The organism is Campylobacter sp. P0103 (assembly GCF_002139545.1).
GTDB lineage: Bacteria > Campylobacterota > Campylobacteria > Campylobacterales > Campylobacteraceae > Campylobacter > Campylobacter devanensis.
In genome coordinates, this window is the sequence record NZ_MJKG01000007.1 from 10391 (window position 1) to 67819 (window position 57429).

A 57429-nucleotide genomic window follows, 5' to 3' on the forward strand; every position below is an offset into this window, starting at 1 on the left:
TATGAGATGATTTATAAAAAATCAGCTGATCCATTTTATAAAGATACGCTTGTTATTGTTCTTTCACAAGGTGGCTTTTGGAGTGGTGGTAGTTATTTTAAATCTAATTTTATTGATATAAAATATACTTCTGAATATATAAACACATTTTTAAAATCTAAATGTGGTTATGGAAATTTTAACTTTCTTCATCATATTGATGAGTTGGTAAATTATCTAATTGAGAGAATTAGAGAATTTGGATATACTAGGGTTATCATATTTGGCGGCTCTTCTACTGGGCGGGCGGCTTTGCTTTATTCTCAAATTTTGTCAGGTAAATGTGCTTTTACTCAGTTTTATACTATAGCTTGTGCTCCAGCCTCTGATCATTCAGAAAAAATCTATAATATTTCAGATACTCATATCAAAGAAAATATAGAAAATATAAGAAAATATGGTCCAGTAGATGTGCTTAAACACAAACTTCAACTTCCTAGGCAAAATCTTTTTATTTATGTAATTATAGGTAAATTTAATGAACGAGATTATAAAAACGCACAATCATTTAGTGATTGTAAATATCTTAAAATTTTTGATGATATAAAAACACACATCCATCAAGTTACTTTTATGATGTTTTTGGATCACAAATATGTTGATGATAATAAAAAAATGCTTAATCTAGTGCGCAGACACCAAGGGGCTGAGAAAATCGATGAAGATAATAACAAAGCAGTAGAAATCGTAAATACAATATTTTATCAAGATGGTAAAAGTCTTCAAAATTTAAATATACTTATAGATGAGCTCATCACCACCGGTAAAATAACTTCACTTTATAAGTAGAGATAAAATGTTAAAAAGAGATATAGAAAAAATCATTTATGATATGCCAAAGTTTTATAAAGCAGAATTACACAAAAAGTGCTTAAATTCAGATTACAAAAATAGTTTGATTATAAGTTTTTCATTTATAAAGGAGGCTTTTTCATTATATAAATATATAGATAATTTTGATGTGCTCTATTTGGCTTGTGAGTCTAATGTATATTATCTATCCAATGTTGAAGCAATAAATTCATTTATATATATGATAATCAAAGAGCATAACTATACAAATATCATTTTAATTGGCACTTCTAAGGGTGGATTTGCTAGTTGCTTGTATGGTATTTTACTCTCTAAACAACTAAGAAGTGTTAATTTTAATGCTCTTGTTTTTTCAGCACAAACACTTTTATATCCAAAAAATAATTTTGTTTTAGAAAATTCTAAAATTAGTTATGATTACTTATCACTTTTAAAATTTGCCGAAGAAAATAACGAAATTTTGAAAAATCTCAAAAAATATGGAAATCTAAAAGAGATATTAAAAGAAAAAAATGAAAATTTAAAAATATATATTATCGCTGGTAAAAATGAAATAGTAGATAGCAAAGAAGCATTAAGATTGGTAGAATTTTCAAATGTAAAGGTGAATTTTTTAGATATTAGTTCGCATTTTTCTTTAATACCTTTTACTTTGTCAAATATAGATATAGAAAATATGAATAAATTTAAAAAACGGCTTATTCTGACTATACCTGATTACTTTGGTTTGAGAGATGATGAAATCGAATTAAACAAAATAGCTAATGAAATATCTAGCGTGGTAAAAAATGGAAATTTACGCTCATTAAATGAGATATTTGAGCTTTTAGCACAAGAAAAAGAGATATCTTTTACAAAGGATAATAAATGACTAATATCTTAGAATTCTTAGAAAATCAAGCCGAAAATAATCCTGATAAAATAGCTTTTAAAGATGGCTATAATAACTTGCTTAGCTTTAAAGAGCTTTTAGAAAATTCTAAAAAAATCGGCTCATCACTTGCTAGTTTTAAAGCAAATGGCGCAGTAGCAATACATGCTAAAAAATCTTGTCTTAGCTTGTGCGCTATGCTTGGGGCTGTTCAAGCGGGGTGCTTTTATAGTGTGATTGAGCCTAGTTTGCCAAATGTAAGAAAAAACGCAATGCGTGAAATTTTAAATCCAAGCGTTATTATTTGTGATAATGAAATATATAATGAGACAAAAGAGCTGTTTAGAAATATAAAAGTCTTTAAGATAAGCGAAATTTTAAATTCAAGCATAAATGAGAATATCTTAAAAATCATAAGAGATAGGCATATTAGCACAAATCCTTTGTATTGTAATTTTACTAGTGGTAGCACCGGCATCCCAAAAGGGGTATTAATCAGCCATGCTAGTGTGATTGACTTTATCCCTATATTTTGTGATACTTTGGGGCTAAAATCTAGCGATATCTTTGCAAATCAAGCGCCATTTGACTTTGATGTGAGTGTAAAAGATATTTATAGCACTCTATTTTTAGGTGCTTCATGCTTATTAATCCCAAGAGAGTATTTTACAAATGCTAATAATTTAATGGATTTTATAGAGGATAGCACTGTGCTGATTTGGGCTGTTTCTGCGCTTGTGTTTTTAAGTGTGATGAAAGCCCTTAGCTACAAAAAACCAAATTTAAGAAAGATAATTTATAGTGGCGAGATTATGCCAGCAAAGCATATAGCTAGACTTAGTTCTTATTTGGACAATACTGAATTTATCAATGTTTATGGGCCAAGTGAGATTACTTGTAATGCTACTTATCATACTCTTAGTGGGGATGAATTTGAAAATGGGCTTGATATTATAGGTAAGGCTTTTGCTAATCGTCTTGTATTTTTAATCGATGAAAATGATAAGCTTATCATAGAAACTAATATAGTTGGGCAAATTTGTGTAAGTGGAATTTGCGTAGGGCTTGGATATTTGGGTGGTGATAATAGCGTATTTTGCGCCAATGAATTAGGACAGAGATACTATAAAACTGGTGATTTAGGCTATCTGGATGAGAATAATCTTTTACATTTTAAAGGCAGAAAAGACCACCAAATCAAACGAATGGGACATAGGATAGAACTAGGCGAGATAGAAAAAATGGCACACAAATTAAATGGCGTAGAGATGGTGTGTGCGATTTATGAAAATGATAAACTTAATGTCTATTATAGTGGGAGTGATAAGACGAGCGAGTTAAGCGAGTTTTTAAGAGAGAATTTGCCATTTTATATGATACCAAATAAGCTAATTTATCTAAAAAATATGCCAATAAATAAAAATGGGAAAATTGATAGAAATGCATTAAAGGAGATGAAATGATAGAAAAAACGGCTCATAACTATATAAATTCTAGTCTAAATAGCCCGGCTTTTGTCTTTGATATAGATATTTTAAAAGAGCATTTAAATATGGTCAAAAATGCTCTTTGGCCTTTTAAACTCTGCTATGCGATGAAGGCAAATCCTCTTTTAGTAGGCATTGTAGAGCCTTTTGTGGAGCGCATTGAAGTGTGTAGCGAGGGGGAATTTGAAATTTGTAAAGCTTATAAAATTCCAGCTAAAAAGATTTTTTATACAGGAGTTTTAAAAAGCCTAGATGGCGTAAAATCAGCACTAGAATACGGAGTAAGGCTATTTAATATAGAGAGTCAATCGCAATTAGAGATGATAAAAAATTTAGATAAAAGTGTTGGTATTTTCTTAAGATTAAGTAGTGATAATCAATTTGGTATCGATGAGAATTTGATTTTTGAGATTTTAAAAGATGATAGTTTAGATATTTTGGGACTTCACTATTTTGCGGGAACTTTCAGAGATAAAAAACGGCATTTTGATATTGATAGATTGAGTAAGTTTTTAAGTAAATATAAATTTAAAGAGCTTGAGTATGGCGCTGGGCTTGGTGTGGCGTATTTTGATGGAGAAAAAGATAGTGTAAATTTAGAAACTTTAAAAAATGATCTTGAGAGTTTTAAAATTCCAGTTTGCGTAGAACTTGGGCGGTATTTGGTCGCTAAATGCGGATTTTACGCTAGTAAGGTAGGGGATGTCAAAACTAGTCAAAATGTAAATTATGCTATTTTAGATGGTGGAATGAATCATTTAAATTATTATGGTCAAATGATGGGGATGAAAAATCCTATAATTTTAAATTCCAGCGATAAAAATTTAATCAAAGCTTACACTCTATGTGGTCCTATTTGTAGCACAAATGATGTTATAACTAGAAGTGCGGAGCTTAATGAGCTAAAAATTGGCGATATTTTATGCTTTTTGAATACAGGTGCTTATAGTAGTACAGAGGCGAGTTATCTATTTTTAAGTAGGGATTTACCTAGCATTTATATGTATGAAAATGGTAAATTTGAATTAATTAGAGAACCAAAAAATACATACAATCTTAATATGAAAGGATAAAAAATGACAAAACTAATTGAGGCGTTAAAAAGGGTTAATGACCAAATTGACTACGAAAATGAGAAAAATTTGGTCGATGATGGTCTATTTAGCTCATTTGATATTGTTGATGCTATCTCTGAGATCGAAGAGACTTTTGGTATAGAGATTCCGCCATCTGAGATTAAAAATGAGAATTTCAAATCAGCACAAAGCATAATGGAGATGATAAAAAGCATACAAAATAGCTAAATTTATCTAATCAAAAACTAGAAATTTAAAATTTTTAAATAAAATTACGCTAATAAATCAAACTTTATAGGCGTTTGGATGGTTAAATTTAGTATCAAGTTAGATGAGGTTATGAGTAGGGATATTGATTTTATCGCTATTGCTACTGATTATAATGGCGTGGCTGATTTTGGGGCTAGGATAGGGCTTTTATGATCTATTTAGCTCAGACTGATACCACGGCTGGATTTTTAAGCCAAAACTTAGAAGAGTTAAACAGGCTTAAAAATCGCCCTTTAAATCAGCCTTGCTTGATCTGTGTAAGTAAATTTAGCGCATTAAAAGAGCTTTCAAGAGCGCCTAAAAAATATAAAAATTTAATCCGCCGCACCAAAAAAATAACATTTATCTACCCAAATTCACAAGCTATAAGAGTGGTAAAAGATCATCCACACGCTAAGTTACTAGATAAGTTAGGATGGGCATATTCTACTAGCGCAAACCCTCATAAAAAGGGATTTGATATCGAATTTGCGGTGGCTAATGCGGATATAATTATAGATACGAAATTCACCCCAGCCCCAGCCTCAAAAATCTACAAAATTTCAAAAACCAATATCAAAAAGATTAGATGATCTCATCATCTTTTACGATCTTTTCTATAAGGCCAAATTGAATATGCTTAATCTCAAATTCCCCAGCTTTTATAAATCCTATGCTATCATTTGGGCGGATTTTGTAAATTTTGGATTTGATTTTGAGCTTTTTTCGTCTGCCAAATAGTGCGTTGATAAAGCTTATTGTGTTGTTTCTTTGCCAGTTTAGATCTAAATTTACTCTAAAATGCTTTGGCAATTTTTTCTTTTTACTACCAATCAAAAAATACCTAATCGAACCTGTTAAGATCTCACCACCATATAAATGCAGCCTTGACCAGATCGTCATAGAGCTTAATATCTGCTTAAGCTTATCTTCTTCGATTATATCGGGGCGAGTTTTGCTACGATTTTTATTTATAAATTTCAAAAAATTATGTTTGGTAATAATCTGCTTATTTTTGAGAATTTGTCTTGATAGATTGATTCTAGTTTTGTCAAAAACAACAAAGCTTAAAATATTAAATTTACTTAAATCAACCTCTTTATTTTGGAGATAATCTTTAAAAATTTGAGTATTTTTAATCAGTTTAGCAAATGGATCTTGATGAAGCGTGGTGCGATTTTTGGTAGTTTGTATCCACTCATCGCCTTTAATATCGATATTTCCAACCCAGTGCTTAAACTCTATAAGATAGATATTAAGCCCATCTACAATGATAAAATCAATCTCATGTAATCCAGATTGGCTATCTTTGACACGTTTATTTTTGTAGATATTTAGCCCTTTAATTTGGCTAATTGTATCGAAAAATTCACTCTCAGCTATACTCCCAGCACGACTAGCCATATTTGGCAAAGTTATGCTTGGGCTTGAGATAAGCTTATAATTTTGCCAAAAGTTTTTTATCATTTAATCAGCCTATTTACAGCTAAACTAGCTAAATTTAGTCCAAAACTAGCAGTTACGCCTATAAAACTTCCTAAATTCACGCAATTTGGTGCTTCAGTAGAAAATACCACCTTATAATCACCCTTAAATCCAGCTTTTTTAAGCTCATATCTTATTTTTCTAGCAAATGGATCATTTGTAGTTTTCCAGATACTTGCGACTTTTATTTTTGTTGGATCTAGCCTTTTAGCGCCACCCATTGAGCTAAGCAGTCTTTTGGAGCAAATTTTGGCTATTGCTACTTTGGCAGGGATATCATCGATACAATCTATTATAAGGTCAAACTCACTAAAATCAAATTCGTTTATCACGCTAGGGGTTAGCTTTAAATTTAGTGTCTTTAAATCAGGATATAATCTAGCAAATACATCTGCTTTATACTCACCGATATTTTCACTACCTATTTGGCGATTTTGGTTTGTAATATCAAATTTATCGCAATCAATCGCCGTTATATGTCCAACGCCGCTACGATAAAGCGCATCGATACACACGCCACCTACACCACCACAACCACATACGAGCACCTTTGAGCTTTGGAGTTTTTGAAATTTATCGCCAAAAATCCAGCGACTTCTAGTAAATCTATCAACCATTTTAAATCCAATTTTTTATAGTTTCTATGCTTTTATGAGCGGTCATATCAAGCTTAATTGGCGTTAGACTAGCGTAGTTTTCATCAAGTGCCGATATATCGCACTCATAGCCTAAATTAGCAGCATATCTAATCCCCGGTGTCCCTAGCCAGTAGTACTCTAGCCCTCTTGGATTGCGATGGATTTGGGCGTTTGTATTGTAGCTTTGCTGACCTGTGGGGACGATTTTTAGCCCTTTATATTCGCTTTTTGGCACAGCTGGGATATTTAAATTTAAAAACTCTCTACCGCTTAATGGATAGCCATTTTCAAATATATTTTTGACTAAATCTAAAGTAACTTCACAAGCTAAGCTAAATCCAAATTTATCCAAACTATCATTTTTATATAGTTGCGAAACCGCAATAGAGTAAACCCCTTGAAGTGTCCCCTCCATAGCACCACCGCAAGTGCCTGAATAGGTGATATCTTCGCCTACATTTGCGCCGTGATTTATCCCGCTTATTATAAGATCAGGCTTTTTATTTTTATACATTGTCTCAAGCGCAAGATAGATACAATCACTAGGCGTAGCATCATCAAGTTTGAAAAATCCATCATCAAGCTGAATAAATCTAAGTGGGCGAGTAAGAGTTATAGAGTGCGAACAAGCTGATTTTTCGCTACTTGGGGCGACTACTACTACATTAGCTATTTGGCTAAGTGCATCACGCAAAGCCAGTATCCCAGCTGCTTCAAAGCCATCATCGTTTGTTATTAAAATCTCTTTCACTTATATCCTTTTTTGATGAATTTTACCTATAATTTTTAAATTGTTAGCTATAATTTGAGCTAAATTTAAAAGGGAAATTATGAAAATTTTAGTTTCATCGCTAGAAGCATCGGCAAATTTACACCTTAAAGAGATTTTAACTCATCTTGATGGGGTGGAGATTTGCGGGATTTTTGATAAGAGATTTGGTGCTGCTCTTTATGATAGTAAGGAGTTTAGTGCTATGGGGTTTGTGGAGATTTTGCCACTGATATTTAAGGCCAAAAGAGCGTTAAAACAGATGGTGGAGCTAGCTAAAACTTGCGATAAGGTTTTGCTAATAGATAGCCCAGCTTTTAACCTGCCTTTGGCAAAAGCGATAAAAGAGGCGAATTTAAAATGTGAGATAATATACTATATCTTGCCACAGGTTTGGGCGTGGAAGCCAAAGCGAGTAGCTAAGGTAGAGAGATATTGCGATACTTTGGCATCTATTTTGCCTTTTGATAGTAAATTTTATCATAGAAGCCAATATGTAGGCCATCCACTCTTAGATGAGATAGATATACAAAAAAATTCTTATAAGAAAAACTCTATAATATCATTTATGCCAGGATCTAGAAGAAGTGAGATAAGTCGCTTAATGCCATTATACAAAGAGGTGGCTAAAAACATTAATGGCAAAAAGCTTTTGGTGATTCCGCCATTTTTGGCTAATAATATTGCAGAGTATTATGGGGATGTGGGCGAATTTGAGATTGTTTATGATACCAAAGAAGCATTGATAAAAAGCGATTTTGCCTTTATCTGCTCTGGGACAGCGACTTTGGAGGCGGCCTTGATAGGAGTGCCTTTTGTGCTTTGCTATAAGGCAAAAGCGATTGATATATGGCTTGCTAGAAAGCTTGTGAAGTTAAAATATGCTGGATTAGCAAATATAATATTTGATTTCATGGGTAAAGAGCCTTTACATGATGAGCTAATCCAAGAAGATGCCAACGCCCAAAATTTAATCAAATCTTATAATAATTATAACGAAAATAAATTTATAAAGGCCGCTAAGGAGCTAAGAGAGTATCTAAAACACGGAAGCGCTAAGAGCGTTACTGATATGATTTTAAGATAAAATAGGATAAAATCCCAAATCAAATTTAAAAGGAAAAGCTATGACAGAACCAATGACAATCTATGGTTATGAGAAGATTACAGCTGAATTAAAAGATCTAAAGACAATCCAAAGACCAGCGATAGTAAAAGAGATAGATATAGCAAGAAGCCACGGCGACCTAAAAGAAAACGCCGAGTATCACGCTGCTAGAGAGAAACAAGCCTTTATAGAAAATCGCATAGCCGAACTTAGCGATATAGTAAGCAGAGCCAAGGTAATTGACCCTAGTGAGTATGAGCATGATAAGGTTAAATTTGGCTCAACTGTAACTATAATGGATATCGATAGCGAAGTTGAGACGACATACACTATCGTAGGGATAACCGAGAGCGATCTTAGCCGTGGGCTAATCTCTATTTCAACACCAATTGCCAAGCAATTAATCGGCAAAAAAGCAGGCGATGAGGTGATTTTGACCTTGCCAAATGGCAAAAGCGAGATAGAGGTGGTTAGCGTAGAGTATAGGGAAATTAAATTTGAATAGATTGCGTATTTTGGATATTTTTTGTGGTGCTGGTGGGCTGAGCTTTGGATTTGCAAATAATAGTTTTTTCGAACTTGTGGTGGCAAATGATATTGACCAAAATGCAATTAAAGCATATAAATTAAATCACAGCACAACGAATATAATTTGTAAAGATATAGCAAATTTAAGTTATGAGGATATAACAGAATTTGGTGTTATTGATATAGTTTTAGGAGGGCCTCCTTGTCAAAGCTATTCAACTCTTGGAAAACGCAAGATGGATGATAGAGCAAAATTATTTAAAGAATATCTTCGTATTATTGAAATTGTCAAGCCAAGTATGTTTATTTTTGAAAATGTAGTTGGCTTAATATCTATGCAAAAAGGGAATTTGTTTAAAGATATCTGTAAGTTATTTGAAAGTTTAGGATATAGAATTAATTTTAAAATTTTAAATGCTGCGGAATTTGGTGTTCCGCAGATAAGAGAAAGGGTTATTATAGTAGGCATTAAAAATAGTTATAAATCTGAATTTAAATTCCCTATTCCAACGCATTATGACCCGGTAAATGCCACTCTTTTTGAATGCGATAATCTATCGCCTTTTGTCAGTATAAAAGATGCGTTAGATGATTTACCAAGTATAAAAAGTGGAGAAAATGGCAATAATTTAGGATATAAATTTAATCCTAATAATAGATTTTTGCAATTTGTAAGAACTAGCAAAAAATTAAGCGAACATGAAAGTCCAAATAATAATAATAATTTAATCAAGATCATGCAATTTTTGAAAGATGGTCAGTCAAAAGATGATTTACCAGCGGAGATTCGCCCTAAAAGTGGATACAGCAATACCTATGCTAAGATGTTTTGGAATAAACCTGCACCGACCATCACGAGGAATTTTTCTACACCGAGCAGCTCCCGCTGTATTCACCCTAGGGATAGTAGAGCAATGAGTATTAGAGAAGGGGCTAGATTGCAGAGTTTTCCAGATGATTATTTATTTTTTGGTAGTAATACAGATAAAAGATTGCAGATTGGAAATGCCGTTCCGCCATTATTAAGCATTGCGCTTGCTACGGCGGTGGAAAATTATTTTAAGGATAATATTAATGTTTAATTCGGTTGATTTTAAGGAATATCGCAAGATTTTAGGTTTTAATAATCAAGCTTTATTTAAGGATTTTTTATCGGCCAAAGATATAAAACCAAAGATAGATTTTGGATATATAGAATTGTTGAATCATCGTTTGTGCGAGATATTTATTAAGTTAAACAATATCTATTTTAATAAAATTGATATAGATAAATTTTTAGATAAACATCTGTTTGGTGTTTATAATCTCTTAAAACAAAATAATATCATAGATAGATTAAATAACCAAGGAAGACGCAAAGAAGAAGTCTATTTTAGTTGGATTCGTGGATATTTGGTTGTAGAATATTTTAAAAATTCTCTATGCGATATATTTTCGGTTGAAATGGAAAAAATTAGTTGTATTGGAGGAGATGATTTTAGCAGTTTAGATACATTTAAAAGAACGCCAAGCGCAGATTTGCGAATCAATGACTTTCACATCGAGATACAAAGTGGATTTGTTGGTATTAATGATATTAAAGAGCATAAAGTAAGAGAAGCCAAAAGATTATTTTATGAAAATAATAAAAAAACAATATTATTACATTTTGATCTGTTTAATGGTCAGGTAGCATTTGTGGATATTTCTAGCATTTACGATGATGATTTAAATTGGATCACAAGGCAGCAGATGGAGGGGCAAAGTGTATTTAATATAGAACAAAATTATTTTAAGTGGCTTTTAACCCAAAATCCACCAAAATTTAATGAAATAATGGAAGGTTGATATGGATAAGATCAGAGTAGGGATAGTTGGAATTAGTGGTTATACGGGGCTTGAATTAGTTAAAATGATAGTGGCTCATCCAAATTTTGAGCTTTGCTATGCGGGGGCTAGTGGTAGTGGGAATTTGGCTCAAAGCTTTACTAGTTTAAAAGGTGTTATTGATATGCCAATCGAAGCTGCAAATACCGATGAAATCAAGGCTAGATGCGATTTAGTATTTTTGGCTTTGCCACATAGCGAAGGGATGAAAATCGCTAAAGAGCTAAGAAAAAGCGATATAAAAATCGTAGATTTATCGGCTGATTATCGTGTGAGCTTAGAAAATTATGAGAAGAATTATTGCGCTCATTTGGATAAAGATGGATTAAAAGATGCCGTTTATGGGCTAGTGGAGATAAATAGAGATAGGATTAAAAAGGCAAATTTAGTAGCTAATCCGGGGTGTTATCCTACTTGTTCGCTTTTGGGTTTGTTGCCTTTTGCCAATATGCTAGATCCTAAATTTGGTGTTATGATCGATGCTAAAAGCGGATTAAGCGGAGCTGGAAAGAGCCTAAAATCTAGTAGCCATTTCATAAGCGTAAATGAGAATATGAATGCCTATTCGCCACTTACTCACAGGCATAGCGATGAGATTAAAGAGCATCTGAATTTAACTCATAATACCAATATTGATGTAATGTTTGTGCCACATTTAATCCCGCTTAGTCGTGGAATGCTAGTTAGTAGCTATGGGGTTTTAAAGCCTGAATTTAAGGATATTGACCCAATAAGCGTTTTAGAAAATTTTTATCAAGATGAGAAATTTATACGCATTAGGCGTGAGCCTGTTAGTATCAAAGATGTCGCTGGGACGCATTTTTGTGATATTTTTGCGATAAATAATAGTGGCAAGATTTGGATAAATTCTAGTATAGATAATCTTCTTCGTGGCGCTTCATCTCAAGCTTTAGCAAATGCGAATTTAATGCTCGGGATAGATGAGGCGGTGGCTTTGCCGATTATTGGGAATTCTATATGAGAATTTTAGATGGGGCGATTTTTATAGCTGATGCACATGAAAACGCTAAAAGATCTCAATTCTTAAAACTTATTAAAAATTTTAATAGCGGCGCTTTGCCGCTGCCACCACAGATATTTTTGGTTGGTGATATATTTGATTTTCTAAGCTCCACACGCTATACTCAAATATTTTATAAAGAGTGGATCGAAGAGCTAAATTTGCTTGCTAAAAAGAGTGAAATTCACTATTTTGAAGGCAATCATGATTTTAATCTTAGCTCTGTTTTTAAGGGTATCACAATCTATCCTATCTCGTCTCAACCAGCTATTTTTACCCTTGATGATAAGTGTGTAGCAATAGCTCATGGAGATATATTTTTGGGATTTTTTACACAAAATATACTTAAATTTCTTAGAAATAATAGGTTTTTAAAATTGATGGATTTTATAGATAAGAGTTTAAATCACAAGATATCTAAGTGGATTTTATCTACTCAAAAAGATAAGAATTTATCCTATAAAATACCAAATTTCAAAGAGCTAATAAGTCAAAAAATCGCTAATTACCAAGGTGATATTGTAATTGAAGGACACTATCATCAAGGGGTTAGATTTGAAATAAATTCAAAAGATTATATAAATTTACCTTGTTTTGCGTCTGAGCGTAGTTATTTTATTGTAGAATACGCCGATGAAATTAAATTTCGACTTATAAGGAGCCCAAATGTTTGATGATAATATCTTAAAAACGGGTTCGAATGAGATGGAGCTTGTTGATTTTCGCATCTTAAAAAAGGGCAAAGATACTGTATACGAGGGTATTTACGGTGTCAATGTTGCTAAAGTAAAAGAGATAATCAAAATGCCAAATCTCACCGAACTACCAGGCACGCCCGATTATATTGAGGGGATTTTTGACCTTCGTGGCGTAGTTATTCCAGTTATTAGTCTTGCTAAATGGATGCAAATTGAAGAGCCTAAAGAGGCCTTTGTAAAACCTAGAGTTATTATTGCTGAGTTTAGTAATATATTTATTGGTTTTATTGTTCATGAAGCTAAAAGAATTAGACGTATAAACTGGAAAGATATTGAACCAGCAAATTTTGCTGGAAGTGCTGGAACTGGAACTTTAGACAGATCTAAAATCACAGGCGTAACAAGAATTGAAAATGATGATGTTTTACTTATTTTGGATTTAGAAAGTATTGTTGAAGAACTAGGAATATATCAGCCAAAAATGGAAGTTGAGGTAAATGAGATACATAAATTTAGTGGTGTAGCACTAATTTTAGATGATAGCCTTACAGCTAGACGTTTAGTTAGTGATGCATTAACAAAAATGGGTTTAAGAGTAGTAGAGGCAAAAGATGGCGTTGAAGGACTTGAGAAGCTAGAAGATCTTTACTCAATGTATAAAAATGACTTAGAACAAAATCTACGTGTTATTATCAGCGATGTTGAGATGCCTCAGATGGATGGTTTTCACTTTGCAGCTAATGTAAAAGATGATAAGAGATTTGCTAATATTCCTATTATCTTTAACTCATCATTGAGTAATGAATTTAGTGAGCTTCATGGCAAGGATGCAGGCGGTGATGTGTTCTTAACTAAATTTAATGCTACAGAATTTTATGCCGCTGTTTCAAAAGTGATTGAATCACGCAAAAAATATATCAGTTAAGAGGTGATTTATGGATGATATGCAAGAGATACTAGAAGACTTTTTAGTCGAGGCATTTGAGCTTATTGAGCAAATTGACCATGATTTAGTCGAGTTAGAGGCTAATCCTGAGGATCTAGAATTATTAAATAGGATATTTCGTGTAGCTCATACAGTCAAAGGTAGCTCGTCATTTTTAAATTTTGATGTTTTAACAAAGCTTACTCACCATATGGAAGATGTATTAAATAAAGCTCGCCACGGAGAGTTAAAGATAACTCCAGATATTATGGATGTTGTTTTAGAATCAGTAGATATGATGAAAGCGCTTTTAAGAAGCATTAGAGAGCGTGGAAATGATGTTGATGCGGGTGTGAATATATCTGATATATGCGATAGATTAACTGCTATTAATGAAGGCAGAGATCCAAATGCTGATCATAATATATCTACACAGCCACAAGAAGAGGCGCAATCTAAGCAAGATAGTCATTTAGAGCCACAATCAGCAATGGATCAAGAGCCAGAGGTGGATGTAAATAGTTTAAGCGAAGCTGAAGTAGAAGCTGAAATTGAGAGATTGCTTAAAGTTCGTAAAGCTGAAGATCAAGCTAGACGTGATAAGCAAAAACAAAATAGCGAACAATCAGCTGTGCAAACTCCTGAATCAACCCCAGCACCAGAACCAGTACCAACTCCAGCCGCTAAACCAGCGCCTAAAAAAGAGTCAAAAGAATCAAATGCTCCAGCTCATTCTAGCGCCTCAGCTGTAGAACAAACTATTAGGGTCGAGGTGAAGCGACTTGATAACTTGATGAATTTAATCGGTGAGCTAGTTCTTGGTAAAAATAGACTTCTTAAAATTTATGATGATGTAGAAGAGAGATATGAGGGTGAAAAATTCCTTGAGGAGTTAAATCAAGTAGTAAGTGCATTAAGTTTAGTAACAACTGATATCCAGTTAGCTGTTATGAAGACTAGAATGCTACCAATTGCTAAAGTATTTAACAAATTCCCAAGAATGGTGCGTGATTTAAGTCGTGAATTAGGTAAGCAAATTGATCTAGAAATAAGCGGCGAAGAGACAGAGCTAGATAAATCAATCGTAGAAGAGATTGGCGATCCGCTAGTTCATATCATTAGAAATTCATGTGACCATGGTATTGAAAGTCCTAAAGAGAGATTAGCAGCTGGCAAACCTGAAAAAGGTATTATTCAACTAAAAGCTTATAATGAAGGCAATCATATCGTAGTTGAAATAGTAGATGATGGTAAGGGAATTGACGCTTTAGCTGTTAAGATGAAAGCATTAGAAAGGGGCTTAATCACAGAAAGAGAAGTTGATAGCATGACTGATAAAGAGGCATTTTCGCTTATATTTAAGCCTGGATTTTCTATGGCTAAGCAAGTTACAAATGTCAGCGGTCGTGGCGTGGGAATGGATGTTGTCAAGACAAATATCGAAAAGCTAAACGGTATCATAGATATAGATAGCGAAGTAGGTAGAGGCACGATAATGAAACTCAAAATTCCACTAACTTTAGCTATTATCCAATCATTGTTAGTAGGCTCTCAAGAGGAATTCTACGCTATACCATTAGCAAGTGTTAAAGAGACTGTTAGAGTTCCAGTAGATAATATTTACACTATTGAAGGTAAAAATGTCCTTAGACTTCGTGATGAAGTTCTTAGTCTTGTTAGACTTGGTGATCTGTTTGGAGTTAAGCAGGTATTTGAAAGCGGCGATCAAACCTATGTAGTTGTAATCAATGTAGCTGATAGTAAGCTTGGTATTATTGTAGATAGCTTGATTGGCCAGGAGGAGATTGTTATTAAATCACTTGGTAACTACTTGCAAAATATCCGTGGAATTGCTGGTGGTACAATTAGAGGCGATGGTAAGGTAACTCTAATTGTAGATGTAGGTATGATTATGGATATGGCTAAAGAGATTAAAGTAGATATCAGAGCCAGTATGGAATCAAGCGCACAAATGTCTAAAAAAGAAAAACCAAGTGACTATAAAGTCTTAATCGTAGATGACTCTAAGATGGATAGAACAATTATGCAAAAATCGCTTGAACCAATCGGCGTAACTGTGATTGAGGCAACAAATGGTATAGAAGCACTAAATATAGTAAAATCAGGCGATCACAGCATAGATGCGATGCTAATAGATATTGAAATGCCTAGAATGGATGGATATACCCTAGCAGGCGAGATTAGAAAATACTCTAAATATCGCAATCTGCCATTAATTGCCGTTACCAGTAGAACAAGCAAGAGCGACCGCTTAAGAGGCGTAGAAGTAGGTATGACTGAGTATATCACCAAACCATACTCACCAGAATACCTAGAAAATGTCGTAAGAAAAAATATAAAGCTAGTGTAAGGAAGTAAAATGAGCGATAGATTAGGTGAGGTTTTACAAAGACAAAAACAGCAAATAAATGAACCAGAAAATACTAAAGATAGAGAAGAGATAGAACAGCTTGTAGGCTTTATCGTTGGGGAAGAGGAATTTGCTATTCCAATTTTATATATCAAAGAGATTATTAAGCCAATCGAGTATACAAGAGTACCTAGCGTTCCACCATATGTACTTGGTGTGTTTAATCTTAGAGGTAGTGTAATTCCTTTAATAGATTTAAGAATTAGATTTAATCTAGAACCTAGCAAAATGACCCCAAATACTAGATATATCGTTATGCAAGATAACGAGAATATCGCAGGGTTTGTTATAGATAGGCTAACTGAAGCGATTAGAATAAAGACTAATCAAATTGACCAGCCACCTGAAACTTTGGCAAAAGATAAAGGAATGATACAAGGTATTGGCAAAAGAGATAATAATATCTTAACGATATTAAAGGTTGAATCTTTATTAAAGCGTGATTTTTAAGGTTTTTACATGATAAAATTTTGTGTTTTTGATTTTGATTCTACGCTAATGGATGGTGAGACTATCACCATTCTCTCAAGCGCAATGGGTAAAGATAAGGAAGTTGGCGAAATTACTGCTAGGGCTATGGCGGGTGAGCTTGATTTTTATGAGAGTTTAGTACAAAGAGTTAGGCTAATTGAGGGATTAGAGCTTAATAAAGTTTTAGAAATTGCTTCGAATTTGCCATTTATCACCGGTGCTAGTGATATTATTTCATATTTAAAATCCAAAAATATCAAAACAGTTGTATTTAGTGGCGGGTTTCATATTGCTACTGATTCAGCACAAAAAAAGCTTGGCTTTGATCTAAATTTTGCAAATGAGCTTCATCATAAAAATGGTATTTTAACTGGTAATGTCGGTGGCGAGATGATGTTTGGTGACTCTAAGGGCAAGATGCTTAAAAGGCTTAAAGAATTTCTAGGTTTAAGTAGTGATGAGGTTGCCTGCGTAGGCGATGGAGCAAACGATTTATCTATGTTTAAAGAGGCTGGCACTGGTATTGCATTTTGTGCAAATAAGATATTAAAAGAGGCAGCAACTCACATCATAGATATTAAAGATTTAAATGAGATTAAAAAAATTATATAAAAGGTAGAAAATGAGAGATATTAACTTTTCTCTTTGGTGTGATTTTTTAGAGCGTGATTTTATAAATTCAGAATTTATAGAATTAATTCAAAATGACACAATCAATGGAGCTACAAGTAATCCAAGTATATTTAAAGAGGCGATTTGTAATTCACAAGCCTATAGTGAACAAAAAGCCAAATTTAGCAAAAGAAGCGCAAAAAAGATATATGAAATTTTAGCTACAAACGATATTAAAATGGCAGCACATAAAATGCTTGCTAATTATGCAGCTGGAAACGATGGCTTTGTAAGTATTGAAGTAGATCCAAATTTGATCTTAGCTAGTGATATCATCGATGAGGGAAAAAGATTATATAATGCGATTAAGATGCCAAATGTGATGATTAAAATTCCAGCTATTTCATCTGGATTTGATGCAATGTGTGAATTGATGAAAAAGGGAATTAATGTAAATGCAACACTGATTTTCTCTAAAGACCAAGCACAAAATTGTTTAGACGCATTTAAAGAAGGTACTAAAAAATATAGTAAAAAATTTACGCAGACTCCACTTCCTCAAGGAGTGATTAGCGTGTTTGTAAGCAGGTTTGATAGACTACTTGATGAAAAGCTTGAAGAGACTGGTAAATTTGGAATTTATAATGCTACAAATATCTATAACAAAATTCAAAATGCTGGCCAAAGAAATGTAAGAACACTATTTGCAAGTACTGGAGTAAAGAGCAATCAACTTCCAGCAGATTATTATATTAAAGAACTTTTGTATCCAAATTCAATTAATACAGCCCCACTTGATACTATTAAATCATTTATCGCAAGTGGCGAATTTACTCCAAAACCTATACCAAGTAGCGAGGAGATAGATACATTTATGACTAAAGCTAAAGAAGCTGGAGTGGATTATAATAAGGTTTGTGCTAAGCTTTTAGATGATGGCTTGGAAGCATTTGTAGCGGCTTTTGATGAAATTTTGACATCATTATCATAAGCTTAAATTTAGATTTTTTAGCTATAATTGCCGCTTATTTTATTTTAAGGAAAGATAATGTTAGAAGGCATTGTTAGAGAGAGTATTGACAAAAGAAGCACGAAAGCTCTTAGGAGAGATGGTTATCTAATCGCTAACATTTACGCAAAAGGTATTGAAAATATCAATGCTGCTTTTAAAGTAAATGATTTTATCAAAGCTGTTAAGGCTAAAAGCGGTTTGAAATTTGATGTCAGCGTAGGTGGTAAAACCTATAATGTTGTGGTTGTAGATTACCAAAAACACCCAGTAACAAGCATTTTAAAACATGTTGATTTAAAAGTTGTTTTACCAGAAGTTGAGTCTAAATACCTTGTCCCAGTTGTCCCTGTAGGTACTCCAGCAGGTATCAAAAATAAAGGTGTTTTACTACAATCTAAAAAACGCTTAAAAGTTAAATGTAAAGGCAAAGACCTTCCAGATAGCTTTAAAGTAGATGTATCGCCACTTGATATTGATGATACTATCTTAGTTCGTGATATCGAGGCTCCACAAAATGTCCGCATCATCGATGCAGGTCGTGTAGCTGTCTTAGGTGTGGTAAAAGCTAAGTAATGACTCTAATAGCCGGACTTGGCAACATTGGCAAAGAGTATGAAAATACTCGCCATAATGTTGGATTTATGCTTATCGATCTAATCTTAAAAGATGGTGGATATAGCGATGTAAGTTCGGCTAAATTTCAAGGTGAGCTATACAAAAATGGCTCACTTCTCCTTCTTAAACCATCCACATATATGAATTCAAGTGGCAAATCCTTAAAAGCTGTAAATGATTTTTATAAACCTAATCGAATTATTGTTATCCATGATGATCTTGATATCGCTTTTGGTGCGATGAGATTTAAAAATGGCGGAAGTAGTGGTGGCCATAATGGAATCAAATCTATTGATTCTTTAATAGGTAATAATTATGATAGGGTTCGCATAGGTATAGGGCGTGGTGATAAGAGTGTTATTGATTATGTTTTGGGTAAATTTGATAATAGTGAGATGACGCAACTTAATAAAATTTTATCTCATGCTAAAGAAGCTGTTTTAGCCTTAGTAAATTCTGGTGATATTGCAGCTATTTCATCTAAATTTACACTTAAAGCATAAAATTATCTTAATTCTAAATTTGATATAATACCAAAATTAAATTTAGGATTAACATGAAATTAGAAGATATTAAAACTCCAGCCTATGTTTGTGAAGAGGCGAAACTTAAGTCAAATTTGAATATACTTAGTCATGTTGCTAAGGAGAGTGGAGGTAAAGTGCTTTGTGCGCTTAAAGGCTTTGCTTTTTCCCCTGGTATGCCACTTGTCTCTAAAATGTTAAATGGTGCTACATGTAGTGGTTTAATAGAAGCTAAATATGCTAAAGAGCATGGTTTTAGAGAAATTCATACCTATTCTCCAGCTTTTAGCGATGATGATATAGATGAAGTTTTATCAATTAGCCATCATGTTGTTTTTAATAGTTTTGCACAGTGGAGAAGATTTGCTGCTAAGGCTAAAAATAGTAAAGCTAGCATAGGCTTACGTGTCAATCCAAATGTCTCAGCTAGTCCAACTGATATGTATAATCCATGTGGAAAATATTCTCGTTTAGGCATTACTAAAACAAACTTTGAATTTAGCGAGCTTGATGGAATTGAGGGATTGCATTTTCACGCACTTTGCGAGGAGAGTGCTCAAAGCTTAGAGATTGTTTTAAAAGCATTTGAAGAGCAATTTGGTCAGATTATTCCACATATGAAATGGATTAACTTTGGTGGAGGCCATCACATTACAAAAGCAGGATACGATATAGAGCTATTAATAAATTTAATTAAAAACTTTTCCCAAAAATATGGTGTACAAGTCTATATTGAACCAGGTGAAGCTGTAGGTTGGGAGTGCGGGTTTTTGATTGCAAGTGTGCTTGATATTGTAGATAATGAGCAAAAAACTTGTATAATTGATGCCTCTGCTGAATGTCATATGCCTGATACGATTTTAATGCCATATCGTCCAAAAATTAGAGGCGAGAGAGTTGATGGTAAATTTTGTTACAGATTTGGTGGAGCGACTTGCTTAGCTGGTGATATAGTAGGAGCTGAGGCTGGTGAGCCAATTTACAGCTTTGATAAGCCAATAGATATTGGCGATAGGGTAATTTTTGAGGATCAAATTCACTATACAATAGTTAAAAATACCACATTTAATGGCGTTAAGCTTCCAAGTTTGGCAATGATGGATGAGAGTGGCAATGTCGCTATTTGGCGTGAATTTGGTTATGATGATTATGCAAAACGAAACTAAGTAGATTAAATGGCAGACGAACAAGAAAAAACCGAAGAGGCTACCGCCAAGAAGATTGAGGATGCTAGAAATAAAGGTAATGTCCCTAAATCTCAAGATATGAGTGGCTTTGTAACATTGCTTGTAGGATGTGTAGCACTCATTGCTTTGATGGGATTTATGGGCGATAGGGTGATGAATTTGTATCTATATTATCAAGATATAATTGGTACTCCGCTTACTAGGGAGCTGTTTTTTAAAATTGTAATTCATTCGGTTTTACAGTGTTTGCTTATACTTTTACCACTATTAATTTGCGTGATGATCGCAGGTATTATTGCTAATGTTATGCAGTTTGGTTTTATTTTTACTACCGAGCCGCTTACGCCAAATTTCTCTAAACTTGACCCAATTAAAGGTCTTGCTAATCTTTTTTCACTCAAAAAAGCCGTGGAGACGGTTAAGATTGTAGTTAAAGTTTCGGCAATTTTTGGCTGTGCGTTTTACGTATTTTTACAATTTATTACCGAGTTGCCTTATACAATGTTTTACACGATGTTTGACCAGTTAGTTTGGCTTAGAAATAAAATGTTTATTCTAGCTGGGATTATGCTCTTGCTCTTTATGCTGATTGCAATTGCAGATATTTTTATCGTAAGGTATCAATATTTTAAAGGGCTTAGGATGTCTAAACAAGAGGTAAAAGATGAATACAAGCAAATGGATGGAGATCCTCGTGTCAAAGGGCGAATTCGTCAGCTTCAGATGCAAGCAGCCAAGAAGCGTATGATGCAAAATATTCCAGCAGCTGATGCTATTATAACTAACCCAACTCACTATGCTGTAGCTATCCGTTATGATAAAGATAAAGAATCAGCGCCTGTAGTGCTAGCTAAAGGCGTGGATCATTTAGCGCTAAGAATTAGACAGATTGGCATTGAGCATGGAGTGCAAATAGTAGAAAATCCACCATTGGCTCGTGAGTTATACCGATTGTGCGATGTTGATGATCAGATTCCAGCTACGCTATTTAAGGCTGTGGCTGAAGTACTTACATTTGTATATTTAGGCAATAAGACTAAATTTGCTAAAAGATTAAATGGATAAGTGTTTATTTTTATTATATGCATTGCTTATGACACATATAATGGTTTTATTTAAAAAATAGTAATTTGTATGAAATACAAAAAGGCTTTAGTAGAGTATTGCCTTAATGGTTTTCTTAATGTATATAATGATATAGTAATTAAATTAACTACTTAGCCACCACCGACAAATTCAACAATTTCGATTTTCATCTGATCTTTTAGTTTGAATTCACTCCAGATAGTCCGTGGGACTATCTGCATATCAACTTCGGCAGCAACTCTATTGCTATCATAGTTTTGAGATTCTATGAGCTGGGCTAGATTGGTATCATCAGCGATATTAATTAGATTCGAGTTTAGCCAAATTTGCATTACTTCTCATCCATTGCATAGGTTGTACGATACTCTTCGTAGCTACCTTTAAAGTCTATAATTTCACCATTACCTTTTAGGTGTAATATTCTATTGGCAAAGGCATCAATTAACTCCCTATCGTGGCTAACACAGATACAGCTACCACTAAAGTTATATAACGCTTCACCTAAGGCAATGATAGCTTCTAGGTCTAGATGGTTATTTGGCTCATCCAAGATAAGCAAATTCGCCCTTTGTAGCATAAGCTTAGATAGCATTAATCTATGCTTTTCTCCACCGCTTAGACTGCCAACTTCTTTTTCTTGTTCAGCTCCACTAAATAGCATTCTACCTAAGCATTTACGGATCTCATCTAGGTCTTTATTTTTGCTATCTTGTAGCCACTCATATAGTTTCAATGTTCCAGTAATTTTATTTGAGCTATCTTGAGCGAAGTAGCCCAGCTCGATTGTAGCGCCGATATGGATATCTCCGCTATCTGCTGACAATTCACTCATTAGAATTTTACACAAAGTGGTTTTGCCAACGCCGTTTGTGCCGATGATTGCGATTTTATCACCTTTATTCATCTTAAAATTAAAATTATCTAAAATCACATTATTATCAAATTTTTTGCTTACTGATTTTAGCTCGATTAACTCATTTCCGATCTCACGATTAATCCTAAACAGTATACTAGGATCACGACGGCTAGATATTTTAATCTCATTGATTTGGAGTTTTTCAAGCTGTTTGGCTCTACTTGTAGCTTGCTTTGCTTTGCTGGCATTAGCGCTAAATCTAGCTATAAATTTCTCAAGCTCTTCACGCTCTTTTAACTTCTTATCACGCTCCATTTCAGCTTGTTTAGCGACTAAATTTGCTGCGATATACCAATCATCATAGTTACCGCTAAATTCTCTAATTTGCTTAAAATCAACATCTAATATATGAGTGCAAACTCGGTTTAAAAAGTGTCTATCATGGCTGATGACAACTAGCGTGCCTTCGTGGTTGATTAACTCTCTTTCTAGCCAAGCGATAGCATCGATATCAAGGTTGTTTGTCGGCTCATCGAGGAATAATATATCAGGCTTAGGAAATAGCACTTGAGCGAGCAAGACTTTTACCTTATCGCTGCTTTCGATTTGGCTCATTAATTTATCATACTCATGTAAGCCAAGTGAGCTTAGGATTTTTTCTATCCTTGTTTCATACTCATATGTTGGGTCCTCTTCAGCAGTGATGATCTCAAGTTCGCTAAGGCGTTCATTAATCTCATCAGTAAATTCCTCGCTTAAATAGAGCTTTTCTTTCTCCTTGATTGCATCATATAGTCTTTTGTTTCCCCATAAAACAGCATCTTTTAAGGTAAAATTTTCAAATGCAAATTGATCTTGTCCTAAGACGCCAATTTTCTTGCCTGATTCTATGATGATATCGCCGCTAGTGTGTTCTATTTGGCCGCTTAAAATCTTTAAAAATGTAGATTTTCCAGCACCATTTGCGCCGATTAGGCCATAGCGATTGTGCGAATTTAGCTTTAAATTCACATCTTCAAAGAGTAGTTGCGAGCCAAAACGATGAGTTAGGCCTTTGATTTCAACCATTACTATTCCTTAATGCAAGTCAGCATTTAGCTTAATAGCTCTTTTACTAATGCTAGCTGTGATTTGACCTGTTTGGCTATTTTGGCGATAGTGAATTCCATTTAGATTGGCTAGTTCAAGTGCTTTATATATCTCTTTATCAAATTTAAACCCTGGATTTACTTTTTCAAGAGCCTCTTTATCGCTTATATATATTTTTGTACCTTCAAGAATTGCTATACCAGCATCTATGATACAATCATCGCCAAGAGGTACGCCAGTTACTGAATTAGCACCTAAAAGGCATCTTTTACCTACGCTAATTGGATTGCCATTTGTGCCACTTAGTACGCCTAAAATACTCGCACCACCGCCTACATCGCTTCCATCTCCTACGCTTACAGAGCTTGAGATTCTACCTTCTACCATTACTGATCCAGTTGTTCCAGAGTTGAAGTTGATATATGAAGCGCCTGGCATTACTGTTGTGCCTGGTGCTAGGACCGCACCCATTCTTACTTTTGCACTATCTAAGATTCTAGTATTATCGCTTGGTATTATGTGATTTAAGTAGCGTGGGAATTTATCTACGCTTACAATATTTGGATACCAGCCTTTCATCTTTAGCCAAATTTCATTCTCTCTTAAATTGTCTAATTCGTGTGGATTGCCATCACTATCCCAGGCTAGATTTGGTAATAAACCAAAAGCGCCATTAAGATTTAGTGATCGAATTTCGGCTTTATTTAGTGATAGTAGATATAGTTTTAGATAGACAGCTTCAACGCTTTTTGGCGCATCATCGCTATATAAAAATGTTACTACAAACTCAACATCGTTTTCCATCTCGCCATCATTTAAAATCTCATCTACTATTAATAGATTTTGAACATTTTTATGTTTATCGCCTTCGCATTCATCTAGTAAAAAATCAAATATATTAAGCGCATCAGCTGTAATAGCCGAGTTAATCGGTGCTACAAATTCACTCCCACTATTATCGATTTTTATACCATTTTTTTCAATTGCCCAGCTTAATACAGCTGCACTTCCATAATTTTCATTCATATTTACTACTGCGTAATTTACGCTGATTGTTTTGGCTGATTTACCTTTTATGCTTCTACCGATTGCAAATGCAATTGGATCTTTATAGCCAGCTTGAGAACGAATCTCATCGGTAAATTTTTTTAAATCATTTAAATTTTTAATATTCATATCTTTCCTTTTATTTAATTAAATTGACTCTTTATCCATCATATCTTTGTAGCTACTTAGAGCATTTTTACGCTCTTGTAGATAGCTATTTAGTTTTGGCTTGCTTTGTTGTATAATTAGTTCAAAATCATCTTGACTTTTTATTCCATCTTCGCCAAATTTATCCAAAAGTACATTTGAATTGCCTACTAAGGCTAAATATTTTTGGTTTTCGTAGTTTAGTAAAACTACTTTATTTTGGGCATCTAATGACTTTTCATAAAGGACATCTACACTCTCATTGCTCCAATCAAAGTTACTTATAGAAGCTGTAGTAGCTTGAAAATTTGAAGCGGTTTGATAGTTTGAGTTTGCTTGCAAATTTGGTGAAGATTGAAAATCTTGAGCTGTTTGATAACTTTGTGCCGATTGTGAATTTGTAGTACTTTGATGATTTTGTTCTATTTGAAAATCAGCGGCTTGATAATTTTGCGATACTTGTGGATTTGGTGTAGCAATATCAAATGGTTTTGGATTTGGCGTAACTTTTGGTGTATTTATAGTAGTTTTAGTAGTTTGTATGCTTTTGGCTTGTTGATTTTTTTTTGTATATTTAGCTTTGATAAACATTAAAAAAACAAAGAGTGTAAATAGAACTAAAATTACTATAATGTAGTTTGTATACATATCATCACCACTATCTTTTTTGGTCGGGATATTAGCTAGTGGATTTTGTTCTTTTGGTTGAGTGTTTGCAACTTGTGTTGGTTTGATATTTTGTGCTGATTGGGCAGTTTTTTCTATAGCTAACTGATTGGTAGATTTCATTGGGATTTGTGGTGTTACACGAATTCTAAGACCAAATTTATCACTAGTTTTAGAGGCAACTATAGAGATTGGCTTAGATGATTTTAGCTGCAGTGTAGCACTATTATTAGCTGAGGTAATTAAAATATTTTGGATAATATTTGATTTTATCTGCTTGCTTACTTGACCTTTTAAAGATAGATCGCTTAGGATGATATAGGTTAAATCAGCGTTATTTTGTTGTTTTATAGTGCCATCATATGGAGCATCAAAACTAAGCATAATATCGATACGCTCATCACGTTCATATATATTGTGAGTAAGTAAATTTGCTGCCCAAATTGGCAAAGCTATAAATATTAAAAGCCAAATTTTCATATTAGCTCTCTTCTAAAATATTGGATTACAGATTTAGAATCTAATATCTCATTTATACGGATTGCCAAGTTTTTTTCATATACCATTACCTCGCCCTTGCCAAATATTCTATTATTGATGTATAGTTCTACGCTTTCACCAGCTGGTTTATCTAAATCTATAACTGAACCAACATCAAGTCGTAAAAGCTCACGTACACTAATAGTAGTCATACCAAGATCGCTAATAAACTCTACGCCAATATCTAGCAACTCATCGTAGTCACGAAATAATCCATTTTGGCTTGTATTTGTCCCGTTCATACTTTTTTATAACCTATTTTGAAAGTTTTATTTTTTATTTTAAAGATATGAGATTTTTCAAGTCTAACTGGAAATCTCTCGACTTTGCCTAGAAATTCAGGTGTACCAAGCCTATAAATTCCATCATTATTATCACTTAAGAGATGCTTGGCATAACCTACGATTTGATTAGCTACCTCTCTGCTTAAATCGCCTAAATCAGTCTTTTTAGCCTCTTCAGTGTTAAATAGTTTATCTACAAAAAGCTCTAAAGTCTCTTTTTTAAAATATAGATAAAATTGAAACTCTATATCATCTTTATATAAGGGAATACTAGCACCATATAGGTCTTTTCCTAGACTTTTTCCCTCTTTTATCTCGTAACCAAATACATCAGTGCAAAAGTGTCTAGTAGCATAATTGATAGCATTTAGCATTATAATCTCCTTAAGTTTTGGCTAATATTATACAAAATTTAGCTTTAAAAGAGTTTATTTGACTAAATTCTGACTGATTTTAGTTTGAAATTTAGCCAAATTGTGTAACTATTCAAATAACTCTTTTATCTTTTGATGTGCGGTTTGTGGGTCAAATTTGCCTGTAATCTCTACAATTTTTGTGCCTATAATTGCGCCATCTGCATACTCTTTAGTCTTTTTAACATCGCTTGAGTTTTTAATTCCAAATCCAACTGCAACTGGTAAATTGGTATTGTCTTTTATAAACTCAATCATATCTTTGAGTCTATCTAGTGAGCTTTGTTCGCCACCTGTTACGCCAAGAGAGCCAACAGCATATATAAATCCACTAGAGTCGCTTAGAATCTCTTTTGAGCGTTTAGTGCTTGTAGGGGCAATAAGGCGAATTAAGCTAATGCCATATTGCTGACATTTAAGAGCAAACTCACAGCTCTCTTCAAAAGGCATATCAGGTACTAAAATTCCACTAATTCCACACTCTAAACTTTGGCGTAAAAATTTATCTTCGCCATAAGCTAAAATAATATTGTAATATACTAAAAATACCAATGCTTTGGAGGTTTTAACATCTTTTAGCATATCAAAAACTTTTGTTGTATTTACTCCGTTATGGCATGCTTGAAATGCTGCATTGGCTATAAGTTTGCCATCTGCTAAAGGATCAGAATAAGGTATTCCAATCTCAATTATATCAAGCACGCTATCATCAAGTAAATTTAAAAACTCTTTGCTGTATTCTAAGCTAGGATATCCAGCTACAATGTAGCCGATATTTGCTTTTTTGCCTTTAAAAGCATTTGCTATCTTATCCATATATTGTTCCTTTTTTATAATCCATTATAGTATGCATATCTTTATCGCCTCTACCACTTACATTTACTACAATATTTGAGCGTTTTTGTAGTGTAGGGCAGAGCTTATCTAAATAGGCTAGGGCGTGAGAGCTCTCAATAGCTGGTATTATCCCTTCTAATTTTGATAGAAGTCTTAGGGCATTTATGCACTCATCATCACTAACAGCGTAGTAGCTCACTCTACCTATATCTTGTAAATGCGCATGCTCAGGCCCAACACCTGGATAATCAAGCCCAGCACTTATGCTATGAACGGGCAAAATCATTCCAAATTCATCTTGTAAAACGATGGTTTTCATCCCATGGATTATGCCATCAGCGCCCTTAGTTAGAGTCGCTGCGTGGTATCTAGTATCTATACCAAGCCCAGCAGCTTCTACGCCTATTATATTTACGCTTGGATCATCTAAAAAAGCTGAAAATATCCCTATAGCATTACTCCCGCCGCCAACGCAAGCGATGATATAATCAGCTTTTGCGCCTTTTTCATCTAATTGTGCTTTGGCTTCAGTGCCAATTATGCTTTGGAAATCTTTAACGATTTTTGGGTATGGATGAGGCCCAACAGCTGAACCAATCACATAAAATCTTGTTTCTATCTCATTTACCCACGCTTGAATAGCTGCCGTGGTGGCCTCTTTAAGCGTGCCAAGTCCATCGCTAATAGGCACTACATTAGCCCCTAAAAGCTGCATTTTATAGACATTTAGAGCCTGTCTTTTGGTATCGCATTCACCCATATAAACATCACACTCCAAACCCAAAAGCGCCGCCGCAGTCGCAGTAGCCACGCCGTGCTGACCAGCGCCTGTTTCGGCTAAGACCTTCTTTTTACCCATTTTTTTGGCAAGCAAAGCTTGGGCTAGGGCGTTATTGATTTTATGTGCTCCTGTGTGGTTTAAATCCTCTCTTTTTAGATAGATATCATGCCCATAATGCTCACTTAGCCTTTTGGCGTGATACAATGGGCTTGGTCTGCCTACATAATCTCTTAAAAGCTCATTTAATTCAGCCTTAAACTCATCGCTACTAGCTATTTTTTCATAAGCAACTTCTAGCTCATTTAATGCGCTCATCACGGTTTCAGGGACAAATTGGCCACCATATTTACCAAAATAGGCTTTTGCATTCATCTTAAATCTCCTAAATTAACTATTTTTAAAATTTCATATATCTTTTTGCTATCTTTAAACCCAAACTCATCTTCTATTTTGCTATTTATATCAATTAAATTTGGTTTAAGCTTTATAGCTTCTTTTAAATTTTCTACACCGATTCCACCGGCTAAACCAAATTTGATATCTAAATTTTTTAGTAAATCCCAATTAAATTTAACCCCATTTCCACCCTTTTTTTCACCTTTTGTATCAAATAATACTCTATCATAACTCCCATTAAGCTCTGGTAATGATTCATCCACGCTAAAAACTTGCCAAACTTCGCAACCAAATTTGGCTTTATCATCTACTTTTTCATAGATTTGAACAGCGTCTAAATTCGTTAAATTCACTATCTTGGCTATCTTATCAAACTCAATCCCAGCAAATACTCCAACAACTTTTATACCAAATTTATGAGCCAAATCAGCAATATTTTTAGCCATTTCTAAGCTAACTTGCCTTTTGCTCTGGGCGAAAATAACTCCGATGAAATCCACCCTTTGAGCGTCAAATTCGCACTCGCATACACTTTTGGCTTCGTTTAAATTTTTGATACCACAAATTTTGATTAATGGCTTCATCTCATATCCTTTTTGATGATATAAAGATACTCTGTTACATATAAATCTCTTGAGTTTAAATTTCTACTAGCTCTGTAAGTTGGGTATTTGATCTCTACCTTATGAGCTTTGCCTATCTTATTCAAATTTGTAAGAAATTCACTTTCGCTGATAAAACCCTCTGAATTAAACGAAATAATTAGATATTTGGCTTTAAATTCGCTTAAAAGGTTGAAAAATTCATCGCTTGCTTTAGCTTTTTTATTATATTTTGAGCGGTTCCAGTCGTTTGGTATGCCACTAACTTTGCTAATTTGCTCTATATTTGGAGCTTTAAAATCGCTAATTAAATTTAACATAAAGTAGTTTGACCCATAAGGATGTTGATTATAAGGTGGGTCAAAATAGGCTATATCAACTTTTGATATGGATTTGGCGAATTCTAAAGCGTCATTTTGGAAAACCTCAAATTCACTTTGAAAATTTGAAAAAATCGGCATTTTTAGCTCTATTTTGCCTAAAATTCGCCTCAATGCATTTTCGCCCTGTCCGCCAAATTTACCAACACCATCTTTGTCTTTATAAAATCCTTTGAAAACCCCACCGGTATTAGAATGAATGGAGGCTTGGCTAAGCAGTGGAGCGATAAAATATTTTTGAAATTCAGTTGGAATTTTAGATATTTCATCTCTTAAACCGCCTAAAATTAACGCATTTTGCCTAGAGTAAAAAACTCTTTCATTTTTTTGGATATTTTCATCATTTTTTGGGGCGTAAAGTTCGCTTATAAAGCTCTCTTTTGGGGTGAAATTATTTTGAATTTGAGTAAAATATTTAGATAGATTATCTATCAAATTTGGATTGGAATTTGATAGATAACATGAGTTTATAATGTATGAGTATCTCTCTAAATCATTGGCAAAGATTACGCTAGAATTGGATTTAGCAGCTCTTGCGACTATGCCGCTACCGCTAAAAACATCAGCAAATGATATCTTGCTTTTAGCAAGATTATTTTTGATATCAGTTATCACTTTGGTGATATTTGATAGGAGTGAGCGTTTATTACCTAGATAGCTGATTAATTGCTCACTTAGATACTCTTTATTTTCGCTCATTTACTGCCTTTAATATAGCTTTGATAAAACTCCCAAACCTTGCCAGATTTAATCGCATTTAAGATTATCTCCTTAGCTTCTAGTGGAGAGCTAGCACCATCTGCTGTATATAGAGCAAACATCGCATTTAAAAGCACTATATCAAATTTTGGCCCACTAAGTTCGCCTTTTAGCGTGGCTTTTAAAATTTCGGCATTGTAACTAGCATCGCCACCGGCAATATCAGAGTGGAATGCCCTTTTAAAGCCAAATTGCTCTGGCGTGATCTTATATTCTAGTATTTTGCCATCTTTGACTTCGTGGATTAGAGTCTCATCGCAAAGGGTTATCTCATCCATAGAGTCCATTCCATGGACTACGATAGCGTGTTTGCGACCCAAATTTAGTAAAGTAGCTGCGATTAACTCATTAACTTCTTCAAGGTAGTTGCCTACTACTTGATTGCTAAGGCTTAAATTCGGATTTAGAAGTGGGCCAAGAATATTAAAGACCGTTCCCACGCCAAGCCTTAATCTTACATCACGCACGCTAGCTGTAATAGGGTGAAAATATGGAGCATGAAAAAAGGCTAAATTTTGGTTATTGAGTTTAAATTTTAAATGCTCGATATCGCTACCAGGATTTATGCCTATTTGACCTAAAACATCGCTACTACCGCTTTTGGAGGTTATGGCTTTGTTGCCGTGTTTGGCTACTTTGATACCCAAAGATGCTAGTATGAAGGCTGTTGTTGTGGAGATATTTATCGTTTTTAAGCCATCACCACCTGTGCCTACTATATCCATCATTTTGGAGTTGTCATTATATGTAGTTGAGTATTTTAGTATATTTTTTACAAGTGCTGCTAAACTATCTGGATATAGGGATTTTTCGCTTATTAAAACTAGTAAAGCCCCAAGCTGGACTTCATCATAATTTTTCTTATAAATCTCTTTGCATATTATCTCATAATCCTTGCTATCAAGGGCAAAGCCCTTTTGGAGCTTGGTAAGAAATGGTGCGAAATTGGCTTTTTTAGGCTCTTCATTATCTTTTTTATTTAGCGAGACGAAGTTTGCTATTATCTGTTTGCCATATTGACTAAAGAAACTTTCAGGGTGAAATTGTATCCCAAAAATTTGATTTTTACTATCTTCTAACGCCATCAAAACCCCATCGCTGCTATAAGCTGTGGCTTGCAAGTTTGGCGGTAGATTATCTACATATAAAGAGTGGTATCTCATAACACTAAATTCGGTTGGTAAGCCATTAAATATACGGCTATTTTGCTGGATATGAATTTGGGATATTTTACCATGTACCGGGGTGTCAAGTACCTTGATATCAGCACCATAAACTAGCCCGATAGCTTGATGCCCAAGGCAAATTCCAAGTATAGGAATGCCTAAATTCGCCCTTAAAATATCTAAGCAAACGCCACTATCTTTAGGGTGTTTTGGTCCTGGGCTTAGGATAATTTTAGATGGATTTAAGGCTTTGATCTCATCAATTGTGATCTCATCATTTCTAACGCATTTTATAGACTCATTAGTTGTATCTAAGATATATTGATAGATATTATAGACAAAACTATCATAATTATCAATCATTAAAATCATTATTTATCCCTTTTGGTTGCGTATTGTTCGAAGATTTTTAGACAACTTTTGCGTTTGTTACAGATCTCTTCATACTCATTTTGGGCTATGCTATCCCATACGATTCCAGCACCAGCACCGATAAATACACGATTTGAATCTGAATTTGGCACAAATATAGCTGAACGAATCAAAATCGCCATTTGCATATCGCCATTAAAATGCCAAAATCCAATCCCACCACCATAAATTCCACGGCTATGCTCTTCAAGCTCATTTATAATTTGCATCGCTCTTATCTTTGGGCTACCGCTAAGTGTGCCAGCAGGAAATATCGTAGCTATCGCATCCATCGCTGATGATGAGTCTCTAAGCTCTGCGTATATATCGCTTACGATATGCATTACACTTTCATAAAGCTTAATATGTATAGGATTTATCACTTTTACGCTACTTGGAAGTGCGAATTTGCCTATATCATTTCTAGCTAAATCAATTAACATTCTATGCTCACTAAGCTCTTTTTCATCATTTAAAAGCTCATTTTTTATAATTTCATCTTCATTGGCGTCTCTTCCACGCTTTTTGGTTCCGGCAATCGGGCTTGTGTGGATAATGCCCTTTTTGATCTCTACTACTAGCTCTGGGCTACTACCTACGATGGTGCCAAATTCACTTGGGTAGTAAAACATATATGGGCTAGGATTTTGTGATTTTAAAATTTCATAAAATTCAAGCGGATCAAAATCGCTTTGAAGCTCTAAAGTTTTGGATAAGACTACTTGGAAAATATCACCATTTTTTATATAATTTTTAGCCGTTTCAATCATCTTTAAATAGTCGGCTTTTTGGCTATTTAAGTCGCTTTTGATGGTGTAAAAATAGCTTTTATCTGATTTAAGTGGCTTAATATCTTTAAGATTATTAAAGTAGTTGCTATCGCCATAAAAGCTATAAATTTTACTCTGTTTGTCATAGTGAAGATAGGCTCTAGCGTCGCTATAATGATATAATGGAAACTCATATAATGCGGGTTTAAGCTCGCCGATTTTTTCGAATTTATATACTGCTTCATAGCTTAAAACGCCAAAAAGCCCGGCGAAATTTGAGATTTTTTTGCCGTTTTTTATTCTATCGTTTAATTTGCCAAAGTCATCTCCGCTGATATACTCACAATCAATTCCGATGATTGCTTGAGTCTCATCTTCGGCTAGATAGGATTTTGGATATTGGCGTAAAATTTCTTTAAAATATATGGTTGGATCATAGAGTAAAAGCATCTTATCTCCAAAAAGTTTTTTTAAAAAAATATTATACAAAAAATTTTCTTTATCAATCTTAAAATTTAGTATTTCAAAGCTAGATTTTATCTTAGGATTAATATAATTCCAAATCAAATTTAAGGTAGAAAAATGGTTGATGGATTTAGTGTGATTTTAGGCGATATGAGCCTGGTGTGGGCGGTTGCTATTTTTGTTGCTATCGGTGTTGGTGTAGGGTGTATTAGTGGGTTTTTTGGTATTGGTGGTGGGACAATTTTGGTGCCGATACTTTTAAATTTGGGTTTTGATATTAAAAGTGCGATTGGTATTAGTGTGCTTCAGATGTTTATGGGGGCGCTATTTGGTAGCTATGTGAATTATAAAAATAAAAAATTGGTTTTAAATGATGGGATTGTGGTTGGTATCGGCGGACTTGTTGGGGCGAGTTTTAGTGGATTTATAGTATCTATTATGCCTAGTATCGCTTTGAAATTCGTGGTGTTATTTATGTTAATGGTGGCGATAATTAAATTTTTTCAAGCAGATGTGAAAAATGATAATCCTAAAGAGATATCTAAATTTATAATGTTTGGTGTGGGGGTTTTAGTAGGTGCTGTGGCGATATCGGCTGGGATTGGCGGGGCGCTATTTTTAACACCGATATTTGTGGGATTTTTGAAAATGGATATCAAAAAAGCCATATCAATTGGGCTATTTTTTGTTATATTTAGTTCATTTTCTGGACTCATAAGCTTAGCAAATGCCGGACTTGTGGATTATAAAAGCGGATTTACAATTGGGATTGGGTCTATAATTGGAGTATATTTTGGTGTAAAATTTGGCCATAAAGTTGATAAAAATATTCAAAAAAGATTGGCGCTTGGCCTATATATAATTATGTTTATTTTGATGGTTAAAAATATACTATTTTAATCAACTTTTGTGGCTAAATTCGGGCTAAAATCCATTTAAAATTTCAATAATTTTAGATATTATTTTAAGCTCAAAGCTATCCATAGCCTGAGTTTGAGAGTGCTCAAAGCTAGATTTTTGGCTTTGGAGATTTAAATTCGTTTGATAATTTTTGCTATCTTTAAGAGCGATGAAAAGCGAGGCTTGAGCATCGTAAAAATACTCATTTTCGTATCCATTCCCAAAGCTGCTACCAAAGCCAACATGCCTAAATCCGCCACTACCAAAGCCAAATTCCATAAAATTATTATTCTTAATATCGCTATTTTGGCGTAGGTAATTTAGCGTAATTTTGATTGCGATATCTGGATTTTTGGTAGCTTTTTTATAACCATTTTGGATTAGGGCAGAGCTTAGATTATTTTCAAAGTTTTCGCTGAAATTTTGTGAAGATATACTAAAGCTCTTGCCTTTTATATTTTCAGTGATAAAAATCGGATTAGAAGTTGAGAGATAACTAGTAAAAACAGGATTACTACAACCTAAAAATACCAAGCTAATTATAAGGCAAAAAAATATATTTTTCATCAAAATCCCCTAAAAATAAATTTAGGTATTATACTATTTTTTCTCTATTTTTTGGTTTATGAAATAGACTAAAAACAAAACACTAAAGCTAATTATAAGCATAATCGCTGAATATATATGCGCAAGTTTATAATCCAATATCTCAACAGCGTCATAAATAGCGATACTAGCGACCTTAGTCTTGCCTTCTATGCTTCCGCCTATCATCAAAATCACTCCAAATTCGCCCAAAGTGTGAGCAAAACTAATGATAATAGCGCTCAAAAGTGATGGCTTGATATTTGGCATAGCGACACGAAATAGAGTAGTAAGCTTACCTTTGCCAAGGCTATAACTAGCCTCTATAAGCGAATTTGGCAGGGATTTAAACCCTGATAAAATCGGCGAAAACATAAAGGGCAATGAGTAGATACAGCTAGCAATCACAAGGCCAGTAAAGTTAAATACAAGCCTAATATCAAAATATTTTTCCATAAATTCGCCCAAAAATGAGTATGGCGATAAGAGTATCAAGATATAAAATCCAAGTACCGAAGGCGGCAATACAAGTGGCAAGGATATCACGCTTTCTAAAACAGGCTTAAATCTAAACTCACATCTAGCAACGATATAAGCGAAAAATATAGATATGATAAAGAGTATAATTGTCGATATGAAGGCTAATTTAAATGATAATAATAGTGGCGTCCAATCTATCATATATCCACCTTTAAATTTGATATTTGTGTGCTTAGAGTGATGGTATCTCCGATTTTAAATTTATTGATATTTGTAGCTGGAATTTTGTAAATTTGATTTGCGTATTCGCAGGTTATGCTTTGGCTATTTATCTCTAAAATTGTAGCCAATAAATTGATATTTTGATCCAAATTTGAGCTTAAAAATAGCTCTTTTGGGGTGCCACTTTGGATGATTTTGCCATTGTCAATCTCATAAATATGGTTAGCAAGTCTGTAAATTTCGTGTTTATCGTGGCTAACTAAGATTATACTCATATTATATTTTTTGTGAATTTGGCTTAAGTAGTCTTGGAGTTTAATGCGTAATTTCGCATCTAAAGCAGATAAAGGTTCATCTAAAAGCAAGATTTTAGGTCGCCTCATCAAAGCTCTTGCTAGGGCTGTGCGTTGCTTTTGACCGCCAGAGAGTGTGTGCGGATAGGCGTTTTGAAACTCTAAAAGCTCGGCTAATTCTAGTAATTCAGTAGCAAATTTAATATCATTTTTGGCAAATAGTAGATTTTGTATCACGCTCATATTAGGAAATAGAGCATAATCTTGAAAAAGATATCCGATATTTCGCTTTTGTGGGGGCAAAAATATATCTTTGTTATAATATATCACCCCATCACTGCTAATAACTCCGCTATCAGGCTTATCAAATCCAGCAAGTAGCCTTAATATCGTGCTTTTACCACTACCACTTTTGCCATATAATGCGACAAATTCGCCATTATTTATCTTAAATTCAAGATCAAGCTTAAATCCATCAAAGGACTTTTGGCAGTGAAAATGGATCATAAATTCGCCTAATTAATCGCTTTATATCCAAATTTAACAAATATATCTTGAGCCGGCTTGCTAAGCAAGTAATCATAAAAATCTTTAGCTAATTTATTTTCTTTACCATGATTTAGGATTACCATTGCTTGGTCTATACTAGTATGAAGTGAGCCATCTAAAATAGCATAATTGGTATATTGTAACATCTGTTTGGCCCTTAAAGCACTAGCTGCGACAAAACCGATATCACCAGCTTTTATAGTTTGATTTAGAGCATCGCCTATGCTATTTGCTTCAATGATTTTATCTTTAATCTCATCATAAATTCCAGCATTTTTAAATGCTTCTATCGTGGCAGCGCCGTATGGGGCGGTTTTTGGGTTGGCTATTATTATTGTTTTTATATCTTTGTTTTTTAATGAGTTTAGGCTTGGTTCATAGCCTCTAACGCTCAAAATAGCCACGCTTCCGCTAGTGTAAATAACAGGTTTATTAAGAGCAAAACCATCTTTATATAATACATCAGCGAAATCTATATTTGCGCTTAAAAATAGATCAAAAGGGGCACCATTTTTGATTTGGGCTACTAATTTACCGCTTGAGCCTAATGTTATGTTGATTTTAGCATCTGGGTGAAGTTTGATAAATTCGCTTTTTATCTCTTCTAAGACATAGGCTGTATTTGCCGCTGCGGCTACATTGAGTGTTGAGGCAAAAGAGCAAACCACAAAGGCTAAAAGTAGAAAAATTGATCTCATATTTATTCCTAATATTATAAATTTATACTTATAATTATATGAAAAAAATAGTAAATAAATGGATATTTATAAATATAAATTATATATTTATATTTTAAAAAGTTAGCAATTACTCTTGCTTGGCTAATACCAAGCAAGTAATAAACTAAGCCTATGCCGCTATGATAATATGGCTAGCTTTGATAAATAGCTCAACTTCATCACCGACATTGATTCTCATATCTTGAGCCGATTCGTTAGTGATGATAGCGTGTATTGTCTGATTATCGCCTATATTTACGGCGATTTTGGCATTTACTGCACCTATTGTAGCTTTAGTTACTTTGCCTTTTAGCTTATTTGATGCAGAAATTTTAAGCTCATTATCATCGCTTTTAGCTAAAATTACGCTTGAAGCTTTAAAGATAAATATCACCTCTTTGCCAACTTCTAAGTTTAACTCTTTTTGGCTATCTATTGTGATTATGGATTTTAGCAATGTTCCATCGCTTAATTTAGCTGTGATTTGCGCATTTACTGCGCCGATATTTATATCTGTGATTGTAGCTTGAAGTTGATTTTTAGCGCTTAACTTCATATTGTTCCTTTTTAGATTATTTATGGCGTGAATATCTGGATTGCTACAGATTTCATCTAATAAATTATTTTGAATTTTTAAAATCGCCTCATACACATCTATAATATCTTTTGCATATGCACTAAGCTCGCTACCACTATTTTTTCTCTTGCCATTTACCCTAGCAATTAATGGCTCTTTGGCTTTGGAGTTAAGTAGATCTAGGCAGTCCCAAGCATTTTTATACGAGATATCAACTGCATTTGCTGCTCTAGTGATGCTTTTGGTCTCATCTAGAGCCTTTAGAAGTTTGATATGCTTTGGCAAAAGAACCACTTCATCATCTAAAAATAGCTCAAGATTTATCCTAGCTTTCATAAAAACCTCTTTTAAATTTATTTGTCTTTGGCGTATTATAATATTTTATTATTAAAATTGGGTTTATATTTGAAAACAATAAAAATAAAATATACTAAATATAGTAAATTTTATAATTCATACTAACTTAAGTTTGAACTGATATAATATTGCCTTTTTAATTTATGAGGTAATATTATGGCTAGGATTTTTTTGGCTAGTTTTATATTTTTAATTAGCTGTTTTGCTGATGATATTGATTCATTTGAAGATGAGTATGCTACTAGCAGTTTTGATCCGCTTAGTGGATATAATAGGGTTATGACCGAGTTTAATCATGTTGTATATCAAAATATCTTGATACCAACATTTCAAGGCTATGATTATATAATGCCAGATCCGGCTCAAGATGCTATAAGTAATTTTTTTGATAATATTATATATCCAATTCGTTTAGTTAATAATCTTTTACAATTTAAATTTGCAGCAGCAGGAGAGGAGACGCTAAGATTTATTGCTAATACTATAATTGGTTTTGGCGGGATTAGCGATGTAGCAACTAATGTTTATGGACTTAAAAGACACGATGAGGATTTTGGTCAAACACTTGGATATTGGGGAATTGGTAGCGGTTTTCCTATAGTATTGCCAGTTTTAGGACAGACAAATTTGCGTGATTTAATAGGTATGAGTGGGGACTTTTTCATTAATCCATTGAGTTATACCAATGAGATATTTACTGATGATAGTCATAAATATTTTCATCTAAATTTAGCTGTTAAATCATGGCAGCTAATTAACGATGGTTCTAAAGATCCAGAACTATATAATAAGCTTACTAGTGGTGCAATCGACTTATATACATTTATAAAAGATGGCTATGAACAACGCAGAAATGCATTGATTCAAGAGTAGAATTAAAAAAATTAGGATGGCAATGTGAAAAAAGTTTTATTTTTATTATTTTTAATTTGTGGTGTAACTTTTGGAATTGAGTTTAAAAAAATTGATGATACGCTAAAGAGTGATTTTAAAAAAGCAATAGAGATAATGAATGATAAATCTATAGTAAAAGAGCAAAAGCCTTTAGAGCTTTTTAAGCTTTTTGATGGATATTTTGACTACTCACTGATGGCTAGACTCTCTCTTTCTAAGCAATATAGTATGTTAAATCCTACACAGCAAGATGAGTTTGAAAAACAATTTGTAGCAAATTTAAAGGCATCTTTTACGCAAAAGCTTGGATATTATAGCGATCAAGAGATTGAGTTTGTAAAAGGCGAAATGGGAAACAAAAATCGATACAATGTCTATGCTGTAATAAAAAATAAAAGCGAAAATTATCCATTAATTTTTAAATTTCACCCAGCAAATAAGAGTGATTATCTAATCTATGATATTGATATTTTAGGCGTGAGTTTAGTTCAAAGCTATAGAAGTCAGTTTAATGATTTAAGTAAAAATGCAGGCTTTGATGAGATTATAAAGCGTCTTCAAAATGCAACAGCTGATCATAATGCCACTGTTAAATGAAAAAAATATTTAAGCTAATTGTCGCATTTCCTAAGGCTGTTTTAGCGTTTAGTTTGCTTATTTGCCTTGGAATTGGAGTCTTTTCTTATAAGCTTGAGATTGATGCTTCTACTCAGACTTTATTACTTGAAAATGATAAGGATTTAGCTATTTGGCGTGATATTACTAAACGCTATGATAGTAAGAATTTTTTAGTTATTGCTTATACACCAAATTTAGGACTTTTAAACCAAAATAGTCTAGATAAAATCGCAGCAATCTCAAGAGAGCTTGAGAATTTAAAAAGTGTCGATTCAGTTTTTTCAATCTTAAAAGCCCCACTTTTAACTAATAATCCCAATTTAAGCATTAGTGAATTAATAGAGGATGTGCCGAATTTAAGCAAAACTGGCATCGATATGGCCAGGGCCAAAGATGAGTTAATGAATAGCTTATTATATAAAAACTCATTAGTTAGTAGTGATTTTAAAACCACAGCTATTGTAGTAAATTTAAAAGATGATGAGACTTATGCTAGATTTTTAGAACAAAGAGCAAATCTAAAAGAGTTTGGCCAAAAATTAGCAAATTTAGAAATTGAATTTAAAAAATATAGAGATGCTCAGCGTATTGTTGAACATGAAAATATTACTAAAATTAGGGAGATTATAGAGAGCTATAAGGGAGATGAGCGGCTATTTTTAGGCGGCATTAGTATGATTGCTGATGATATGATAAGCTTTGTTAAAAATGACTTAGCAGTTTATGGAAGTAGTGTTTTAGTGCTTCTTGGGTTTTGTTTATGGTTATTTTTTAGACAAGTTAGATTTGTGGTTTTACCAGTGATTGTCTGTTTTTTAAGTGTAATTTTAGCAAGTGGACTATTTGGGCTTTTAGGTTATGAGATTACAGTAATTAGCTCTAATTATATAGCCCTTCAGCTAATCATTACAATTTCAGTGGTAATTCACTTAATCGTAGCATATCGTGAGCTATATTTAAAACATAAAATTTATACAAATGCGCAGTTAGTTTATCTTACTTTGCGTTCTAAATTTACACCTTGCTTTTTTGCAATTTTTACTACAGTAATTGGATTTTTATCACTTTGCCTAAGCGATATTAAACCAATTATTATGCTTGGGGCGATGATGAGTGTGAGTATCTCTATATCGCTTTTGGTTGCCTTTTTTATTTTTGGTAGTTTGCTTATGATGCTTAAGAAAAAAGAGCCCAAAATGAGCTTTGAAAATCACTTTAAATTCACACAGTGGTGTGCTAAATTTGCCATAAATCAACCAAAAATAATATATATAATTAGTTTGTTTATAGTAGTTATTGGTATTTATGGTATTAGTCAGCTTAGGGTTGAAAATAGTTTTATAGGATACTTTAAATCAAATACTGAAATTTACCAAGGTATGAAGGTGATCGATCAAGAGCTAGGCGGAACGATTCCTTTGGATGTGATTATTAAATTTAAACCAATTGAGCAAAATAGTGATGATGAACTAGGCGAATTTGAAGATGAATTTGGCGGTAGTCAAGAGGAGCAATACTGGTTTAATACTTATAGGCTTGATATTATTAAAAGAGTTAATAAATTTATTGCTGAGCGTGAGTTTGTTGGAAATGTTAGCTCGCTTGCTACTTTACTTGAAGTAGGAAAAAGTATAAATAATGGTAAGGAGCTTGATCCGCTTGCACTCTCGCTAATCTATACAAATTTACCTAATGAGTATAAGCAGCTAATCTTAACACCATATATAAATATAGAAAATAATGAGGCAAGATTTAGTATTAGAACTATCGATAGTGATCCAAATTTACGCCGTGATGAGTTTGTCAAATCACTCAAGGCTGATTTACAAAAACTATTAAAAGATGAACCAGTAGAGATTCAAGTAGCTGGCGTAATGGTATTATATAATAATATGCTTCAAGCTCTCTTTAGTTCACAGGCTGATACATTTATATTTGTAGTTTTGGCACTATTTTTGGTTTTTGTAGTAATTTTTAGAAGTATTAAGCTATCACTAATTGGAATTATTGCAAATCTTGTTCCTTTGTGTGCTGTATTTGGCATAATGGGGATTGTAGGAATCCCGCTTGATATTATGAGTATTACAATTGCTGCTATTAGTCTTGGAATTGGGGTTGATGATATAATTCATTATATTCATAGATTTAAAAATGAAAATCGTACGCATACTATCTCTAGTGCAGTAAAGCGTTCACACGCAAGTATTGGTTATGCTATGTATTATACCTCTTTTGCAATATTTTTAGGCTTTAGCGTGATGAGTCTTAGTAATTTTTGGCCGACTATTTACTTTGGAATTTTGACAGATTTGGTTATGTTTATGATGCTTCTTGGGGCGTTAATTTTGCTTCCTGCGATGATCTCTTCATTTTATAAAAAGCAATTATAGAGCCTAAGATGGCTCTATAATTTAGCGATTTAAAAGAGTATTTATAAATTCAACTTCATTTAAATTATTTTTAGAGATAAACTCTTTAATGCTGGTATCTTCAAATTCAATATTTTTACTATTTAAGTATTTTTTAACCGCAGTTTTATCGCTATTTAAAGCCATCATCGCACTACTTAAATTTGCACTCATAAAGCTAGAGTATAGCTCTTTTTGTGGTAGTTTTGACTTGTTTGAATTTGGAGCAAAAACCACAAATATTATAGCAGCTATTATGGTAGCACTTATAAAGCCAAGTTTTTTGCCAGTAAAATATTTCTTAAATGGCGCAAGATTAGCAAATATATGAAGCACACATGCAAGTACCATTACTATGCCGATATATTCGTGGGCTATCTTGATACCATAGTTTTTAAGATCAAAAAACATAAAAACACCAGTAACACCAACAATGGCAAATGTAGCGATAGTCGCTGTAGTAGCTATTGGTTTGGAGACTTTCATTATCTATCCTTTGAGTTAAATTTGGCAAAATTATTTCAAGAATATGTTAAAAATATGTGAATTAACAAAATAAAGTTATTTTACAAAAGATATATTTGTTATAGCAATTTTATTAGATAAATTTAGAGTTATTATTGTCGTATTTTATAATAACAAAGGAGTGAATTTATCTTAAAACATGTAAAAATGAGTACGCTTTACTAACTCCGTCAGTATGCAAGGCGTACCACAAGGCTCGTTTTTCTTGTTCAATGCTATTGACCGCACCGCTAAAAACTACATCACACTGTACGATATGAATGTTGATATTTGTGCTATCAATGAGTGGATCAGCTATTAGATCAGTTTTAATTTTAGTTAGCAATGCTAATTCATCAAAGAAGTGACATGCGTTTGGCGTTTTGAAATTTATATATGTTTTAATATGATTTATACCCATTGTATCACGAGCTAAATTGATCAGTTCTATTTTATCATCCATTGTAGCAACCTCTCCAATTAGCAATACTTCGCCCCATTGAGAGACTATATCTAGATGAAAATTGCTTAAATTTGCACTAGCTAGGATTTTGGCTTGAAGTTTTTTTTGTATTACATTATCTTTTATTATTGTGTAGATTCCTCGTTCATCTTTATTGATAGTATAAGCATCATATATTGAAGTTAAATTAAATAGTGGCGATTTAAAAGTGCAGCCACTTAGAATAATGCTAGCAAAAATCATATAAAATATAAATTTCATTGGATAATTTTATCTAAATTTCAACAAAATATCTCTTAAAAACTTTTAAAAATATATATTTAGCTTGAATTTATTAAAATTTCGATAAAATCTAGTCTTGCATTATGTAAATTTAGTGATGCCAAAGGTTAGGTATATGCGATACGGCAAAGTTTTTCTTGCTTCTGGACTATTGAGAAGAGCTATAATTATTTTAGCGATATTTCTTGCTATGAGTGGTTTTAGCTTGCATTTTATATTTACTAATGATAATATAAGCAATGTCGTATATTTAGGCTTTTCAACGCTTGCGATTATGCTTTTAGTGCTACTTTTGGAGATATTTTTATTTATTAAAAATAATCTTATTATACCAATTGCTAATACTAAAATGTTTATTGATAAGCTGGCTCGCAAAGAGATTATCGATCCAGTTTCAAATTTTGATTTTTATCATATAAATAAAAATATTTATGATTTATTTACATCGTGGGTATGCTCACAAAATAGCCTAAAATACTATATGGAATATTATAGTTTATTATTTGATAGAAGTGATATAAAGATTTTATTTATCGATGCTAAAGATGGCTCTATAATGGATGCTAGCCGTTGTGCGGTGGAGTTTTATGGCTACTCTAAGGGCGAGCTATTAACAATGAGTATATTTGATATTCGTGTAAATGATGGAGCAAAAACTAACTATCATAAGCATAAATTAGCTAGTGGTGAGATTAAATTTGTTGAGGTGATTAGCACTCCAGTAAGCTTATATTTTAATGATTCATATTTTATGATTATTTTAGATGCTTCAAAAGCACAAGAAAAAATAGAGAGTCTAAATAGTGAGATTGAAATGATTGAGCATAATCCTGCAATTGTTATTAAATTTATCTATGATGAGAGCTGGATGAGCACTCAGCTTAGTTCAAATGCAAATTTATTAATTCCAAATGATGTTAAACAAATTGATATAAAAACTTTATGTCATAGTGATGATATCACTCCATTAAGCTTAGAGTTAGAAAGAAAGATAAAATTAGAAAATAGCATATATGATATGAAAAAAGAGCTTGATAGAGCTTATAGATTTAGGTTAAATAGTGGCGAATATGGGTGGTTTAGACTTTTTGTTTCAAGTATGAAAAATAAAGATAACAAAACAGAAGTTACTATGTTTTTAGTTGATAGCACTGAACAAGAGATTTTAAAAGAGATTTTATCTAGTAAATTAAAACGCTATGAAAGTAGAATTTTAAGCAGTAACTTGTTAGGCTTTGAGTATTTCGCTCAAAGTGGTATTTTTAAATTTAGTATTGATTTTGTTGAGTTTTTAGGATATAAAAATAGTATTGATATGGGAGTTAGCTCTATTGAGGATATATATAAAATTGTTTATAGAGATGATATTGATATTTTAATTGATGAGTTAGATAGGTATATAGATGGCAGTTCACGGTTAATTGAGTGTGATATAAGGCTAATTAAAAAAGATGGAAGTCGAATTTATGTTCGAATTAAAGCCAAAGCCCTAGATACACTAAATGACTCTGATGAGATTATTGGTACTGCTACAGATATTAGCGATCATCATAATTTTGTAGTTCAAAACGCTATATCTAAGGCGATTATGCTTAGTTCTATTAATGGAATATTAATTTGTGATGCAACTGGAAATATATTAGATGTCAATGAAAGCTTTACAAAAATTACTGGATATAGCAAAAAAGAAGTTATTGGTAAAAAACCGCAAATCCTGCATTCAGGTAAACATGATAATGTATTTTATGCTAAAATGTGGTCTGATATTAAGCATTTTGGTAGTTGGAGTGGAAGAATCTATAATAAAAATCGTTCCGGTGAAATTTATCAAGAGCATCTAGTAATCACAGCTATTAAAGATGAACATGAGATAATTCAGCGATATGTGGCACAATTTTATAAAATAATGGAGTAAGGAGAGAATTTGAATTTGGATACACAAAAGATCTATGAACACGATATCCCAGATGGGTCAAAGCTATATTTTGGCGCTAGCGCTAAGCTTAAAAGAGAGATTGAAGCTAAAGCAGCTGAAATTTTAGAAAAGAATGAATTTAGTGAGATTATCACTCCATATTTTAGCCATCATCAGCGTCAAAGCGTAAAGCCTGAGAATTTAATTCGTTTTGGTGATAAGCAAAATTTAGAGATTGCTCTTCGTAGCGATAGCACAATAGATGTAGTTAGAATTACTACAAAAAGATTAAAAGATAGTGATACTAAAAGGTGGTTTTACATTCAGCCGGTATTTAAACATCCAACTAGTGAAATTTATCAAATCGGTGCTGAGATTTTAGGCGATAGCAGTATTATGCCGTGCATAGATATAGTTAGTGAGATTTTTAGAGAATTTGGTATTAGTGCGCATTTGCAAATTAGCAATATTCAAATTCCAAAAATTATTTGCCAGCTACTAAATTTACCAATTAGCGTATTTGAAAATGGTAGATTAGAAGTAATTTTGGGACTAAATTTACCATGGTTAAACCGCCTAGCAAATATAAAAAGCGATGCTGATATAGATGCGGTTATTGCCATTGCGCCAAGTGAGCTAAAAGAGCCATTAAACTCGATAAAAGGATTAGCTAGTAACTATGATAAACGAATATATGCACCGCTATATTATTCTAAAATGAGATATTATGATAAGCTATTTTTTAGGTTTTTATGCGATAATAGCATTTTAAGTAGTGGTGGAAGCTATGAAATTGATGGAAACATCTCAGCTGGGTTTGCTATATTTAGCGATGCTGTGATAGAGAATTTAAGAAGTAAATAAAGGATTGATATGACAAAAGCGGATTTAATTGTTGGAATTCAGTGGGGTGATGAAGGTAAAGGTAAAATCGTAGATATGCTCTCGCAAAATTATGATTTAGTATGTAGAAGTGGTGGCGGACATAATGCTGGTCATACTATATGGGTAGATGGCGTAAAATATGCGCTTCATTTAGTTCCAAGCGGTATTTTACACCCAAATATTATAAATATAATTGGCAATGGCGTAGTGGTAAATCCTGAGGTTTTAATCAAAGAAATGTCACAATTTAAGAATCTAGAAGGAAGATTTTACATTAGTGATAGAGCTCATCTAAATTTAGCCTACCACTCGCTAATTGACCAAGCCAGAGAGAGATTAAAAGGCGATAAGGCTATAGGTACAACTGGTAAAGGTATTGGCCCAGCATATGCTGATAAGATTAGTCGCACAGGTCATAGGGTTGGCGAGCTTTTAAATCCTGAGCTATTAAGTACAAATTTAATGAATGATTTTGAAACTAACAGGATTTATTTAGATGCTCTTGGTGTGCAAATTCCTAGCAAAGATGAGATCTATAAAGAACTTAAAGGTTTTAAAGAGGCTTTAGCGCCTTATATTGCTGATACTACTCAAATTTTATGGAGAGCAATGAGTGAGAATAAAAAAATTCTCCTTGAAGGCGCTCAAGGAACGCTTCTAGATATCGATCACGGAACATATCCATATGTAACTAGCTCAAATACTATTGCAGCTGGAGCTTGTACTGGGCTTGGACTTAGTCCAAAAAGTATTGGCGATGTGATTGGAATTTTAAAAGCTTATACAACTAGAGTTGGCAATGGAGCATTCCCAACAGAAGATCACGGCGTAGATGGACAAACTATGTGCGAAGTGGGTAAAGAGTACGGCACAACTACCGGTAGAAGACGCAGATGTGGATGGTTAGATGCTGTAGCTGTTAGATATGCCTCAATGCTAAATGGCGTTGATAGCTATGCACTAATGAAGCTTGATGTGCTAGATGGATTTAAAACCATTAAAATTTGTAAAGCTTATGAATATCAAGGAGAGATAATTGATTATATGCCTGCAAATTTAGATGAGGTTACGCCTATTTATGAAGAGCTTGAGGGTTGGGATAGCATTAGTGGAATTAAGCATTATGATGACTTGCCACTAAATGCTAAGAGATATATTAATCGTATTGAGGAGTTAACTGGAGTTAGAGTCAGTATCATCTCAACAAGTCCTGAAAGGAGTGATACAATACTAAGATGAGTAATCAATTTACCCAAATAGTCAAAGTCAAAGAAGAGGAGTTAAATAAACTTGAAATGAGCCTAGCACGAGCCAAGGCTACATTTCGTGAGCTTACTCGCTCTATAGATGCAATCAATGCCGAGCTTAATATGGGCAAATTTCCCAAAAGAGGCTCATCAATGAAAATTCAAGCCACAATCGAGCAGCAAAAGCTTTTAAGAATGCAAAAAGATAAGATTAAAGAGAAGATTTTGCTTACTCAAAAAGAGATTGTGCATTTTGAATTTCAGTATAAAAAGGCCTATATTGAACTTGAAAAATTTAAATATATGGAGAAAGAAGAGACTCAAAAAGAGTTAAAAAATCTTAGAAAAAAAGAGGCTAAAAATCTAGATGATATGGGAACTATGAGACACTCATTTTTAAATAAGGATAGGTATTGAAATTTATATATTTTATTATATTTTTGGCTAGTTTGTTGTATGCTACAAGTGAGAATAATGATGAGATTTTAGCCGATAGAGAGGCAAAGATTGCTAAAAATTTAGAATTAATAGATAGCTCGCGCCAAGAGCTAGAGGCTTATAGAGCTGCAACAAATACGCTATTTAATCAACGTGAAGAACAGATTTTAGCTAAAGAAATAGATTTAAATAAAACCTTAGCGCAGATTTCTCAAAAAGAAGAAAATATTAAAAAAATGCTTGATAAAAATGAGAAAATTTTATCTGAGATCAAGAGTATTACAAATGATAAGATTCTAGCCGTTTATGCTAAGATGAAAGACGGAGCTGCAGCCACCATAATTGCTCAGCTTCCACGTGATGAGGCAGCAAAGGTTTTGCATGCGCTAGATCCAAAGAAGATATCGACAATATTTGCTAAGATGGATCCGCAAATAGCAGCTGAACTTACGCAAATTTTGAAAAATGATGAGCTTTTTAAGGATTTAAATTCAACTAAATAAATTTAATTTATCTTGCTATTTTTAGCTGATTTTATATATTTTTTTGATAAAATTAGTCAAAAATTTATAAAGGTCATTTAAATGCGTATTAAACTTCCACATGCTCCATATATAGCAAGAAAGATTACAACTGATCTCTTAGGCTCTGGTTTTGTTAAATTCAAAAGCGGTACAGAGCCTATAACCGCCGTTGCTCGAGAGATTCTTTGTGTTGATATAAATAAAGAAAGAGCCTTAGAAGAGCGTGTAAAAGAGCTTTTGGAACAAAATGAGAATGAGATCGATTTTATGCAAATTGATCGCAAGAATATGTTTTGGTTGATTAAGAAAAAATTAGCCAAAGAGTTTGGAGTAATGCTCTCATATGATGACCGTTATAGTAGTCTATCGCATGAGATTTTACAAAGATTATGGAGAGAAAATTTAATCGATTATAGCGTTTCAGAAAATAGGGTTAAAAATTTGATCTATGGCGCAATAGAGAGCTATTTAAAACAGTATGAAGCTATCGAAGATAGCGTAGCAGATAGATTAGAAAACTATAAGAAAAAGCTAATACCAGGCACTGAGGAGTATGATTTGATATTTGAAAGACTCTATGAAGAAGAGCTTAGCAAAAAAGGAATGATATAATGAAGGCATATATTTATTTAGAAAATGGTGTTTATTTAGAAGCTAAGGCTTTTGGTAAGGGTGGGAGTGCTTTTGGCGAGCTTGTGTTTAATACATCTTTGACTGGCTATGAAGAGATTATTACAGATCCTAGTTATGCTGGACAGTTTATTGTATTTACTATGCCTGAAATTGGGATTGTAGGTATAAATGATGATGATACAGAAAGTAGCAAAATTCACGCAAGTGGCGTATTTATGCGTAATTTTAATGCTAATCCAAGTAATTTTAGATCAACACAAAATATTGAAAAGTTTTTTTATGACCAAGGCAAATTTGGCGTGTATGATATAGATACAAGATATTTAACTAAGATGTTAAGGGATAGTGGAAATTTAAGAGTATATGTCTCAACTGAGATTAGTGATAAAGATGAGCTTAAAAAAGCTTTAGAAAGTAGTGCTAGAATCGATGAGATAAATTACGTAAGTATCGTAAGCACAAAAGAGCCATATATTCACACTGCTTCAAGATGGGAGCATAAAAACCAAGCTTATGGTAGTGTAAATTCAATTGGTAAAAGAGTTGCCGTTATTGATTATGGTGTTAAAAGAAATATATTAAATGAGCTTTGTAGTGTTGGTCTTGAACTTGAAGTATATCCGCACGATGTACAAGGTGAAGTTTTAATTGACAAATTTAATAAAGGTCAAATTCATGGAGTATTTCTAAGTAATGGTCCTGGTGAGCCTAGAATGCTAGTTAATGAGATTGCTCAGATTAAAAAACTAATAGCAGCTAATATTCCGATGTTTGGTATCTGTCTTGGTCATCAGTTGCTTTCAAATGCTTATGGTTATGAGACTTATAAACTTAAATTTGGTCAGCATGGAGCCAATCATCCAGTTCAAAATTTAGAGACAAAAAGTATAGAGATTACAGCGCAAAATCATAACTATAATGTTCCAGAGAATATCTGCGAAGTAGCTACAATTACCCATAGAAATCTTTTTGATAATACTATTGAAGGGGTATGTTATAATAGTGGAAAAGTATTTTCAGTTCAGCATCACCCAGAAGCAAGCAGTGGCCCAAATGAGAGCAAATATATATTTAAGAAATTTATAGAAATTCTATAATGGAGCTTACTACCATACTTGCTACTATTACACTTGCGGTTGGTTTTAGCCTTTCGCACTGCATTGGTATGTGTGGCGGGTTTGTGGTAGCTTGTGCTGTAAAGCTTAGTCAAAAAGATAGAACAACTAGACTAATTTTATCTTTAGGTTATCATCTTAGTAGGGTTTTAGCTTATGTAATTTTGGGTCTTTTGTTTGGACTTTTTGGTTCAGCAGTTATCTTTAGCGGTGTTAGCAAGGGTTTACTTATATTTTTTGCTGGAGTAGTTTTAATTATTTTGGCTTTTGGCATTTTTAAAAGAGGTAAACTCCTTTCTTGTATTGAAAATCAAAAATTAAGCTCATTGATTATACCGCTACTTGGTAAATTTAGACAAAAAAATAGTACTATCTCATTTTTAATCTTAGGATTTTTAAATGGACTTTTACCTTGTGGGGTCGTATATTATTTTTTAGCTATGTCTTTTGGAAGTGGGTCTTTGGTAAATGGGGCGATTATTATGGCTATTTTTGGTCTTAGCACAATTCCGGTAATGATGGGATCGGGATGGATTTTGTCAACTTTGAGTAATAAATTTAAAAATTATATAAATTTAGCTTCATTTTTGATTATGCTTGGGTATGGAATTTATCTTTTATATTTAGGATTCATGGTGTTAAAATGAAATTACAACAATATCAAAGAGCCATTGATGAGAGTAATATCGTATCAAAAACTGATATAAATGGGATTATAACTTTTGTTAATGATGAGTTTTGTAAAATTAGTGGCTATTTAAGAGATGAATTAATCGGACAATCGCATAATATCGTTCATCATCCAGATGTGCCAACTGAATATTTTAAACGTCTTTGGGAGACGATTTTAAATAAAAAAATTTACAAAGGATTGATTAAAAATAGAACCAAAGATGGCAAAGCTGTTTATCTAAATACTACGATTATCCCGATTTTAGATGATAATAATGAAATTGAGGAATTTGTGGCGATTCGTTATGATATTACTGAGATGATTGAGTTAAATGAAAGGCTTATGAGGGCGCAAAATGATTTGCGTAAGACTAAAAAATTAGTTGAACTAAATAGAGAACTAGAAGAGCGTGTAGCAATTGAGGTGGCTAAAAATGAAGAACAAAGTAAGTTAATGTTTCAGCAAAGCCGCCTAGCTAATATGGGTGAAATGCTGGCTAATATTTCACATCAGTGGCGTCAACCTTTAAATGAGTTAAGTATAAATTTATATAAACTCAAACAAAGCACTAAAGAACCAAGCTCACAATTTATTGAGATTTATGAGCATTCAAAGGCTGTGATTAAAGGAATGAGTAGTATTATTGATAACTTTAGAAATTTTTTTACTAATAATGGTGATGATGAAAGATTTTCTCTTAAAGATGCTGCTCAAGATGCGATTTTAATGCTAGAGAATACTTTTAAAAATGCATCTATAAAACTCGAGATAGATATAGATGATAACATCTATATAGTAGGGCGTCAAAATGAGATGGCTCAGATATTTATAAATCTATTTTCAAATTCAAAAGATGCTTTTTTTCAGCATAATATAAAAGATAAGAGAGTAAATGTAAGAGCATATATTCAAAATGATACAAATAAACAGATCAAATATGCTATAATCACGATTTCTGATAATGCTGGTGGGATAGAAGATAGTGTGAGTGATAAGTTATTTGATCCATATTTTACTACCAAGCATCCAAATGTAGGAACAGGTTTGGGGTTATATATTGTTAGGAGAATTGTGAGCAAATTACAAGGTCAAATTAGTGTAAGCAACCTTGAAAATGGCGCTTGCTTTGAAATTAAAATACCATTAAATGGAGATAATGATGAATGATATACTAAAAAACCTAACTGTTTTGTTTGTAGAAGATGAGGAGAAAATAAGAACTTCAATAGCTAATATCATGGAGGATGTTTTTAAAAAGGTAATTGTAGCTGGAAATGGCGATGAAGGGCTAAAAAAATTTAAAAAATACAACCCAGATTTAGTACTTACAGATATAGTAATGCCTATAATGGATGGTCTAGAGATGGCTAAAGAGATTAAGTGCATATCTAGATTTACACCTGTTATGGTGCTAAGTGCCTTTAGCCAAAAGGAGAGATTGCTAAGTGCGATTGATGTAGGAATTGATAAATATTTAATTAAACCAATTGATATCGAAGAGTTATTTGATGCTACTTGTAAGCTTGCTAAAGAGAAAATTGGCGTAGCATCTGAGATAGAGATTGGAAATGGATTTAAATTTAATAAAACCAAAAGAGTTCTAATAAATAGTGCTGGTGAGGAGATTGGGCTGACTAAAAAAGAGCTAGCATTTGTAGCGATTTTAGCTCAAAGGATTGATACATTAGTCTTACACGAAGAGATCAAACAAAGCGTCTGGACAGGAGAGAAGGTAAGTGATGCAGCTATTAGAACCTTTATAAAAAGAATTCGTGATAAAGTTGGAGCGAATTTAATTAAGAATATCCCAGGTCTTGGCTATAAAATCACTACCAAAGATGAGTAACTTTGTAAAACTATCTAAAATTTTAAAATTATCGGAGTTGCTTTAAAGTATGGTAACTCCATACTTTTATACTCTCTTTAAAATCTTTTAAATTAATTTTTGATATTTTTTCATTATTTTAAGTTAATTTATATTTTATTTACCATATAATTAAAAGTATTTTTTTCAAAAAGATAACAAACTTTACAGGAGGACTTTTAATGCAGCCAAGTAATGCATTGAACTACGACTATACAGTCGCTAAGTACTTCATGTTTACCACTATTATCTTTGGTATAGTTGGTATGGGTATCGGTACTTTGATAGCTTTTCAAATGGCTTACCCAGACCTTAACTATCTAGCTGGTGAATATGGAACATTTAGCCGTCTTAGACCACTTCACACAAACGGTGTGATTTACGGATTTATGTTGTCAGGTATTTTTGCTACCTGGTATTATATTGGACAAAGAGTGCTTAAAGTATCTATGAGCGAATCTAAATTTCTAATGTTCATAGGTAAGCTTCACTTCTGGCTATATGTATTGGTTATAGCTTTAGCTGTTGTAACTCTTTTTGCTGGTGTTTCTACATCTAAAGAGTACGCAGAGCTTGAGTGGCCAATTGATATTATAGTTGTTGTTGTGTGGGTTTTATGGGGGATTTCTATATTTGGGCTTATTGGAATTCGCCGTGAAAAAACTCTATATATCTCTTTATGGTATTACATTGCTACATTCCTTGGCGTAGCTATGCTATATCTATTTAACAATATGGAAGTTCCTACTCGTCTAGTATCTGGTATGGGTAGTTGGATACACTCTGTATCTATGTATGCAGGTACAAATGATGCGCTAGTTCAATGGTGGTTTGGACACAATGCGGTTGCGTTTGTATTTACCGTGGCGATAATTGCTCAAATTTATTACTTCTTACCAAAAGAGAGTGGTCAGCCAATCTTTTCATATAAGTTATCTCTATTCTCATTTTGGGGTTTAATGTTTGTATATCTTTGGGCTGGTGGTCACCACCTTATTTACTCGACTGTTCCAGATTGGATGCAGACTATGGGATCTATATTCTCTATTGTTCTTATCCTACCTAGTTGGGGTTCTGCTATCAATATGCTTTTAACAATGAAAGGCGAATGGGGACAATTAAGAGATAATCCACTAATTAAATTTATGGTTTTAGCCTCTACATTCTATATGTTCTCTACTTTAGAAGGACCAATTCTTTCAATAAAATCAGTAAATGCTCTAGCGCACTTTACAGATTGGATTCCTGGACACGTTCATGATGGTACTTTAGGCTGGGTTGGATTTATGACTATGGCTGCACTATACCATATGACTCCACGGGTCTTTAAGCGTGAATTATATAGCAAATCTCTAATGGAAGCGCAATTTTGGATCCAAACTACAGGTATCGTACTATACTTTGCATCTATGTGGATCGCTGGTATCACACAAGGTATGATGTGGAGAGCTACAGATGAATATGGTAACCTTGCTTATTCATTTATAGATACAGTTACTGTTCTTATCCCATATTATTGGATTAGAGCTATTGGTGGTTTATTATATCTAATCGGTTTCTTTATGTTTGCTTACAATATTATGAAATCTATCTCATCAAGTAAGCCTATAGATCGTGAGCCAGTAAGTGCTTCACCAATGGCTGCGTAAGGAGGGATGTATGTTTAGTTGGTTAGAGAAAAATCCATTCTTTTTTGCGGTATTTGTGTTTATCTTTATAGCATATGCTGGTATTGTTGAAATTTTGCCAGATTTTGCTGATCGTGCTAGACCTGTAGAGCACAAAAAACCATATACAGTATTACAATTAGCTGGTCGCCATGTATATATATCTGATAGCTGTAATGCGTGTCACTCTCAGCTAATTCGACCATTTAAATCTGAAACAGATAGATATGGTATGTATTCAGTAAGTGGCGAATTTGCTTATGATAGACCATTTTTATGGGGATCAAAAAGAACTGGTCCAGATCTAGCTAGAATTGGTAATTATAGAAGTGTTGACTGGCATGAAAATCATATGAAAGATCCAGTAAGCGTAGTTCCAGGATCTATTATGCCTGCTTATGCTCATATGTTTAATAAAAATGCAGACATAGAGACTGCTTATGCTGAAGCTGTTACAGTTAAAAAAGTATTTAATGTTCCTTATGATGTAGAAGGAATGCCAAAGCTAGGTAGCTGGGAAGAGGCTCAAGCAGAGGTAAGAGCAGAAGCGGAGGCTATCGTAAGCCAGATGAAAGATCAAGATGTAAAAGATGCATTTGCTAGAGGCGAAATCCGCCAAATAGTTGCATTGATTGCATATCTAAATAGCTTAAAATAAGGTTTGTTATGAGTGTAGAGACTATGAGAGAGATTCAAGCTTATGGCTTTTATATAATGTTAATAGCTATGGTAGTTATACTATATAGCTATTGGTTTCATCTAAAAAAATCAGAAAAAACTGGTAGAAGAGATTATGAAAAATACTCAAATTTAGCCCTGAATGATGATTTGCAAGATGAAATTCTTGAGAGTGTCTCTACTTCTAGCAAAGATACTAATAGGAGCGTTAAAAAATGAAATGGTTTAATCTAGAAGACAGTGTAAATTCGCTTTCTATTCTTGGTGCTATAGCCATCGTATTGTTGACATTAGTTGTCGTAGGTAGGCTATTTAAACTGATGAAAGTGAAAAAAGAGGGCGGTGAGCTAAGTGAGCATAACTGGGATGGAATTGGTGAATATAAAAATCCGCTTCCATTTGGTTGGGCTGTTGTATTTGTTCTTACTATAGTATGGGCAATTTGGTATTTTCTAGCTGGATATCCTTTAAATTCATATTCACAAATTGGTGAGTATAATGAAGAGGTCAAAAAATATAACGCAAGCTTCCAAGCTAAATTCCAAAATGCTACTCAAGATGAGTTAAAAGCAATTGGCGAGCAAGTATTTTTGGTTCAATGTGCCTCATGTCATGGAATCACAGGTGATGGTATTAATGGTAAAGCAGCTAACCTAATAGAGTGGGGTAGCGAAAAAGGAATTTATGATGTTATCATTAAAGGTTCAAAAGGCTTAGGATATCCACTTGGCGATATGTTAAGTGCAGCTGATAATGGTATTGATGAAGCTACTGCTAAGGCACTAGCAGCATTTACTGCTAAAGAGATATCAGCTATTAAATCCACAGTAAATGAAGACTTAGTAGAAGCTGGTCGTGCAGCGTGGGCTACTTGTGCGGCTTGCCATGGTGAAGATGGCAAAGGTATGGATGGAATGGCTCCAGATCTTACTAAATATGGCTCGAGTGATTTTGTAGTAGAGGTTTTAGCTCGTGGCAAAACAGGGGATATTGGCCATATGCCTAAATTTACTGGCACAGGACTTATTAATCCTACTCAAGAAAAAGCTGTTGGCGAATATATAATTTCGCTTTCAAAAGGAGAATAATATGGAAAACACAAATAGATCTGTATTTTCATTAAGCGGAGTTACTGGTATGCTGATTGCTACTGCTCTTTTGCTATCTATATTAGTTGTGCTTACATATCTAGGTATAGTGGCTCAGCAAGATGTAATGCAAAAGCCATATAAACTAGTAAATCCTACATCTGTAGAGATGAAAAGTAGTGTTGAAAAAGCTGCTGAAGTTATGGTAATTAAGGAGTAAATATGTCTAATCTATTAGAATCATTGATTGTAATTGGACTTGTGATTGCTGCGGCTATAACTGCTTGGTCAGTGCTTACACCAAATAGTCTTTTCATCGGATGAGAGTATTTAATATTCTTAAAAGCGGCTTTATTGCCGCTTTGCTTAATATATGTGCGTATGGAGCTGTAATTGATAATGCTAATATTATCAGTGAGGCTGTGGAGATTAAGCTAAATTCAATCGGTAAAGAACTTAAGAGCAAAACTGGAGTTAGTCTAGATCTATTGACTGCAGAGAATATAAAAGGGATAAATTTAAAAGATATAGCTAGTTCTCATATTAAAACACTTCAAGCACCATATGTTGTTTTAGCTATTATTCCTAAGGATTTTTCTAGCAAGGCTGGTCAGCTTGATATATTTGCTTCACATGATGCTTTAATGCTTTTTGATAAAGAGGCAGTATTAAGCCCATTTCCACAAACTGGTTCAATAATTCCACTATTAACACAAAATAAAGGTAAAGATATCTATAATTCCTCTATGCTAAATGGTTATGCTGATATAGCCGATCAAATAGCAGCTAGCAAAAATATTATTTTAGAAAATTCAATAGGCTCACAAAATAGAGATACTATAAATATCTTTAGATACTTAATATATGGTTCAATTATTCTTGTGATTATTGTTTTAATTTTTCGTAAATTTAATAAGGGTTAATAATGCAAAATCGTAAAACATTTTGGCCATACGGGATTGTAATCTCTATATTTGCCATAGTATGTTCATGTGCTTACACTATATATTATTCGCTTGATTATCCTGTGCATATGGATGATTATTACTTTGATAAATATCAAAAAGTTGATAATAATTTTAATGAAATTCAAGCAGCTCAAGCAAATTTTAATCGTGAATTTAGTTTTAATACAACTCCGCAAATTGAGCTAAACACCAAGATATTGCCAAATGAAATTCAAAAACTTCGCAAAGGTAAAACTGCTACAATAGTCCCATTAAATCAAAACTTTAATATTAAATTTGATACAAATGCTACTAAATATAGCTCTAAGATATTGCTAACTCGTCCAGATAGCAGTGAATTTGATAGAGAGCTAAATGGGCAAAATATTAATGGCAAGTTGGCTATAAATGATCTAAATTTAACCAAAGCAGGTAGATGGCAGATTAAAGCCAAGATTATAGTTGATGATAATAAAACTGGATTTTATCAAGTAGAGTTATATGCAAAATAGATCGCTTTTTGTCTTTAGTACTTCTAGGAATGTGCGAGATTTTTATGCTAGTAGATTAAGTTTAAATTCGCTTCTACCAAAGGCTATTAGTACGGCTGAGTTTTTTGAAGAGGTTACATATGTGCCAAATAAACGCCGTGCTAGCGATACTGAGTGCTTGCTGCATATGCGTAATGCTGTAGCTAGAGTAGAGAATATCTCCAAAATTTTAAATATAAAAAATGAATTTCTAATTTTTCTTAAAAATTCGCACTATTTATTCTCATTTTTTA

Annotated in this window: 66 protein-coding genes (1 of these 66 running past the window's edge); 44 read left to right on the forward strand and 22 right to left on the reverse strand. The window is 33.3% G+C overall.

Annotation, left to right across the window (positions count from 1 at the left end):
• From CIGNP103_RS07075 to CIGNP103_RS07100, 6 genes are all read left to right on the forward strand, one after another.
• Positions 1-828, forward strand: an 828-nt coding sequence (locus tag CIGNP103_RS07075; protein ID WP_180381806.1) for a hypothetical protein, incomplete at its 5' end; no start/stop codon positions are given.
• A gap of 7 nt (positions 829-835) precedes the next feature.
• Entirely contained in the window at positions 836-1723 is an 888-nt protein-coding gene (locus CIGNP103_RS07080; protein ID WP_086268837.1) for a hypothetical protein, read from the forward strand.
• On the forward strand, positions 1720-3186 hold the full coding sequence (locus CIGNP103_RS07085; protein WP_086268838.1) for an AMP-binding protein: 1467 nt from the start codon (positions 1720-1722) through the stop codon (positions 3184-3186). Before CIGNP103_RS07080 ends, CIGNP103_RS07085 begins: the two co-directional genes overlap by 4 nt.
• Positions 3183-4283, forward strand: a complete 1101-nt coding sequence (locus CIGNP103_RS07090; RefSeq protein WP_086235046.1) for a diaminopimelate decarboxylase family protein — start codon at positions 3183-3185, stop codon at positions 4281-4283. The genes CIGNP103_RS07085 and CIGNP103_RS07090 overlap by 4 nt, the downstream gene beginning before the upstream one ends.
• 3 nt (positions 4284-4286) lie before the next feature.
• Complete coding sequence (locus CIGNP103_RS07095; protein ID WP_086233995.1) at positions 4287-4514, forward strand: acyl carrier protein; 228 nt, start codon at positions 4287-4289, stop codon at positions 4512-4514.
• Positions 4515-4705: 191 nt separating this feature from the next.
• A complete protein-coding gene (locus tag CIGNP103_RS07100) occupies positions 4706-5128 on the forward strand; it encodes a Sua5/YciO/YrdC/YwlC family protein (protein ID WP_086268839.1) in 423 nt (140 codons plus the stop codon).
• On the opposite strand, the gene CIGNP103_RS07105 is transcribed toward CIGNP103_RS07100, so the two are convergent.
• The 3 genes from CIGNP103_RS07105 to surE are packed head-to-tail and all read right to left on the reverse strand — an operon-like array spanning position 5121 to position 7409.
• On the reverse strand, positions 5121-6002 hold the full coding sequence (locus CIGNP103_RS07105) for a nuclease-related domain-containing protein (protein WP_180381807.1): 882 nt from the start codon (positions 6000-6002) through the stop codon (positions 5121-5123). The genes CIGNP103_RS07100 and CIGNP103_RS07105 overlap by 8 nt on opposite strands.
• Entirely contained in the window at positions 5999-6637 is a 639-nt protein-coding gene (locus CIGNP103_RS07110) for a ThiF family adenylyltransferase (RefSeq protein WP_086268840.1), read from the reverse strand. The genes CIGNP103_RS07105 and CIGNP103_RS07110 overlap by 4 nt, the downstream gene beginning before the upstream one ends.
• A 1-nt stretch (position 6638) precedes the next feature.
• Positions 6639-7409 carry a 5'/3'-nucleotidase SurE gene (gene surE, locus CIGNP103_RS07115; protein ID WP_086268841.1) on the reverse strand — a complete coding sequence of 257 codons (771 nt, stop codon included), beginning with the start codon at positions 7407-7409 and terminating at the stop codon, positions 6639-6641.
• 79 nt (positions 7410-7488) lie between these two features.
• Between surE and lpxB the strand changes: the two genes are divergently transcribed.
• Genes lpxB through flhB form a run of 15 tightly spaced genes read left to right on the forward strand, consistent with a single transcriptional unit; the run spans position 7489 to position 21490 of the window.
• Positions 7489-8514 carry a lipid-A-disaccharide synthase gene (gene lpxB, locus CIGNP103_RS07120; RefSeq protein ID WP_086268842.1) on the forward strand — a complete coding sequence of 342 codons (1026 nt, stop codon included), beginning with the start codon at positions 7489-7491 and terminating at the stop codon, positions 8512-8514.
• A 40-nt stretch (positions 8515-8554) separates the two neighbouring features.
• Positions 8555-9040, forward strand: a complete 486-nt coding sequence (greA, locus tag CIGNP103_RS07125) for a transcription elongation factor GreA (RefSeq protein WP_086241741.1) — start codon at positions 8555-8557, stop codon at positions 9038-9040.
• 1 nt (position 9041) lies between these two features.
• On the forward strand, positions 9042-10145 hold the full coding sequence (locus CIGNP103_RS07130) for a DNA cytosine methyltransferase (protein ID WP_086268862.1): 1104 nt from the start codon (positions 9042-9044) through the stop codon (positions 10143-10145).
• Positions 10138-10890: a restriction endonuclease gene (locus tag CIGNP103_RS07135; RefSeq protein ID WP_086241740.1), complete on the forward strand. Its 753-nt coding sequence runs from the start codon at positions 10138-10140 to the stop codon at positions 10888-10890. The genes CIGNP103_RS07130 and CIGNP103_RS07135 overlap by 8 nt, the downstream gene beginning before the upstream one ends.
• Before the next feature lies 1 nt (position 10891).
• On the forward strand, positions 10892-11911 hold the full coding sequence (argC, locus tag CIGNP103_RS07140; RefSeq protein ID WP_086268843.1) for an N-acetyl-gamma-glutamyl-phosphate reductase: 1020 nt from the start codon (positions 10892-10894) through the stop codon (positions 11909-11911).
• The gene (locus tag CIGNP103_RS07145) at positions 11908-12624 is read left to right on the forward strand and encodes a UDP-2,3-diacylglucosamine diphosphatase (RefSeq protein ID WP_086268844.1); all 717 of its coding nucleotides are present in this window, start codon (positions 11908-11910) and stop codon (positions 12622-12624) included. Before argC ends, CIGNP103_RS07145 begins: the two co-directional genes overlap by 4 nt.
• Positions 12617-13573: a chemotaxis protein gene (locus CIGNP103_RS07150; RefSeq protein ID WP_086225514.1), complete on the forward strand. Its 957-nt coding sequence runs from the start codon at positions 12617-12619 to the stop codon at positions 13571-13573. The genes CIGNP103_RS07145 and CIGNP103_RS07150 overlap by 8 nt, the downstream gene beginning before the upstream one ends.
• A gap of 10 nt (positions 13574-13583) precedes the next feature.
• A complete protein-coding gene (locus CIGNP103_RS07155) occupies positions 13584-15944 on the forward strand; it encodes a hybrid sensor histidine kinase/response regulator (protein WP_086241737.1) in 2361 nt (786 codons plus the stop codon).
• 9 nt (positions 15945-15953) lie between these two features.
• Entirely contained in the window at positions 15954-16454 is a 501-nt protein-coding gene (locus CIGNP103_RS07160) for a chemotaxis protein CheW (protein WP_086232868.1), read from the forward strand.
• A 9-nt stretch (positions 16455-16463) separates the two neighbouring features.
• Positions 16464-17087, forward strand: a complete 624-nt coding sequence (gene serB, locus CIGNP103_RS07165; RefSeq protein WP_086268845.1) for a phosphoserine phosphatase SerB — start codon at positions 16464-16466, stop codon at positions 17085-17087.
• Positions 17088-17097: 10 nt separating this feature from the next.
• Positions 17098-18078 (forward strand): transaldolase, encoded by a 981-nt coding sequence (locus tag CIGNP103_RS07170; RefSeq protein ID WP_086268846.1) that lies wholly within the window; start codon positions 17098-17100, stop codon positions 18076-18078.
• Between the two features lie 57 nt (positions 18079-18135).
• Positions 18136-18672: a 50S ribosomal protein L25/general stress protein Ctc gene (locus CIGNP103_RS07175; RefSeq protein WP_086268847.1), complete on the forward strand. Its 537-nt coding sequence runs from the start codon at positions 18136-18138 to the stop codon at positions 18670-18672.
• Positions 18672-19217, forward strand: coding sequence for an aminoacyl-tRNA hydrolase (gene pth / locus CIGNP103_RS07180; RefSeq protein ID WP_086268848.1), 546 nt, complete (start codon positions 18672-18674; stop codon positions 19215-19217). Before CIGNP103_RS07175 ends, pth begins: the two co-directional genes overlap by 1 nt.
• A gap of 53 nt (positions 19218-19270) precedes the next feature.
• Complete coding sequence (gene nspC, locus CIGNP103_RS07185; RefSeq protein ID WP_086268849.1) at positions 19271-20404, forward strand: carboxynorspermidine decarboxylase; 1134 nt, start codon at positions 19271-19273, stop codon at positions 20402-20404.
• A gap of 9 nt (positions 20405-20413) precedes the next feature.
• Entirely contained in the window at positions 20414-21490 is a 1077-nt protein-coding gene (gene flhB / locus CIGNP103_RS07190) for a flagellar biosynthesis protein FlhB (RefSeq protein ID WP_086228752.1), read from the forward strand.
• Positions 21491-21642: 152 nt separating this feature from the next.
• Here flhB and thiS read toward each other — a convergent pair whose 3' ends face one another.
• From thiS to CIGNP103_RS07250, 12 genes are all read right to left on the reverse strand, one after another.
• Complete coding sequence (gene thiS / locus CIGNP103_RS07195; RefSeq protein WP_086225505.1) at positions 21643-21843, reverse strand: sulfur carrier protein ThiS; 201 nt, start codon at positions 21841-21843, stop codon at positions 21643-21645.
• The gene (locus CIGNP103_RS07200) at positions 21843-23435 is read right to left on the reverse strand and encodes an ABC-F family ATP-binding cassette domain-containing protein (protein WP_086235035.1); all 1593 of its coding nucleotides are present in this window, start codon (positions 23433-23435) and stop codon (positions 21843-21845) included. The genes thiS and CIGNP103_RS07200 overlap by 1 nt, the downstream gene beginning before the upstream one ends.
• A gap of 9 nt (positions 23436-23444) precedes the next feature.
• The gene (locus CIGNP103_RS07205) at positions 23445-24632 is read right to left on the reverse strand and encodes a tetrahydrodipicolinate N-succinyltransferase N-terminal domain-containing protein (protein WP_086252721.1); all 1188 of its coding nucleotides are present in this window, start codon (positions 24630-24632) and stop codon (positions 23445-23447) included.
• Positions 24633-24650: 18 nt separating this feature from the next.
• A complete protein-coding gene (locus tag CIGNP103_RS07210) occupies positions 24651-25796 on the reverse strand; it encodes a hypothetical protein (protein WP_086252720.1) in 1146 nt (381 codons plus the stop codon).
• Positions 25793-26098, reverse strand: a complete 306-nt coding sequence (gene fliN, locus CIGNP103_RS07215; RefSeq protein WP_086244477.1) for a flagellar motor switch protein FliN — start codon at positions 26096-26098, stop codon at positions 25793-25795. Before fliN ends, CIGNP103_RS07210 begins: the two co-directional genes overlap by 4 nt.
• On the reverse strand, positions 26095-26514 hold the full coding sequence (locus CIGNP103_RS07220; protein WP_086225500.1) for a restriction endonuclease: 420 nt from the start codon (positions 26512-26514) through the stop codon (positions 26095-26097). Before CIGNP103_RS07220 ends, fliN begins: the two co-directional genes overlap by 4 nt.
• 108 nt (positions 26515-26622) lie before the next feature.
• Positions 26623-27369: a tryptophan synthase subunit alpha gene (gene trpA / locus CIGNP103_RS07225; protein ID WP_086268850.1), complete on the reverse strand. Its 747-nt coding sequence runs from the start codon at positions 27367-27369 to the stop codon at positions 26623-26625.
• Positions 27362-28543 carry a tryptophan synthase subunit beta gene (gene trpB / locus CIGNP103_RS07230; protein ID WP_086268851.1) on the reverse strand — a complete coding sequence of 394 codons (1182 nt, stop codon included), beginning with the start codon at positions 28541-28543 and terminating at the stop codon, positions 27362-27364. Before trpB ends, trpA begins: the two co-directional genes overlap by 8 nt.
• On the reverse strand, positions 28540-29151 hold the full coding sequence (locus CIGNP103_RS07235) for a phosphoribosylanthranilate isomerase (RefSeq protein ID WP_086268852.1): 612 nt from the start codon (positions 29149-29151) through the stop codon (positions 28540-28542). The genes trpB and CIGNP103_RS07235 overlap by 4 nt, the downstream gene beginning before the upstream one ends.
• A complete protein-coding gene (locus CIGNP103_RS07240) occupies positions 29148-30248 on the reverse strand; it encodes a DNA adenine methylase (protein ID WP_086268853.1) in 1101 nt (366 codons plus the stop codon). The genes CIGNP103_RS07235 and CIGNP103_RS07240 overlap by 4 nt, the downstream gene beginning before the upstream one ends.
• Positions 30245-31846, reverse strand: a complete 1602-nt coding sequence (gene trpD / locus CIGNP103_RS07245; protein WP_086268854.1) for an anthranilate phosphoribosyltransferase — start codon at positions 31844-31846, stop codon at positions 30245-30247. Before trpD ends, CIGNP103_RS07240 begins: the two co-directional genes overlap by 4 nt.
• Positions 31846-33105, reverse strand: coding sequence for an anthranilate synthase component I family protein (locus tag CIGNP103_RS07250; RefSeq protein ID WP_086268863.1), 1260 nt, complete (start codon positions 33103-33105; stop codon positions 31846-31848). Before CIGNP103_RS07250 ends, trpD begins: the two co-directional genes overlap by 1 nt.
• A gap of 132 nt (positions 33106-33237) precedes the next feature.
• Between CIGNP103_RS07250 and CIGNP103_RS07255 the strand changes: the two genes are divergently transcribed.
• The gene (locus CIGNP103_RS07255) at positions 33238-34020 is read left to right on the forward strand and encodes a sulfite exporter TauE/SafE family protein (RefSeq protein ID WP_236847427.1); all 783 of its coding nucleotides are present in this window, start codon (positions 33238-33240) and stop codon (positions 34018-34020) included.
• A gap of 24 nt (positions 34021-34044) precedes the next feature.
• On the opposite strand, the gene CIGNP103_RS07260 is transcribed toward CIGNP103_RS07255, so the two are convergent.
• The 5 genes from CIGNP103_RS07260 to CIGNP103_RS07280 all read right to left on the reverse strand — a co-directional run bounded on the left by CIGNP103_RS07260 (position 34045) and on the right by CIGNP103_RS07280 (position 37781).
• The gene (locus CIGNP103_RS07260; RefSeq protein WP_086241725.1) at positions 34045-34587 is read right to left on the reverse strand and encodes a hypothetical protein; all 543 of its coding nucleotides are present in this window, start codon (positions 34585-34587) and stop codon (positions 34045-34047) included.
• A 33-nt stretch (positions 34588-34620) separates the two neighbouring features.
• A complete protein-coding gene (gene modB / locus CIGNP103_RS07265; RefSeq protein WP_086235557.1) occupies positions 34621-35286 on the reverse strand; it encodes a molybdate ABC transporter permease subunit in 666 nt (221 codons plus the stop codon).
• Positions 35283-36107: a sulfate/molybdate ABC transporter ATP-binding protein gene (locus CIGNP103_RS07270; protein WP_086240850.1), complete on the reverse strand. Its 825-nt coding sequence runs from the start codon at positions 36105-36107 to the stop codon at positions 35283-35285. The genes modB and CIGNP103_RS07270 overlap by 4 nt, the downstream gene beginning before the upstream one ends.
• An 8-nt stretch (positions 36108-36115) precedes the next feature.
• Positions 36116-36847, reverse strand: a complete 732-nt coding sequence (gene modA, locus CIGNP103_RS07275) for a molybdate ABC transporter substrate-binding protein (protein WP_086235559.1) — start codon at positions 36845-36847, stop codon at positions 36116-36118.
• A 151-nt stretch (positions 36848-36998) separates the two neighbouring features.
• Positions 36999-37781, reverse strand: a complete 783-nt coding sequence (locus CIGNP103_RS07280; RefSeq protein WP_086235560.1) for a TOBE domain-containing protein — start codon at positions 37779-37781, stop codon at positions 36999-37001.
• A gap of 177 nt (positions 37782-37958) precedes the next feature.
• On the opposite strand from CIGNP103_RS07280, the gene CIGNP103_RS07285 reads away from it, so the two are divergent.
• The 3 genes from CIGNP103_RS07285 to CIGNP103_RS07295 are packed head-to-tail and all read left to right on the forward strand — an operon-like array spanning position 37959 to position 41704.
• A complete protein-coding gene (locus CIGNP103_RS07285; protein ID WP_086241722.1) occupies positions 37959-38675 on the forward strand; it encodes an MlaA family lipoprotein in 717 nt (238 codons plus the stop codon).
• Positions 38676-38699: 24 nt separating this feature from the next.
• Entirely contained in the window at positions 38700-39293 is a 594-nt protein-coding gene (locus CIGNP103_RS07290; protein WP_086225488.1) for an MlaC/ttg2D family ABC transporter substrate-binding protein, read from the forward strand.
• A complete protein-coding gene (locus CIGNP103_RS07295; protein ID WP_086268855.1) occupies positions 39290-41704 on the forward strand; it encodes an efflux RND transporter permease subunit in 2415 nt (804 codons plus the stop codon). The genes CIGNP103_RS07290 and CIGNP103_RS07295 overlap by 4 nt, the downstream gene beginning before the upstream one ends.
• Before the next feature lie 21 nt (positions 41705-41725).
• On the opposite strand, the gene CIGNP103_RS07300 is transcribed toward CIGNP103_RS07295, so the two are convergent.
• Together CIGNP103_RS07300 and CIGNP103_RS07305 are read right to left on the reverse strand one after the other, a co-directional pair.
• Positions 41726-42208 carry a DUF4405 domain-containing protein gene (locus CIGNP103_RS07300; RefSeq protein WP_086225486.1) on the reverse strand — a complete coding sequence of 161 codons (483 nt, stop codon included), beginning with the start codon at positions 42206-42208 and terminating at the stop codon, positions 41726-41728.
• A 166-nt stretch (positions 42209-42374) separates the two neighbouring features.
• The gene (locus CIGNP103_RS07305; protein ID WP_086228770.1) at positions 42375-42950 is read right to left on the reverse strand and encodes a BON domain-containing protein; all 576 of its coding nucleotides are present in this window, start codon (positions 42948-42950) and stop codon (positions 42375-42377) included.
• 136 nt (positions 42951-43086) lie between these two features.
• Between CIGNP103_RS07305 and CIGNP103_RS07310 the strand changes: the two genes are divergently transcribed.
• The 19 genes from CIGNP103_RS07310 to CIGNP103_RS07400 form a co-directional block, all read left to right on the forward strand.
• Complete coding sequence (locus tag CIGNP103_RS07310; protein WP_180380233.1) at positions 43087-44886, forward strand: PAS domain-containing protein; 1800 nt, start codon at positions 43087-43089, stop codon at positions 44884-44886.
• Positions 44887-44901: 15 nt separating this feature from the next.
• Positions 44902-45750, forward strand: a complete 849-nt coding sequence (locus CIGNP103_RS07315; RefSeq protein ID WP_434780852.1) for an ATP phosphoribosyltransferase regulatory subunit — start codon at positions 44902-44904, stop codon at positions 45748-45750.
• Between the two features lie 9 nt (positions 45751-45759).
• Entirely contained in the window at positions 45760-47010 is a 1251-nt protein-coding gene (locus CIGNP103_RS07320; protein WP_086268856.1) for an adenylosuccinate synthase, read from the forward strand.
• On the forward strand, positions 47007-47435 hold the full coding sequence (locus CIGNP103_RS07325) for a flagellar FliJ family protein (RefSeq protein WP_086227315.1): 429 nt from the start codon (positions 47007-47009) through the stop codon (positions 47433-47435). Before CIGNP103_RS07320 ends, CIGNP103_RS07325 begins: the two co-directional genes overlap by 4 nt.
• Positions 47432-47959, forward strand: coding sequence for a MotE family protein (locus tag CIGNP103_RS07330; RefSeq protein WP_086241717.1), 528 nt, complete (start codon positions 47432-47434; stop codon positions 47957-47959). Before CIGNP103_RS07325 ends, CIGNP103_RS07330 begins: the two co-directional genes overlap by 4 nt.
• A gap of 81 nt (positions 47960-48040) precedes the next feature.
• Positions 48041-48592: a DUF507 family protein gene (locus CIGNP103_RS07335; RefSeq protein ID WP_086241716.1), complete on the forward strand. Its 552-nt coding sequence runs from the start codon at positions 48041-48043 to the stop codon at positions 48590-48592.
• Positions 48592-49710 (forward strand): glutamine-hydrolyzing carbamoyl-phosphate synthase small subunit, encoded by a 1119-nt coding sequence (gene carA / locus CIGNP103_RS07340; RefSeq protein ID WP_086241715.1) that lies wholly within the window; start codon positions 48592-48594, stop codon positions 49708-49710. Before CIGNP103_RS07335 ends, carA begins: the two co-directional genes overlap by 1 nt.
• Entirely contained in the window at positions 49710-50375 is a 666-nt protein-coding gene (locus CIGNP103_RS07345) for a sulfite exporter TauE/SafE family protein (protein WP_086241714.1), read from the forward strand. Before carA ends, CIGNP103_RS07345 begins: the two co-directional genes overlap by 1 nt.
• On the forward strand, positions 50372-51568 hold the full coding sequence (locus tag CIGNP103_RS07350; protein ID WP_236847428.1) for a PAS domain-containing sensor histidine kinase: 1197 nt from the start codon (positions 50372-50374) through the stop codon (positions 51566-51568). Before CIGNP103_RS07345 ends, CIGNP103_RS07350 begins: the two co-directional genes overlap by 4 nt.
• Positions 51561-52247, forward strand: a complete 687-nt coding sequence (locus CIGNP103_RS07355; protein WP_086239137.1) for a response regulator transcription factor — start codon at positions 51561-51563, stop codon at positions 52245-52247. Before CIGNP103_RS07350 ends, CIGNP103_RS07355 begins: the two co-directional genes overlap by 8 nt.
• 200 nt (positions 52248-52447) lie before the next feature.
• Positions 52448-53914: a cytochrome-c oxidase, cbb3-type subunit I gene (gene ccoN, locus CIGNP103_RS07360; protein ID WP_086225474.1), complete on the forward strand. Its 1467-nt coding sequence runs from the start codon at positions 52448-52450 to the stop codon at positions 53912-53914.
• A gap of 10 nt (positions 53915-53924) precedes the next feature.
• A complete protein-coding gene (gene ccoO / locus CIGNP103_RS07365; RefSeq protein WP_086235015.1) occupies positions 53925-54590 on the forward strand; it encodes a cytochrome-c oxidase, cbb3-type subunit II in 666 nt (221 codons plus the stop codon).
• Positions 54591-54598: 8 nt separating this feature from the next.
• On the forward strand, positions 54599-54829 hold the full coding sequence (locus CIGNP103_RS07370) for a cytochrome c oxidase, cbb3-type, CcoQ subunit (RefSeq protein ID WP_086225472.1): 231 nt from the start codon (positions 54599-54601) through the stop codon (positions 54827-54829).
• Positions 54826-55698 carry a cbb3-type cytochrome c oxidase N-terminal domain-containing protein gene (locus tag CIGNP103_RS07375; protein ID WP_086227308.1) on the forward strand — a complete coding sequence of 291 codons (873 nt, stop codon included), beginning with the start codon at positions 54826-54828 and terminating at the stop codon, positions 55696-55698. Before CIGNP103_RS07370 ends, CIGNP103_RS07375 begins: the two co-directional genes overlap by 4 nt.
• 1 nt (position 55699) lies before the next feature.
• Complete coding sequence (locus CIGNP103_RS07380; RefSeq protein ID WP_086228781.1) at positions 55700-55918, forward strand: DUF4006 family protein; 219 nt, start codon at positions 55700-55702, stop codon at positions 55916-55918.
• Positions 55919-55920: 2 nt separating this feature from the next.
• A complete protein-coding gene (locus CIGNP103_RS07385) occupies positions 55921-56022 on the forward strand; it encodes a hypothetical protein (RefSeq protein ID WP_086227307.1) in 102 nt (33 codons plus the stop codon).
• Complete coding sequence (locus CIGNP103_RS07390) at positions 56019-56621, forward strand: hypothetical protein (RefSeq protein WP_179187330.1); 603 nt, start codon at positions 56019-56021, stop codon at positions 56619-56621. The genes CIGNP103_RS07385 and CIGNP103_RS07390 overlap by 4 nt, the downstream gene beginning before the upstream one ends.
• Positions 56622-56623: 2 nt before the next feature.
• Positions 56624-57157: a hypothetical protein gene (locus CIGNP103_RS07395; RefSeq protein WP_086234037.1), complete on the forward strand. Its 534-nt coding sequence runs from the start codon at positions 56624-56626 to the stop codon at positions 57155-57157.
• A protein-coding gene (locus tag CIGNP103_RS07400; protein WP_086268857.1) for a PD-(D/E)XK nuclease family protein crosses the window boundary here: on the forward strand, positions 57147-57429 show its start. The gene runs 2111 nt beyond the window's last position; the window shows 283 of its 2394 coding nt (coding positions 1-283); it begins with the start codon at positions 57147-57149; the stop codon falls past the right edge of the window. Before CIGNP103_RS07395 ends, CIGNP103_RS07400 begins: the two co-directional genes overlap by 11 nt.

Coding starts and splice junctions, on each gene's coding strand:
- modA (WP_086235559.1), bottom strand. CDS start 36,847: ATGAGATCAATTTTTCTACTTTTAGCCTTTGTGGTTTGCTCTTTTGCC.
- CIGNP103_RS07380 (WP_086228781.1), top strand. CDS start 55,700: ATGGAAAACACAAATAGATCTGTATTTTCATTAAGCGGAGTTACTGGT.
- pth (WP_086268848.1), top strand. CDS start 18,672: ATGACTCTAATAGCCGGACTTGGCAACATTGGCAAAGAGTATGAAAAT.
- carA (WP_086241715.1), top strand. CDS start 48,592: ATGAAGGCATATATTTATTTAGAAAATGGTGTTTATTTAGAAGCTAAG.
- CIGNP103_RS07370 (WP_086225472.1), top strand. CDS start 54,599: ATGAGTGTAGAGACTATGAGAGAGATTCAAGCTTATGGCTTTTATATA.
- modB (WP_086235557.1), bottom strand. CDS start 35,286: ATGATAGATTGGACGCCACTATTATTATCATTTAAATTAGCCTTCATA.
- CIGNP103_RS07375 (WP_086227308.1), top strand. CDS start 54,826: ATGAAATGGTTTAATCTAGAAGACAGTGTAAATTCGCTTTCTATTCTT.
- CIGNP103_RS07295 (WP_086268855.1), top strand. CDS start 39,290: ATGAAAAAAATATTTAAGCTAATTGTCGCATTTCCTAAGGCTGTTTTA.
- CIGNP103_RS07350 (WP_236847428.1), top strand. CDS start 50,372: ATGAAATTACAACAATATCAAAGAGCCATTGATGAGAGTAATATCGTA.
- fliN (WP_086244477.1), bottom strand. CDS start 26,098: ATGAACGGGACAAATACAAGCCAAAATGGATTATTTCGTGACTACGAT.
- CIGNP103_RS07325 (WP_086227315.1), top strand. CDS start 47,007: ATGAGTAATCAATTTACCCAAATAGTCAAAGTCAAAGAAGAGGAGTTA.
- CIGNP103_RS07080 (WP_086268837.1), top strand. CDS start 836: ATGTTAAAAAGAGATATAGAAAAAATCATTTATGATATGCCAAAGTTT.
- nspC (WP_086268849.1), top strand. CDS start 19,271: ATGAAATTAGAAGATATTAAAACTCCAGCCTATGTTTGTGAAGAGGCG.
- CIGNP103_RS07170 (WP_086268846.1), top strand. CDS start 17,098: ATGAGAGATATTAACTTTTCTCTTTGGTGTGATTTTTTAGAGCGTGAT.
- CIGNP103_RS07160 (WP_086232868.1), top strand. CDS start 15,954: ATGAGCGATAGATTAGGTGAGGTTTTACAAAGACAAAAACAGCAAATA.
- CIGNP103_RS07260 (WP_086241725.1), bottom strand. CDS start 34,587: ATGAAAAATATATTTTTTTGCCTTATAATTAGCTTGGTATTTTTAGGT.
- CIGNP103_RS07355 (WP_086239137.1), top strand. CDS start 51,561: ATGAATGATATACTAAAAAACCTAACTGTTTTGTTTGTAGAAGATGAG.
- CIGNP103_RS07090 (WP_086235046.1), top strand. CDS start 3,183: ATGATAGAAAAAACGGCTCATAACTATATAAATTCTAGTCTAAATAGC.
- CIGNP103_RS07395 (WP_086234037.1), top strand. CDS start 56,624: ATGCAAAATCGTAAAACATTTTGGCCATACGGGATTGTAATCTCTATA.
- thiS (WP_086225505.1), bottom strand. CDS start 21,843: ATGCAAATTTGGCTAAACTCGAATCTAATTAATATCGCTGATGATACC.
- CIGNP103_RS07385 (WP_086227307.1), top strand. CDS start 55,921: ATGTCTAATCTATTAGAATCATTGATTGTAATTGGACTTGTGATTGCT.
- CIGNP103_RS07205 (WP_086252721.1), bottom strand. CDS start 24,632: ATGAATATTAAAAATTTAAATGATTTAAAAAAATTTACCGATGAGATT.
- CIGNP103_RS07300 (WP_086225486.1), bottom strand. CDS start 42,208: ATGAAAGTCTCCAAACCAATAGCTACTACAGCGACTATCGCTACATTT.
- CIGNP103_RS07285 (WP_086241722.1), top strand. CDS start 37,959: ATGGCTAGGATTTTTTTGGCTAGTTTTATATTTTTAATTAGCTGTTTT.
- CIGNP103_RS07145 (WP_086268844.1), top strand. CDS start 11,908: ATGAGAATTTTAGATGGGGCGATTTTTATAGCTGATGCACATGAAAAC.
- CIGNP103_RS07150 (WP_086225514.1), top strand. CDS start 12,617: ATGTTTGATGATAATATCTTAAAAACGGGTTCGAATGAGATGGAGCTT.
- CIGNP103_RS07240 (WP_086268853.1), bottom strand. CDS start 30,248: ATGAGCGAAAATAAAGAGTATCTAAGTGAGCAATTAATCAGCTATCTA.
- CIGNP103_RS07335 (WP_086241716.1), top strand. CDS start 48,041: ATGCGTATTAAACTTCCACATGCTCCATATATAGCAAGAAAGATTACA.
- CIGNP103_RS07110 (WP_086268840.1), bottom strand. CDS start 6,637: ATGGTTGATAGATTTACTAGAAGTCGCTGGATTTTTGGCGATAAATTT.
- ccoN (WP_086225474.1), top strand. CDS start 52,448: ATGCAGCCAAGTAATGCATTGAACTACGACTATACAGTCGCTAAGTAC.
- CIGNP103_RS07345 (WP_086241714.1), top strand. CDS start 49,710: ATGGAGCTTACTACCATACTTGCTACTATTACACTTGCGGTTGGTTTT.
- CIGNP103_RS07105 (WP_180381807.1), bottom strand. CDS start 6,002: ATGATAAAAAACTTTTGGCAAAATTATAAGCTTATCTCAAGCCCAAGC.
- CIGNP103_RS07235 (WP_086268852.1), bottom strand. CDS start 29,151: ATGAAGCCATTAATCAAAATTTGTGGTATCAAAAATTTAAACGAAGCC.
- CIGNP103_RS07250 (WP_086268863.1), bottom strand. CDS start 33,105: ATGCTTTTACTCTATGATCCAACCATATATTTTAAAGAAATTTTACGC.
- CIGNP103_RS07210 (WP_086252720.1), bottom strand. CDS start 25,796: ATGAAAATTTGGCTTTTAATATTTATAGCTTTGCCAATTTGGGCAGCA.
- trpB (WP_086268851.1), bottom strand. CDS start 28,543: ATGAATGCAAAAGCCTATTTTGGTAAATATGGTGGCCAATTTGTCCCT.
- CIGNP103_RS07280 (WP_086235560.1), bottom strand. CDS start 37,781: ATGAAAGCTAGGATAAATCTTGAGCTATTTTTAGATGATGAAGTGGTT.
- argC (WP_086268843.1), top strand. CDS start 10,892: ATGGATAAGATCAGAGTAGGGATAGTTGGAATTAGTGGTTATACGGGG.
- flhB (WP_086228752.1), top strand. CDS start 20,414: ATGGCAGACGAACAAGAAAAAACCGAAGAGGCTACCGCCAAGAAGATT.
- greA (WP_086241741.1), top strand. CDS start 8,555: ATGACAGAACCAATGACAATCTATGGTTATGAGAAGATTACAGCTGAA.
- lpxB (WP_086268842.1), top strand. CDS start 7,489: ATGAAAATTTTAGTTTCATCGCTAGAAGCATCGGCAAATTTACACCTT.
- CIGNP103_RS07155 (WP_086241737.1), top strand. CDS start 13,584: ATGGATGATATGCAAGAGATACTAGAAGACTTTTTAGTCGAGGCATTT.
- CIGNP103_RS07390 (WP_179187330.1), top strand. CDS start 56,019: ATGAGAGTATTTAATATTCTTAAAAGCGGCTTTATTGCCGCTTTGCTT.
- CIGNP103_RS07175 (WP_086268847.1), top strand. CDS start 18,136: ATGTTAGAAGGCATTGTTAGAGAGAGTATTGACAAAAGAAGCACGAAA.
- serB (WP_086268845.1), top strand. CDS start 16,464: ATGATAAAATTTTGTGTTTTTGATTTTGATTCTACGCTAATGGATGGT.
- trpA (WP_086268850.1), bottom strand. CDS start 27,369: ATGGATAAGATAGCAAATGCTTTTAAAGGCAAAAAAGCAAATATCGGC.
- CIGNP103_RS07255 (WP_236847427.1), top strand. CDS start 33,238: ATGGTTGATGGATTTAGTGTGATTTTAGGCGATATGAGCCTGGTGTGG.
- ccoO (WP_086235015.1), top strand. CDS start 53,925: ATGTTTAGTTGGTTAGAGAAAAATCCATTCTTTTTTGCGGTATTTGTG.
- CIGNP103_RS07220 (WP_086225500.1), bottom strand. CDS start 26,514: ATGCTAAATGCTATCAATTATGCTACTAGACACTTTTGCACTGATGTA.
- CIGNP103_RS07100 (WP_086268839.1), top strand. CDS start 4,706: ATGATCTATTTAGCTCAGACTGATACCACGGCTGGATTTTTAAGCCAA.
- CIGNP103_RS07085 (WP_086268838.1), top strand. CDS start 1,720: ATGACTAATATCTTAGAATTCTTAGAAAATCAAGCCGAAAATAATCCT.
- CIGNP103_RS07135 (WP_086241740.1), top strand. CDS start 10,138: ATGTTTAATTCGGTTGATTTTAAGGAATATCGCAAGATTTTAGGTTTT.
- CIGNP103_RS07310 (WP_180380233.1), top strand. CDS start 43,087: ATGCGATACGGCAAAGTTTTTCTTGCTTCTGGACTATTGAGAAGAGCT.
- CIGNP103_RS07095 (WP_086233995.1), top strand. CDS start 4,287: ATGACAAAACTAATTGAGGCGTTAAAAAGGGTTAATGACCAAATTGAC.
- trpD (WP_086268854.1), bottom strand. CDS start 31,846: ATGATTTTAATGATTGATAATTATGATAGTTTTGTCTATAATATCTAT.
- CIGNP103_RS07200 (WP_086235035.1), bottom strand. CDS start 23,435: ATGGTTGAAATCAAAGGCCTAACTCATCGTTTTGGCTCGCAACTACTC.
- CIGNP103_RS07305 (WP_086228770.1), bottom strand. CDS start 42,950: ATGAAATTTATATTTTATATGATTTTTGCTAGCATTATTCTAAGTGGC.
- CIGNP103_RS07270 (WP_086240850.1), bottom strand. CDS start 36,107: ATGATCCATTTTCACTGCCAAAAGTCCTTTGATGGATTTAAGCTTGAT.
- CIGNP103_RS07320 (WP_086268856.1), top strand. CDS start 45,760: ATGACAAAAGCGGATTTAATTGTTGGAATTCAGTGGGGTGATGAAGGT.